Below are 50,426 nucleotides of genomic sequence, written 5' to 3' on the forward strand. Positions count from 1 at the left end.
AGGCGCCTGACCAGTGTTCAAAACTACTTGCCGCCACCGGTCAGTCCATTGCAGCCACCGGTCAACACAAACTGCAGCCACTGGTCAGTTCAAAGTTGCAGTTGACAATGGTCATAATGTTCCCTCAGCTTCTGCGGGCTCCGGATGGTGGCCTTAGCCTACGTCTCTCGCTATTCGAAGAACAGAGCGCGACGAGACTCACCAATAGTGCTCGCGAAGTGGGGTGCATGCCTCATTTGAGAAACGCTCGCGAAATCACGGGCCGCTACGGGCGCGGCGGTGACGATGAGGGATGGACCTGTCGATGGCAACGCGTAGGGAAATCACGAAGAAGTACGCAAGCGATTATGCGAAGTCCTCGAAGAGCGCCAAGGGGTTGATTCTGGACGAGCTCGTCGCCGTCACCGGGTGGTCCAGGGCCAACGCCCGTCGGGCCCTGTCCACCGCCCGCAAGCGGAACCCTCAGCGGACGACCCCTATCGTATGAGCAAGTTATCGCTGATTTTGGTCCAACCATCTTCTTCAAGGTCATCGGTCGCGTGCTGCAACCGGCCTTCTATCAGGCGGGTCAACTTTTGGCGCTCACCGGAAAGGTCTCACTCCGGGAGAAGCTGAAAAGTTCGGCTGGTTCGGTGTCGAGCGCTTCGCAGACAGCCGTGAGGGTCGAGAAGCGGATAGCCCTGGCCTTGTTGGTTTTGAGGATGGACAGGTTCGCTATCGTGATCCCGGTCCGCCGGGCAAGCTCGGTCAAGGTCACGCCGCGGTCCCGCAGTACGTTATCGAGATGGCAGGCGATGCGGTGCTGTTCTTCTTTTCGCTCAGACAATTCCGACAACTTCCTCCCTCAGATTCGCGCCGTCGCGGAACGCGACCCGGAAGGCAGCAGCCAGTATTCCGATGATCAGGAGCGTTACCGGCCAGTCGGGAAAAGGCGGCCGACCGTAGACGAGATCATTGATCGGCAACGTGCTGACCGAGTCCAGCCATGGCTTGCAAATGCTCCAGGCAAGCAATCCCACGCCGAAGTGAACCAGGGCTCCAAGCACCGCGGTCACACTCAGCAGCGTCAGCGAGCTGCGGACCGAGGGGGCGAACGAATCGCCGCTAGCGATCCCCGCCAGGAGGCGGGCCATCGCGAAGGTCAGGACTGCGAGGATGACTGCCTGTACGACAGGCGGCGCCGCTTCCAACAGCACGATGTGCAGAGGCGTATTTGCAACGACAGGCGCAGACGTAAAGAGACCCTCGATGGGATACCCGAACACGCCCTGGACGAAGTTGCCGATCGGTGAGTTCTGACCGAAGTATTGGTTGGAAAGCATTGGCCAGGGCGGTAAAACTGATCCCGCGATCATGGCACCGCCCAGGGCGGTGACTCCGGTAATCGCGGCTGTAGTAGCTCCGCGGCGCTTCCAGACTGCCTTGTCCATGATGCTCCTTTATTGATTACCGATGTTATTGATAGACGATATGTTGGTGAACAGGGTCACACAAGAGGTCGGTTCAATTCGTTATCTCGACTGAGAACGCGACGCGGTGCATGCCAATCTCGTCGGGACGAGTGGGCTCTGACTCGATCGCTTCGGGGTGAATGTACTCGAAGAGCTCAAGGCGACCGTGACCGTCTGGCGTTTGGAGCATCGCTATTTTGGCGTGGTTGCCGTCAAGGCCGACGGCAGTCTCGGTCCACTCGCCACTGACCGTGTCACGGCCGACGACCGTCAGACCGAGGTCTGTGAAAAAGGAGATCGTTTGCTTCGAGGTCGCCAACGGCGATGCCGACGCTCTCAAATTTGATGGCCATGCGTTGCACGTTACCGAGCCGGCCGTATAGCTCCAGTAGCGGCAGGGGACCCGATTGAACAAGCCCCGGGCAATCAGAGGATCTTTTGACCTGTCTCAGTAGCCGGTCCTTCACCGGCGCAAGCGCCACCCAAAATTTCCAGATCACGATTGTCATTTTCCGAACTCGACTGCACGAAATGTCCAAAGTCGCCTGCACGGCAATTGCTTGTCCGCAAGGGGAACCCTCTACGGGACAATTCCTCACTGATTGTGCTCTGTTAGGTTTGGTCGACCGTGGAAGGCAGCTAACTTCTCGGGCTCGTGGTTCTTCCGTGGCGGGGACGGAGGGCGATGATGAGTGTCCCAATGCTCGCGAGGGCTGGAACTGTCAGGAAGACCTGAGCTCCTCCTCCTGTGCTGATTACACCGGCGATGCCAATCCACCACAGCAAGGCAGTCGTAAATGCCCACAGGATGACAAACGAATGATGGGCGCCGGATAGGGCCACGTTCCTGTGTCTGCGCCGTCGTTGCACCGCGGGGATAAGCGAGGGGTGCCTGCGTCGACGTCCGACCATGATGGTTCCGATGGTTGCCATGACTGGAATGGTCAGGAATATGAGTCCGCCGCCTCCGGTGGTTATGACGCCGACGATGCCGATCCACCAGAGCAGGGCCGTTGTGAACGCAGAGAAGAGAGCAAGGAGTGCCCGCCGGTCAGGTCCCGCCTTGGTGGCTGTGTGTTGGTGCGTCACTTCATTGGTCCTCCGGCCTGCTGGGCTGGCTGGTTGGCGGGCGGTACGGCGCCAACAATGTTGTAGTCGATGGCGGTGTGGCCCATAAGATTATTGGTGCCAAGTCCGAAGGCTGCATAAGTCATCACGGTGCGTTCCCCGATGACCAGGCCAGTGTCCGGGTCAATGATGATTTCATCGCGTTGTCCGGCGCGGAGCGGCTCCGATCGACCGATAGCGATCCCTGGCTTCCCGTCAAAGTTGGTCTGTTCACTCGCGTTCACGCCCGGGATTAACGCCAGTGCCTTGTAGAGGCCCGCGCGTAGGTCGGCGGGAATCAAGCCTGTCCGCAGCAGGTCCGTGATGCGCACGAAGTTGTCCTCGTCCCGGGAGGCTGACCCTCCCCGATATTGGGCGTTGAAGTGGTCGATCAGGGCCTTGCCGTCGCGGGGCAGGTCCCGTATTTCCTGCTCATCGATCAGGGTCCACGGCATCCCGTAGAACTTGCCATCTGGCGCGTGGATGGTGTCCTTCTGACCGGGTCTCGGGGCGGCGGCTCCCCAGTCGCGGTCCAGAACCCAGTCCCTTGACGGGTCTCCGGGAACGTAGACGTCGATGGTCTGGGCGTTCATGGCGAACACCGCATTTCCTGCGCCGTCGCTTCGGCCCATGAGCCAGTTGGCGTGGGTGTGAATCCGCAAGTACTCGCCTGGGCCCGGGGTTGGGTCGGAGAAGGTCATCGTCTGTTCAGCTGCAGACCGCAGGAGGCTGGCCGCGTGGGCGCTCTGGATCGACAAATTAGTCTGCCCCAGGACGATCACGCCCAGACTGGCTGCAGCCATCGTGAGCACCACGCGGCGCGTGCGGTGTGGTTTGCGAAGAGGATCATGATCGATGTACGCCAGCTCGGCCGAAGGCTCCGCCGAGCTCCCAGTCGGCCGTCTCCGGGGGAACTCTTGCGCCGGCATCCCCACGAGCTGCCGGCGAAGCGCATCGCTTCTATCGGGCTGAAATTGGTGTGTCTTCATTGTGGCCTCCGTCCATGCGTTGCCTGACGGTCAATCGCATACGTGCTGGAAACTTCGTCATATAGGTTTCCGAGCCGTGTTTTGGCCCGGTTTAGTCTGGATTTCACGGTGCCTTCGGGGATGCCGAGTGCTTTCGCGGCTTCTCGGATGCTCATTTCTTCAACCACACAAAGGGTCAGCACGTTGCGGTCCGCTTGGCGCAGCCGTGCAAAGGCCTGGTCTAACGTCGCGGCCTCAAACTCCTGCTGGTCCTCGTCGGCGAACGCCTCGGCAATATCGGGGCTATTGGCCGGGGGCGGGAGCCGGTCCAGAAAGTTCCTGTACCGCCGGCGTTGGCGCAGATCGTTCCGGATGGTGTTGTTCGCGGTGACCAGCAGCCAGGCAACAATGGAGCCGTTGACCATGCGCACGTATTCACGACGACGCCACGCCTCATAAAACACCATCGCCGTGATGTCCTCGGCTGCATGAGCGGAGCCGACGATCCTCAGGGAGTGATGCAGAACCCTGTCCCGGTGACGGTCAAACAGTGCGCCAAAGGCATCACCGTCCCCATTAACGACGAGCCTCCAAAGAACCTCGTCCGTCCCTTCCAAATCTCCGCCCATACCCCATAGTGTCCGCACACAGGGGAAGGTTCCATGTTTTGCGCGACAACTTTTGGCCCGACAAACAAAATGGCGGCTTTCCACCGTTCAGAAGAGGAACGGTCTACGGGACGGCCTTTCGAGGAGAGCTAGGGTGCGCTAATCAACATTGCTCATCACGTTTCTAGATTCTCTTGCTGGAAACGCGGCGATGCATGAATGCACATCATTCGCAGCCGCCCCTCGCCCGTCGCGCGAAACTGATGCGCCGTTTCGGCTTCGACGACCAGAATGTCGCCGACCGATGCGGGGGTTTCTCTGCCGTCGGCAGTGACGATGGCTTCACCCTCGAGGACGACCCAGGTCTCGCTGTATGGGTGACGGTGCAGATCGGGGCCCTGGCCCTGTTCATTGTCCACAAGGAAAAACGAGATGCCTGAACCGTAGTCCTCGCCTTCGAACTTGATCGTGCGGCCGGCCCCGATCACGAGGTTGGATCCTTTCACTTTATTTAGCATGGGGCTAGCCCTTTGTCTCGGAACGGTAGGCGGAGATGAAGGCCTCGACTCCGAGGTCTATGAGCTGCGTTAGCTCGTCTGCGTCGAATCCGCTAGCCGGGCCGCAGAACATGACCCGGTTGCTCGGGATCCAGAGGAGCATTCCCGTGAGGTGCTGCGCGGCAACCGACGGCTGTGAAATTGACAGCAGCTCGCGCTCGGCCACGAGCCGGAGACAGTTCGTCACTGATTTGAGCACCCTCTCGAAGCCTCGTTGCCAATACAAACGTCCCAGATCCGGGAAGCGGGTTGCCTCGGCGAGGACTAGGCGTCGGATCTCCTGCACTCGCGGGTTCATGATAGAACGGGTGAATTGCTCGGCGAGGAGCTTGATCGCAGTTTCGGCATCCGGGGCAGAACGCATTGCGTCGGTGAGTTCGTCGAATGGATTGTGGATGCGGTCGCTCACGTCAGTGATGAGCGCGGTGAAGAGCCCCTCTTTGTCAGCGAAGTACTTGTAGATCGTCTGTTTGGACACCGATGAGGCCGCAGCGATTTGGTCGGTGCTCGTGCCGACATAGCCGTTGGCGACGAACAGTGTCAGGGCCGCATCGAGGATCTGCTGCCGTTTTTCCTCGCCGCGCCGGGACGCATGGCCTTCTTCATAGTTGGGTTGCATCGCGAACCTCCTTGGTACTAGACAGTACCGTACCGATCGAATACAGTGCCGTCTAGTACCAGTCGCGTAGACCGGGCGCCCATAGTCGACCACAACATCGGAGCTAGAACAATGTCATTTCAGGCATACCTCAACACGATCGAAGACAAAACTGGCCTCACGCCACGGGAACTCCTCGCGCTGGCACATGACCGCGAACTGGACAAAGAACCAATCAAAGCCGGGGCCATCGTCGACTGGCTCAAAGAAGAATACGGACTCGGGCGCGGACACGCGATGGCCATCGTTCACATCGTCAAGAACGGACCCACCATCAGCGAAAAACACGTTGGTTCGGGGGGAACTCACCGAGACGAGTCCACCGAACTGTGGCTGGATGGCCAGACCAACCGGCCCGCGTAAGCGTTCGTCCGCACCTGACGTGCCCGCAGGCCGAACCCTCAGCGGGTTCATTTCGAATCTGACCGCGCGGGGCCAGTGGTGGGCGCCGACGTGAGTCTGGACTTCTATCTGATAAACAGGTCACAGCCACACAGGATCGCTAGGAAGACACATGATGTTTGAACTGACCACGCCCTTCCCTAATGCCTTGATGTACCTCGTACTAGAGGATGATCCCGAAGTTCCGGATATCGATGGCATAGCAAACCTCTGGCGGACAAAAAGCATGGTCGCTCAAGCCGTACTTCACGACGCGGAAGGGCAGGTGCATTTCACAGTGAGCGACGGTCCACCTACGAATCCCATGACCCTCTTGTTTCAGGATGTCCTGCATTCAAGTCGACAAAAGCTAGAAGTTTGGAACGTCTACATCGAATCCTTGGCAACTTTTCAGCTGGGAGCCCAGGATTTTTCGGTGCGAGTCTGGGGAGACGATCCAAGAGAATCCTCAGCAGTTCATATCCAATTTCTAAGTGGGAACCCTGCGCTGGTGAGCTGAATAGGACTCGACGCATCAGACGGCCAACCAGAGGCATCAGAGGGCCCCTGCAGCAACGTCCCGTAAGCCGGTCCTTCACCGGCGCAAGCGACATCCAAAATTTCCGGATCACGATTGTCATTTTCCGAAGACGAGTGCACGAAATGTCCGAAGTCCTCTGCACAAGTCTCGGTGGCGCCGTGCGATACGGCGTCCGAGGAGGATCGGTAGGGAAATTCACGCTAAGCCGTCAGGCGGGGTCGCCTGCGCGTTTGATGGCACGGTAGACGGTTGAGCGCGCCACCGCGAAGAGTTCGGCGAGCTCTACCGTCGTGTGTGTCCCTGCTCGGTGAACGGAGACCAGGTGTGCTTCCTGTTTTTTGGAAAGCTTGGGCTGTTTCCCTCGTAGGCGGCCCTTTGCCTTGGCGACCGCCATACCTTCCCGGGTCCGTGCGCGGATCAGGTCGGCTTCGAATTCGGCGACCATGGCCAGGACGTTAAAGAGGAGCCGGCCTACGGGATCGGTGGGGTCGTGGACGGAGCCGCCGATGCTGAGCTTGACTTCGCGGCGGGTGAGTTCGTCAACGATGTCCTTTGCATCGCGCAGCGACCGGGCAAGACGGTCGAGTTTGGTCACGACCAGGGTGTCCCCGGCCCGGCAGGCGGCCAGCGCTTCTCTGAGTCCGGGCCGCGCCCGGTTGGTGCCGGTGAGGCCCTGGTCTGTGAACGTCTTCCCCGGGGTCACCCCAAGAGCAACCAGGGCGTTTTTCTGGGCGGTGAGGTCTTGGTCGTTCGTGGATACGCGGGCGTATCCGATGAGGAGTTCGGTCATGGTGTTGAATGTACCGTTTAGCCCCCCGTCACCGGGCATTTTTGCGGGCGGGGCATACGGGAATCGGCCGGCCGCGGAAACGCGGCGATCGTGTTCCGGAAATTTTGGGTGGCGCTTGCACCGCTGAACGACCGGCTTGCGGGACGGCCGAACGCTGAGGCCGACGCCACTTATGCTTTTGTGTCTTCAGGCTCTTCTGGGTCAAGGGGAAGCCCAGCTGAGATACGTCGCTTGTCCTCCCTCGCCGATTTGCGGACCTGCCTCAACCGGAGCGTTCCCTTTACGACGAAGATGCCTGCTACCAGTAGTAATCCCGCCTCGATGGCGGCGGGCCAATAGCTGTTGGGATCACCAAATTTGGGCTGGAACACGACGGCCACGATGATAACTATGAGCATGATGAGATTAGCGATTGCATATGGTCCGAACATCGAATACACAGCTTGCCAAGTCGTCTTGCTGGTCCGGTTATTCATGCGAGCGGTCCTCCTAATCCTCCGGGCCCGTTTCGGTCGGGACAGTAAACATACTCGCCAGGTTGTTGCACTCGTTCCCCAGATTACCTTTGGTAAAGTCTTTGATGCCGCTGCCAAGACCTGCGGGCACCGCCAAGGAATTGATCCCTGCGTTGAGCATTATGCGTCTGGCCCTGTCCAACTTCGCGTATCTGTAGGCGCTGTTGACCGCTTGTCTCCGCAAGGCTCCGCCTCAATAATGTGGCATGCTGTAGCCGACCACGTCCCGTAGAGGTTCCTTTACCGGGCACTTCCAGCGTGGCTCTTCAACTGCGGAGTTGATGGCGCCCAGGGCAGCTTCAACGGGTTCTTTCTTGCTTCTCATGGGCGAATATCACAGCTATCGTCAGGGGTGAGCCGGAGCCTGGTTCAGAACCATCTGCAACGCCCCGGTCGGGTAGAGCGGGCGGTCGATATTGCTGATGCGCTTCCAGCCAACAGGGCTGCCCTCATCGAGAACGTGTAGCTCGGCATCGATCGGGATGACGTCTAGTTCTTTGGATGTCACGGCGAAGACATGCACAATTTCGTGGCCGGCGAGCCCTTCGTATTCGAAGATGTTCTCCAGGACACCGAGCAGCTGCACCGTTTCCAAAGCCACCCCGAGCTCCTCTTCAAACTCCCGCTGCAGGGCTACCTCGGCAGTCTCCCCGAACTCGATGCCACCTCCGATTGCCCTGTAGAACGCCTCGCCTTTCACCGAATCTGTTGCACCCAACACAAGAACATATCCATCGCGGACAGGCAGCCCGACGGCAAGATTTCTGATCAATTGCATGGATTCGATCATAGGTTCGCTTCGTGTCCGGTCAGGGATCCTCGAACGGGTCACTCCAGTGGTCCCTTTACGCCCTGAGCGCCCGGCTCTGCCGTGCGGTCAAGGAACCGACCAGCCCGCTGGAAGTCCCGGACAACGTACATCGCCCCAATCACCATGACAAGCACGCCAGCCGCCATGAACCATGAGATGAACCCGGCTCCTCGTATGACTTGGGGAATGAATACAAGCGGGAACACGGACATCCAGATGAGCTGTGTGGCGAGATTCTTTCGCAGTTGCACGGCGGCGGCCTGCGAGACGACAAGATGCTCCGGGTCAACGGGTGTCTTCCCGAGAATCTGGCGCCGGATGTCCTTGCGCTCTTCGTCCTCCAGCGAGAGCAGCACGTCGATCCTGCCCAGCTCCGCTGCAGGCGCGACCTTCTTCGCGTTGTAAATGGGTCCACCGATGGCGGCACCCAGCACTGCAAGGAAGAATCCGAACAGCAAAAAGGACGGCCAGTCAGCCGGGCCGCCTCCGAAGGCCAGCATCCCGCCGACGGTCCCCGCCGTGACAAGGATGATCAGCCCGGCCGGTAAATAGAGCGTGTAATAGGTCTTCAGGGCACCGCCGAGGCCCAGGTCTGAAATGCCTTGCGCTCGTCTTGTGGCGGTGGTCCAACGGTCGTCGGACTTGGGTATGAGATCGTCGATTCCGCTCATCGTCCGCTTCCCCCTGAGCACGAGTAGTGGTGCAAGGGCCCGGCTGTCCTCCGCCAATGCCACTGAACCTGATGCTCAAATCCTGAACTATCTACACCCAGAAGCCAACAGCACGCTACTTGATGAAAAACATAGGGGCACCCTGTTCAGCACCAGGCAGCGATTGCGGGCTTGAACGGGTCCAGCCGGGGCGAGGACCCCTCGGGCGTCTTCCACGCCGGCGGGACAGGGTCCGAAAAGGCCTGAGTTTTCCGCCCGGTCAGGGTTATCAAAGGGGCGAGGTTGGGACTAGCGGTCCCAAGAGTTGGCAGGGCGATCTAACTGCTCGGTGACTTGCAGGTGAACAATACCCGGTTCCCGAAGGTCATCGACCCAGATGCCAATCTTTGCTGAGCCAGCCGGAACCTCATATTGCGAAAGCCTCTCGCCATATACCGTCTCCAACGTCAATTGACCCGCAGAGCACCGGATTACTTGTGGAGCGAGCGGGATGAGTTCCTGAGTGGGCGCCTGTCCAGCGACATGAATTGTGGTGTCGCCGTCCATGTCGTTCGTCCCACCGATGATGAGAGCGTCCTCACTCGCCCATACGAGACCTTCTGCAGTGACATCCGGAAGCGTTGCTTTCTCAGATCCCAACACGAGAAAGATCGCGTTAGGCAACGGTGCTTGGACGGTAGCGTTCATCATATTCTCCTCTTTTGTTAGCCACATCATTACACCGAGGGCTATCACTAGGAGAACGGGAACGGCGTCCCGCTTATGGGTCCCGAATTGGGTCAGCCCGGAGAAGCTGAATCATTGTGGCGTAGAACTCAGCAGAGGGTCCGGGAACAGGATTGAACCGATTCCCACGTTGACACGAGGACAACGTCTCGCTGACAGTGGTCCATGGACACATCGGGGCGCGATAGAAGGATCCGGATTGGTGCGGGCCTGGTCATGGCCGGACTCGCCGTCCTATCGGTGATTATCGTCCTAGTTGCTGGACCGGATCCAAGAACTGACATACTTCCAACCATCATCGCCGTGGTACAGGCGCTCCTCAGTATCGGGCTAGGAACCTTCCTTGCCGTCGGCAGGTTTGGGACCGGGGAGCTAGTACTTGTTCCGAGCAGATGGAGGAGAGCCTTCCTCCTCATGGTTGTTCTGTTCACCATTGGGGCGTTTGCCTGGTTGCTGCTCGCTGATCCTGATCAGGTGGATGCAATTGCGTTGGGGCCCAATCTGGTGGCCCTAGTGATCATGCTGCAGTTTGGCCCTGGCAGGCACCACTTCCGGAATGAGGAGCAATGGACCACTGGCTTATCCCAGCAGGATGCCGTGGATGTCTTGGCAAGGGCGTTTGACCAACCGGGCTTGGTCACGAAGGTTGCGCGGTCTGATGTCTGGGTGGAAATCGGCCGAGAGTGGCACGGGGACTGGCGCCATGGTGACGCTGCCAAGCATCTGAAGCAACAACCCCGCATTCATTTCGTTATCGATGCGACCGATAAAGGAACTCGTATTACCGCGTTCAGCAAGGAAATGCAGCTGGGGATGTACGACGTGTTGAAGCTTGCGGACGAAATGAGCGAATCCGGTGTCGCTCTGGCCAGGCAGGCGACATTCTCAAACTGAGGGTCTGGCACCAAGATTTGTTCCGTTCAAGGTTCCCCAAATGAAACCGTGGGAACTTACGGGTTGAGCGTATGCTCTGGTCAGGCTGGGATCTGAGGAAGGGGTCATTGAATGAAGCGACAGACGCGCCGTTGGATGGGTTTGTTCCTTTTGCCCGTGGCCCTGGGAAGCTGCGGGACGGCATCAGGCGAAACAAGCATCACCCCAGGAATGTCGGATCGTTGGCATGTATCGGTGCTCGGATCGAGAGACGGTGCCGCAATCGAGCACTGCTTCGAAGACCCGCTCATAGAACAGTCGATCGAATCGGCAGATTTGCCTTCCACGCACCTGAGTATCAAGCTGCTCGAGACAGCGACACAAGAAGACGCCGAACGGATTGCTGACTGCCTCAAGCCGAGCATCGGCAGTGGCGAAGTATCCATCACAAGTCCAAGAAGCTGATTCAAAACGGGGCACAATAAGTTCCTTTCGGCGCCCAAGACGACGGTGCCGCAGGGCGGATAAAACCACTACCCCGAGTGACGGCGCAACACACGATTGAGCGTGTCCCGTAGAGGGTTCCTCTAAGGAACGACATAACCACGACGTCTGCGTCAGTCACCGCTGCGCCGTTTGAGGCATTAGCCTCAGCCCTTTCAGCAGCCAGCCAAGATAATGTCAGCACTATGCGCGAGCCCTTGTTAGTCGTCTTCGCCGCCTTCTTCATTGTCGGAGGCATAGGAACCTTTCTATGGATACGGACTCTTGAGCGCAGGGCAAGCCGCCAGGGTTGGACGGATCCCCGCCGAACGTTCGGCAAACGTCGCCGGTTGCAGTTGGCTTTGTGCCTGGCGGCCGCCGCGGGCATTTATTTGCTTGCGATATACGGGCTCGGATTGCCTCCGGGCACCGCGAACACGAACGGATTTGGGCTGATCCTTCTTCTCTTCTCTGCGATTTGGTTTGTATTTCGCAGAGACATAGCGCGGTATCAATACCAAATCGCTATGACGATGTTGGGCCGTCGCCGACCCCAGCAGGATGAAGCGCAACGGCAAATAAAGGCCATGGAGTCCATCGGAACTGGTTTCAGCGTTTTGCTCTTCTCCACTGGGATTCTGTTGCTTACCTTGAACCTGGTGTTCTCGTAACTCAGGCCCCTCTAAGACTGTCCGCTTAGTGTTCCCCAAACGGGACCACGGAACCGGCCGACACAAGCTGTCTCCCATTCCTGTCCAACAGACGCAGAGGAGATTGGCAGACTTAATTCGGCGGCATGAAAGACGCCGAGAGCCCGGCCGTAACCAACGGTCCTCCCCGAACCCGCAGGAAATCAAGGTTTTCAGAACATAGAATGACGGAGTGTGCTGACGACTTCGGAAATTCCGTGCGGTCCACTGTTGAAGAAAATGGTCTGTGTACTCGACTTCGGACATCTGTGCACTCGTCTTCGGAAAATGACAACGATCGCCGCGTTTCCGGGGTCGGTCGATTCCCGTAAGACCCGCCCGCAAAAATGCCCGGTGAACGGGGGACAAACGGTACATTCAACACCATGCCCGGACTCCTCATCGGATACGCCCGCGTATCCACGAACGACCAAGACCTCACTGCCCAGAAGAATGCCCTGGTCGCTCTGGGAGTGACGCCGGCGAAGACGTTCACCGACCAAGGCCTGACCGGCGCCAACCGGGCACGGCCCGGGCTCAGGGAAGCGCTGGCCGCCTGCCGTGAGGGGGACACCCTGGTCCTGACCAAACTCGACCGCCTGGCCCCGTCGCTGCGCGATGCGAAAGACATTGTCGACGAACTCACCCGCAGCGAAGTCAAGCTGAGCATCGGCGGCTCCGTCCATGACCCCACCGATCCCATGGGCCGGATTCTCTTCAACGTCCTGGCCATGGTTGCAGAATTCGAAAGCCGAACTGATCCGGGCACGGACCCGGGAGGGCATGGCCGTCGCCAAGGCAAAGGGCCGCCTCCGGGGGAAACAGCCCAAACTCTCCAAAACACAGGAAGCCCACCTGGTCTCCGTTCACCGAGCAGGGACGCACACCACGGTGGAACTCGCCGAACTCTTCGCGGTAGCCCCCTCAACCGTCTACCGCGCCATCAAACGCGCAGGCGACGCCACCGCCTAGAACCGAGAGATTCCGCCATCCAAAGCCGGAATTCGCACCGGCGCCCCTAAACGTGAATTTCCGTACCGATCCTCCTCAGACCCCAAGTCTATGGATTGCACCGGGACGGTACAGAGTTCGCGGCAGAGGTGGCAGGCTCACTGCTGGACGACGGCGGCTCACAGGTTTTGCTGGTCTCAGTCCGGAGCACGGAACACCGCAAGAGTGCTGACGCCGACCTTCGCGAGGCCATGTCCCTGCTGACGGCCACGCTGGAATCCACCGCGGACGGCATCCTGGTGATCAGCACCGACGGCAGTGTTGCCGGCTTCAATGACCAGTTCCTGAAAATGTGGGGCATTCCGCCTGACCTCGTGGACGGCGATAGCGACGAGCCCGTCATGCGGCTGATCATCTCCCAGGTTACGAATCCGGTGGCGTTTATGGCCCGGCTCACTGAAGTTGCGGAGAACCCGGGGGCCGAAAGCCACGACGTGCTGGACTTCCGGGACGGCCGGACCTTGGAACGGTATTCGCGGCCCCAACGGGTGGGCGAGAGGATCGCAGGCCGGGTGTGGAGTTTCCGGGACGTCACCCCGCGCCGGCAGGCGCAGGAGCAGGCCGAGCAGGCCCTGACTGAGCTGGCGCCCCAGGCCGAACAGCTGAGAGCCCTTGCGTTCCAGGATCCGCTGACCGGGCTGGCCAACCGGGCAGTATTCAACCAGTCGCTCAATGCGGCGCTCACCGAACCACGCCTCAAGACCGTCGATGTCCTGCTCATTGACCTGGACGATTTCAAGGAAGTCAACGACATCCTGGGGCACCTGGCAGGCGATGACATGCTGGTGGAGGTGGCACGCCGGCTGCGCGGCTGCGTCCCCACAGCGGACGTGGTGGCCCGCCTCGGGGCGACGAGTTTGTGGTGCTGTTGACTGCCTGCCCGACACCGACACCATTGCGGCGTGCATTGTGCGCTGCCTGCATGTGCCCGTGACCATCAACGGGACGGTGCTGCGGCCGAGCCTCAGCCTGGGGCTCGCCTTTCGGTAAGGAGGCGATGGTCGCCTCAGAGTTGCTCCGTGAGGCAGACAGATGGAAGCGGGACTGCAGCTCGCCGTCACCCGCGGCGAGATCACCGTGGCCTTTCAGCCGATTGTCTCGCCGCGGATCGGGCTAACGGTCCAGTTCGAGGCGCTGGCACGGTGGGACCACGCCGGCGAGCGCATCCCGCCGTCGGTCTTTATCCCGATGGCGGAGCGCAGCGGCCTGATCAGCGAAATCGGCAACGAGGTGATGGGGCTCAGCCTGGTGCAGCTGGCGCCGTGGCTGCGCGAGGACCTGTCGCGGTCGCTTGCGGTCAACGTGTCCGGCATGCAGCTGCAGGAAGCGAATTTTGCCGACGGCGTCCTCCGCCGGGCAGCAGCCTGCGGTGTGGGCGCGTACCAGCTGGTCCTGGAAGTCACCGAAAGCGTGCTTTTCGACCCCGGCGGCGACCTGATCCAGCAGCTCAGCAGCCTGCGCGAGGCCGGCGTCCGGGTGGCTCTGGATGACTTCGGCACGGGCTATTCGTCGCTGGGCCGGCTGCAGGACCTGCCGGTGGACACAGTGAAAATCGACCGCACGTTTATGTCCATGGTGCGGACGGGACAGGAACGCCTGCCCATCCTCAGCTCCATGATCAACATGGCCCACAGCCTGGGCCTGACAGTCACCGCCGAAGGCGTCGAAACGGCCGTGCAGGCCGACTACCTCACCGCTCTGGATTGCGACTCGTTGCAGGGGTACCTGTTCTCGTTGCCCGAGTCCGGCCACCGGCTGGAGCTGGCCGGCCGGCAGGCGGAAGACGCCCTGGCAGCCTTGGCGGCCCGGCGCCCAACAACCGCCTGACCCGCGCCAACAACGGGCTGCGCGAGGACAATGAACCTATGGACGTTGTTGTCATCGAAACGCGGCCGCTCGGGGACCGTAGCTACCTGGTCCACGACGGCGAGGTGGCGCTGGTCATCGATCCGCAGCGGGACACGGACCGGGTGGAAGCCGCTGCGGCGGAAGCCGGAGTCCGCATCACCCACGTTGCCGAAACGCACCTGCACAACGACTACCTCACCGGCGGGCTCATCCTCGCCCGCGCGCACGGTGCCACGTATCTCGTCAGCGCAAACGACGACGTCGAATTTGAGCGCACACCAATAGCCGACGGCGGCACGGTCCAGGTGGGCCGGCTCACCATGATGGCCGTGGCCACGCCCGGCCACACCCACCACCACCTCAGCTATGTGGTCAGCGACGGCGGGGAGCAGGCCGTATTCTCGGGCGGCAGCCTGCTGTACGGGTCGGTGGGCCGGACTGATCTGGTCAGCGGCGAGGACACCGAACGGCTCACCCGCGCCCAGTACTCCTCCGTCCGCCGCCTGGCCGCCCAGGCCAAGCCGGATGCTGCCCTCTACCCCACGCACGGATTCGGCTCGTTCTGTTCATCCGGGCCGGCGTCCGGCGCCCGCTCGTCCACCATTGCCGCCCAGCAGGAAACCAACCACGCCTTCACGGATCCGGATGAGGACCACTTTGTGCGGGAGCTCATCAACAACCTGACCGCCTACCCGTCCTACTACGCGCACATGGCCCCGGTGAACCGGCAGGGTCCAGGCCCGGCGGACCTCGCCGTGCCGGAGTCCGTGGATCCGGAGGAACTCAGCCGCCGGCTCGCGGACGGCGAATGGGTGGTGGACCTGCGCCACCGGGTCGCCTTCGCCAGCAGCCACCTGCAGGGCTCGGTGAGTTTCGAGTACGGCCGCGGCTCCAGTTTCACCGCCTACCTGGGCTGGGTCCTGCCCTGGAACCAAAAACTGACGTTGGTGGGAACAGTGGAGGACGTCGCAAAGGCCATCCGTGACCTCTCCCGCATCGGCATCGACTCCCCCGACGCCGCCCTCGGAACGGACCCGTCGGCACTCGCGCCGGGCACCGCCGTCGTGGATTATCCGAGTGTGGGCTGGGACGAAATGCTGCACGGGCGAAGCGCCGGGGACGTAGTGCTCGATGTCCGCCGGACGGATGAGTACGACGCCGGCCACCTCGCCGGCGCGGTGAACATCCCGCTGCATGAGCTGCTGGCGCGGATGGCCGAGATTCCGGCGGGGACGGTGTGGGTACACTGCGCCACCGGATACCGCTCCGGGGTGGCGGCAAGCCTGCTGCAGCGCGCGGGCCGGCAGGTAGTTCATGTGGACGCGAAGTACGGTCCTTCTTGAGTTGTGAGGGATATCATAAGGATGCGTCTCCGCCCAGGTCTCGGGCGGGCCCCGGTCTCGATTTTTTGTGGGTGACGGGCGCACGTATGGGGAGGGCTCTTCGTGTCTCAGTCAGGTCTCCTGAAGCAACGTCCCGCCACCGGTAGGAGCACGGCCACACTGGGTTGGCTGATAGTGCTTTCTGCCGTGGTGGTGGGCATGCTCGGGCTGTTTTTTGCTGCCAACAGCGGCACCCCGGCGGCCATGGTGGCCGGCGACTTCTCCATCCTTGTGGCTGCCCTGCTGGCCGGTTTTAGCTGCGGCCGGGCGGCGCTGCGCGGCGGCGTGAACGCCCGGGCCTGGACCCTGATGTCGGTGGCTGCCTATGTCTGGGCCGCCGGCCAGGCCGTCTGGACGTACTTCGGCCTCGCCAATAGCCAGGTGTACCCGTTCCCGTCCCTGGCAGATGCGGGGTTCGTGGGCTATTCGGTGCCGGCCGCCGTCGCGCTTTTCAGCTTTAAGCGGCCCGGCGGCACCACCCGTGTAGGGATGCTCCGGTCAGCGCTGGACGCGGCGGTCATCGCGGGCTCGGTCCTGGCGGTCAGCTGGTACGTGGCGCTGGGCCCGGCATTCAGCGCCGAGGGCGACCTCCTGACCCGGCTCACCACCATGGCCTACCCGGTGGTGGACGTGATCATCACGTCCCTGGTGCTTGTCCTGGGGATGCGCCGGCAGCCCGGCGAACGGCTGCCGTGGCTATGCTTCGGCGGCGGCCTGCTGGTCCTCACTGTCACGGACAGCATCTATGTGAGGTTGACGTCCGACGGCGTTACGGGAGTCACCGGTTCACCGCTCGCCTTGGGCTGGATTATCGCCTTCCTCCTGATTGCTCTGGCACCGCTGCTCCCCTATGCGGAAAACCCGCGGCCGGACCGCAGGGCGTTTGCGCTGGCCCTGGAGCTGCTCCCCTACGCACCCATCCTGGTGGCTTTGGTGGTGATCGCGGCCCCGCATGTGAACGAGATGAGTGCATTCCTCTTGGTGGTGGCAAGAGTCACCGTGGCGCTCATCCTGGTCCGCCAGGTGCTGATCATCATCGAAAACATCACGCTGACCACCGGGCTGGAACAGGAAGTGGCGGCCCGGACGGCTGAGCTGGAAGGCCTGGGCGCGATCGTGAACTCCTCCCCGGACGCCATCCTGAGCACCACGCCGGAAGGCATCATCACCAGCTGGAACCCCGGAGCGCAGCATCAGTACGGCTACACGGCCGAGGAAGCGATCGGCCGTGACGCGCGGTTCCTGCTGCCGGCGGGCGGTACGGCCGGTGCCGCCAAGGTGTTCGAGCAGATCCGCGCCAGCGGCAAAGCGATGAGCTTCGAGATGGAGCACCTGACGAAGGACGGCGCCGTCATTCCCGTGTCGATGACCGTCTCCCCCATCAGGGACGATACCGGCCGGCTCAGCGGGTTGGGCACCATCGCCAGGGACATCACGCTGCGCCGCGCCGCCGAACAGGAACTACAGGCGGCGCGTGAAGCTGCGCTGGAATCCAGCCGTCTCAAGTCTGAGTTCCTGGCCACCATGAGCCATGAAATCCGCACGCCCATGAACGGCGTCGTAGGGCTGACCGCCCTGCTGCTCGAGACGCCCCTGGACGAGACGCAGAAGCAGTACGCCCAGGGCGTCAAGGGCGCCGGCGAGGCGCTGCTTTCCCTCATCAACGACATCCTGGACTTCTCCAAGCTGGAAGCCGGCAAAGTTGACCTCGATATCCGCGCCTTCGATCCCCGGGTCCTCGTGGAGGAAGTGGCGGGCCTGCTGACCGAGCCCGCGCAGGCCAAGAACCTGGAGCTGATCGCATACTGCGACCCGGACGTTCCGGCCAGGCTGCACGGTGATTCCGGCCGGATCCGCCAGATCCTGCTGAACCTCGCCTCCAACGCCGTGAAGTTCACGGCCGCCGGGGAGGTGTCCATCCGCGTGAAGACGGAGACGCCGGACGCGAAACCCGGGGCCACCGCCATGGTCTGTTTCGAGATCCGCGATACCGGCATCGGCATCGACCCCTCCCACCACGCGCGGCTGTTCGAATCCTTCTCCCAGGCGGACGCTTCCACCACCCGGCGCTACGGCGGCACCGGGCTGGGCCTGGCCATTTGCAGCCGGCTCACCGACGCCATGGACGGCGAAATCGGCCTGGAAAGCGCTCCGGGCGAGGGCAGCATGTTCTGGTTCCGCATCCCCGTGCCCGTGGCCCCGCCGTCCACGGATCCCGTGCCGGCCGCCGATTTCCTCACCGGGCTGCGCGTCCTGGTGGTGGACGACAACGCCACCAACCGCCTGGTGCTGGAATCCCAGTTGCGCGGCTGGAAGCTGCAGCCGGAGGCGGTGCCGGATGCCCGGGCTGCGTTGGCCCGGGCCCACGAAGCCGCCGCGGCCGGGGCACCTTTCCACCTGGCCGTACTGGACCTCTGCATGCCTGATACCGATGGCCTGGAGCTGGCCCGCGAACTCAAGGCCGACGCCGCGCTGGCGGACATGGAGCTGATCATGCTCACGTCCACCATGCAGGTCAACGCGGCCGAGATCGCCGGCGCCGGAGTCCGCGAATGGCTTATGAAACCGGTCCGCAGCTCCGAGTTCTACAACCGCCTGGTCCGGCTGATGTCCACGAGTGAACACCACGCCCCGGCGCTCTCCGCGTCCGGCCGGCCTTCCGACGCTGACTCGTCGGCGCCGTCGTCCGGGCCGTCCGCCGATTCGCTCACCGAGTCCTCCCTTCGGGGGCGGTCACGTGGCCGCATCCTGGTGGTGGAGGACAACGAGGTGAACCAGCTGGTTGCCCGCGCCACGGTGACCAAGTTCGGCTACGCGGTGGACGTGGTTGCCGATGGCGCCGAGGCCGTGGCCGCCACTGCCGACACCCGGTACGCCGCCGTCCTGATGGACTGCCATATGCCGGTGATGGACGGGTTCGAGGCCACGCGCGTGATCCGGCGGCGCGACGGCGGGGCCAGCCACCTTCCCATCATCGCCATGACCGCCGGCGCCCTGGACGGGGACCGGGAACGCTGCCTCGCCGCCGGCATGGACGATTATCTCTCCAAGCCGGTGGACGCCGCCGAGCTTGAAGCCGCCCTGGCCCGCTGGGTCCCCGAGCGGGCAGCGGAGCTTTCTGCGCCGCAGGAGCTGGAGGCTCCTCAGCTGGACAACATTCCCCAGCACCACGTTCCCGGGCTGCTGGCCGTCACCGGTGGAGGTACTCCGGCGCTGGACGCGGACCGGCTCGCCATGCTGCGCGGCCTCGGCCCGGAGGATGGCCTGGGCTTGCTGCCCGCAACGACGGCGGCGTTCCGGAAGGACGTTCCCGCTCGGCTCGCGGCCCTGCATGCAGCCGTGACCAACGGCGGCGGCCCGGCTTTGGCGCAGGCGGCCCATGCCCTGAAGGGCGCGGCGGCCAACATCGGAGCCACCGCCGTCGCAAGCCTGTGCGGCGAGCTGGAGGACATGGGCCGCAGCGGAACGCACGACGGCGGCCCGCAGCTGGTCAGCCGGCTGGAAGTTGAGCTTATGCGCGTGGACTTTGAACTCAACCTGGCGCTGGAGGTGGCACAGTGAAAGTCCTGGTGGCAGATGACGATCCGGGCTCACTCCTGGTGGCCCGCGCCGCCGTCGAACGCTCCGGGCATGACTGCCTGACGGCGGCGGACGGTGACGAGGCATGGGCCCTGTACCTGGAACACCAGCCCAATGTGGTGGTCACGGACTGGATGATGCCGGGGATGGACGGGCTGGCGCTGTGCCGGGCCATCCGGGCGCGCGAAGCCGACCTGTACACGTACATCGTGATGCTGACGTCGCAGGGGTCCCGGGACGACGTGCTCGCCGGGCTTGAGGCCGGCGCGGACGACTACGTCACCAAGCCGCTGGACCCGTTTGTCCTGCATGCGCGGCTCCTTGTGGCGCTGCGGGTGACCACGCTGCACGCGGACCTGGCGCATTACCGGAAGGTGCTCTCGCAGCAGGCGCGGACCGATCCGCTCACCGGCCTGCACAACCGGCTCAAGCTCTCCGAGGACCTCGAGCAGCTGCATGCGCGCAGCCAGCGGTACACGGAGGGATACTGCGTGGCCATGTGCGATGTGGACAACTTCAAGAGCTACAACGACATCTACGGGCATCAGGCGGGCGATCTCGCGCTGCGGGCCGTGGCGGGGGCGCTGGTGAGCGCAGCGCGGAAGAGCGACGGCGTGTACCGGTACGGGGGCGAGGAGTTCCTGCTGGTCCTGCCGAACCAGTCGCAGCTGGGCGCCAAGGCCTTTATGGAACGGGCGCTGGATACCGTGCGCGATCTGGAGATCTTCCACTCTGGGGATCCGCTGGGGCAGCTGACGCTGAGCGCCGGGATTTCCGCGTTCACCGCCGAGCACAGGGTTGACGCCGACACCCTCCTGGGCGAGGCCGACGCCGCGCTCTACGCGGCCAAGGCCGCCGGCCGGAACCGGGTGGAGCTGGCGCTGCAGTAGCGGCTACGCGGCTTTTTTGCGCTGCTTCGTCTGCGCCGGCTGGTTCTTGGCAAGCTGTTGCTGCTTGGCAGGCTGCTGCTGCTGCTTGGCAGACTGCTGTTGCACCGGATGGTGGTTGACCGGATGCTGCTGGGTTACCGGGCGGTGCTGTGCTGGCTGTTTCGGGGCGGACTGTTTGGGGGCCTCAGGCTCAGCAGGCTGTTCCTGTGCATCGGCCTGCGTTGCGGGCTCCTGAACCTGGCCGTCCGCCAGTGCTTCGTCCTGCACCACTTCGTCGTGCAACACTTCGTCCTGTGCGGCTTCATACTCGGCGGTCCCGTCCTGCACCATCTCAACCAAGGCGTACATGCGGTTGCGGCGCCAGCGGCGGACCAGGTCCACACCGGCCAGGATGCCTGCCAGCGGCGTCAGGACGGCCGCAGCATAGACGAACAGCATCCACGTCAGGGTGGCCATGGGCGGCTGGTTGTTGTTCAGCAGCGAGAGTCCGCCGAACATGGCGATGATCCAGAACATCAACACTGCCGTCAGCACCGCGGCCGCGGGGAAGTACTGGTTGCGTACGATCTTCTTCAGGGTTTCCATACATTTTCCTCCTGCCTGGCCGGGGTGCGGTGAGAGGCCGCATGAACACCAGTATGCGGCTGCCGGTCCGTGGATTTGCGCAACACGCAGGCAGTGGTGACGAACGTAACTGCGGACAGGTTGTCGACGCGATTTCCGTGGCCAGAATCGGCACCGCAAATGCGTAACTTATGCGCACCGAAGAAGGCTCCAAGCCCGGAATTCCGCGGGCTGCGGGTGGCGCAAGGCCCAAAACTTACGCATTTGCGTCGGGCTGAATTCCTGCAGGTCAGGGCTCTGTGGTCTTCCCCATCGGCGGCCCGCGGAATACGGTGGATCAGTCCGGTGCAGCCACCGGCCCGCGTCCGCCCAGGCATCAATTTGGAGGTCCTCATGCGCAAAGTCACGTCCGGCCTGTTCCACTCCGTTGACGGCGTGGTCTCAGACCCGTTCCTCTGGCAGTTCGACAGCTTCGACGACGACCTCGGCAAGGGCCTGACCGGCATGATGGAGCGCGTGGACACCGTGGTGCTGGGCCGGGTGAGCTACCAGGAGTGGGCGGGCTACTGGCCCACAGCATCCGTGGACGAGGATTTTGCCGGCTTCATCAACCCGGTGGAGAAGTTTGTGGCCTCCCGGACGCTGGCGGAGCCGCTGGAGTGGCAAAACTCCCACCTGATCGAGGTGCCCCTGGAGGAATTCGTGGCTGGCCTCAAAGCGCGCGACGGCGGCGAGATCGCCGTGTGCGGCAGCATTTCCGTAGTGCGCCAACTGCTGTTCGCCGGGCTGCTCGATGAGCTGACCCTGATGACCCACCCGGTGGTGGCCGGTAGCGGCCGGCGCCTCTTCGAAGCCGGCGACCCCACCACCCGGCTCAGCCTGAGGGACCAGTACCGGACCACGAAAGGCAACGTCGTCAGCACCTACCGGCTGCTGGGCGAATAGCGGGCAAACGAGGCGGTCACCAAGGCGCCGGGCTGAGGGCACTGGCTGCTGGTATGTCGGGACGCAATTGAGTGGGCTGACCGGCGGCAGGTGGTTTCTGGCTGCCCGCCTGCCCAGAGTGGAGCACTTCGCGCACCATCTGGGTCAGGGTCAGCGCCTGTCCACCCGACCAGGCCAGGCCGAAGCTGATCGGGCCGGACTCGGTGCGCGCCTTCGTGATGATCGATTCGATGCGTTGCTGTTCTGCGGGGTACAGCGGAAGCCCTCGGTCTGTGCGGTGAGCGTCGGCGGCCGCCAGCACGCGGATGGCCTGTTCGACGCGGTGCTGCTCGATGTAGACGCCGGCAATTGACTCGAGGAAAGCCACGACGTGGCCCTGTGCGCCGAGCTCGAGTGCCGCGCCGAGTGCCTCGTACAGCAGCTGTTCAGCGGTGTCGTAGTCGCCGGCTTGCTCTGTGCTGTCGGCCAGGTTAACCAAGGTATTCCCGAGGAGCGATCGATCGCCGAGCGGTCGCGCACGTTCGACGCATTCGCGGCACAGGTCAAGGGCTCGGGCGTGGTCGCCGGCGTAGAACGCCAACAGACTCAGAATAATCAAAGCGGCGACGCGGGTGCGCGGGCTGGCATCCGGCAGCGACAATGCTTCTGCAGCGAGTCGCTGTGCGGTTATTGTGTCGTCTCGCTCGGCCGCCTGCGTCGCTAGGCACATCGTGGCCCAGGCGACACCTTGGTCGTTGCCGACGCTCTGGAATGTCTGAAGCGCCCGGTGATGTAAGTCGGACGCCTCGTCGTTCCGGCCCAGTATCCAGCAGAGGGTGGCTGTTCCGCTCAGCGCGGGTGCTTGGAGCGCTGGTGGAGCATCCGACGTGCCAGCGACCAACTGCAGGGCGATCTCGCACTGCTCGGCTACATCCCCGGTGAGCTCCCAGTAATGCCATAGGTGCCCGACCAGCCGCAGAGCCAGGTCAGTCGAGCCGTCCGGTCCGGTGGCCCAGAGCAGGGCACCGCGCAAATCCGGTGCATCAGCATTCAGCAGCCGGAAGGCGTCCACTTGATTACGCCCCCACAACTCGGGGCTGACGGTCTCGGCGAGGGTGAGGTAGTACTCGGCATGCCGGCGCCGCACCGTCGCCGCCTCGCCACGCGACCCGAGGCGGTCGCGAGCGTACTCCCGGATCGCCTGCAGCATCGACACCCGCTGTGCTCCTGCCGGGTCGGTATAGCGACGCAGCAGGCTATGGCGTGCGAGTCCCGTCAGCAAGTCGTCTGCTTCAGCCCCTGTCGTGGGAGTCGATCCGCAGATGCTGCTGACCGCCGCCACGGTCGGATCAGCAGCGAACACGCTAAGCTGATCAAAAAGCTGCCGCTCGGCGTCACCGAGCACCTGGTAACTCCACGCGATCGTAGCTGTGAGGGTTCGTTGGCGGTCGGGAAGATCGCGGAAGGCTGCCGGCAGCGCGGCAAGACTGACCTCCAGGTCGTCCAGGAGTTCACTCTCGCTGCGATGCCGCAATTGGGCTGCGGCCAATTCGATGGCGAGCGGAAGACCGTCCAGGCGATGACAAAGACGGGTCACCGCTGCGGCGTTATCGCTGTCGACGGTGAAATGTGGACGGACCACCCGTCCACGGGTCAAGAGGAGTTTCACGGCTGGCACCTCCTGCAGCACGTGCGGCGGGAGGGGCGGATCGAGCGGAGGCAAGGCAAGCGGCGCAAGCTCGTATTCGTATTCGGCGCGGAGTCCAAGTCGTCGTCGGCTGGTGGCAATGATCCGGAGGTCGGGGGCGGCGGTGAGCAGGTCCAGCACAACCGGCCACGCCTCCTCCAGGTGTTCGAAGTTGTCCAGGACCAACAACAGCCGACGCGCGCGTAGGAAGCGGACCGCGACCTTCAGCGGGTCTTCTCCGGCACGGTCCTCCAAGCCGAGCGCAGCCGCTATTGCGGCCGGCACTTGCTGCACCTGGGTGAGCGGGGCCAGATTGACCCAGCCCACGCCGTCGGCCATCCGCTCACCGAGCTGGGCGGCGGCCGCCAACGCAAGGCGGGTCTTGCCGGTCCCGCCCGGTCCCGTGACGGTGACCAGCCTGCAGCCCTCCGAGCGGTAGAGGGAACAGACCTCCCCCAGCTCAGCGTCCCGGCCAATCAGTGGCGTGAGTTCGGCCGGAAGATTGTCCAGCCGCTGCCTGAACCGGCGGTGCCCGTCAGCGGCGGGGGCCGCAAGCGACGCATCCTGTTGTAGCACCGACCGTTCCAACTGTCGCAGGCGTGAACCGGGGTCGATACCTAGCTCCTCAATGAAGACGCGGCGCGCGTCACGGCAGGCCGCCAGCGCATCTGCCTGCCGATCGGAACGGTACAAGGCCAGTACGAGCGCCGCCTGCAGCCGCTCCCGATACGGCTGCCGGGCCACCAACGACTGCAACTCGCCCACCAGCGCACCGTGCCGACCCAGCGAGAGCTCAACCTCAATCAGGTTCTGGTAGACGTCCAGCCGGGTTTCCTCCAGCTCGTCCAACTCCGGCCGGAACAGCTCGATGTCCGCCAAGTCAGGAAATGCGTGGCCCCTGAAGAGCTCCATGGCCTGGCGAAGGCAATCCGCGCCTCCCGCCAGATCCCCAGCCTGCACCGCCCGCTCACCGGCCGCGACCTGCTCACGGAACCGCAAGAGATCAAGCTCCTCCTCGGTAACAATCAGCACATAGCCGTCCGGCCGGCTGGCCAGCCGCTGGGAAGCCACACCCTTTGAACGATCAGGGTCCAGCATGCGTCGCAGATTCGCGACGTACACCTGCAACTGCGGGCCCGGGTGGGCGGGCGGGCGACCGTCCCAGACGGCTTCAGCCAGGAAATCAGTGGTCACCACCGAGTTTGCCCGCAGGGCCAAGCACGCCAGAACAATCCGCAGCTTCCCGCTGCCCACGGTGACCGGCGCCCCGTCGGCAATGACCTCCAGCGGCCCCAGGACCCTGATCCACAGTGCGCCCATCGCCAAGCACCCCTCACCGACCGGCCGCAGACACGAACCTGACCGGCCCGGTACCGCGAAACTCATCGACCAGCGACCCCAGAGCGCCCGCCCTGACACACGATGGGCACCGAAGAGCCGCATCAACCCCCATCATGCTCCTGCGGCAGGTGGAGGGTCCAGTGCTTTCGCATGGAATGCCGCCGAGGCGATTAAGGACCGGTTAAGCCCCTCGCGCCACGCTTGATTCACCCATCCGAAATACATTCGAAAGGAAATGCCATGAAAACCAGCAGCATCACCCGAAGCCTGGCCTTGTCCGCCCTTGCAGCAGGTGCCTTGGGTGTACCGGCGCAGCCAGCTCTTGCCGCCGCTACTCCCGGGCCGATCGTCGCCTCGTTCCCCGCGCCCTGTCCGGACTTCGAGGTCCAGTTTTCCGGTACCGGAAAGGTAGGATTCATCCCACTGCCGGGTGACCGGCTCACCCTCATCTGGCCCAAATTGGGCGTCACTATCACGGGTCCCACGGGGAAGTCGGTGAGTTATATCGCCACCGGGGTGAACCACATTCAGAACCTGCCCGATGGTAGTCAGTACGTCACCGCGACGGGAACCAACGTCATCACGGTTCCTGAGGCTAACGGACATCTTGCAGGAGTGTTCTACACGACTGGCACCGTCAGCTGGACTCTCAACCCCGACGGGTCGGAACAAGGTGATATGTTTTCCGGCAACGGCAGGGTGACCGACGTCTGCCAGTTGGTGGCGCCGTAACCGCGAACGAAGGCCTCGTCCGGATCCGTCCGGACGCGGCCCCTTCGGTTTCCTACGCCCCGTTGCGTTCAATTGCCTGACCGATGATCCGGGCGCCCTCCGGGAAGGCGCCCGGATTCGGCCCGGAGTAGTTAAGCCTGATGTACGCACCGGCGGGTTCGGCGGGGAACCATGCCCGGCCTGCGGCGATAATGACCCCGTCGCTCTCGCAGTCCCGCGTCAGCCGGTCCAGATCTGTCCCATCCGGCAGGCGTGCCCAAAGGTTCAGGCCACCCTTGGGCACGTGCTCGATGTGTGCCTGCGGAGCGTGCTCTCGCATGCTGGTGACCAGGAGATCGCGGCGCGACTGGAGCTGATGGCGGAGGCTGCGCAGGTGCGTCTGCCACCCAGGCTGCGTCACGACGTCGAGCGCTGCCGCCTGCAACAGTCCGCTGACGTACATCGACTCAGCCGCCCGGTCCGCCAGGATGCGCTCACGTGCCGGCCCGCGTGCGATGGCGGCGGCGATGCGGATGGCCGGCGACACGCTCTTGGTCAGGGAACGCAGATAGACCACGTGGCCGGAATCGTCGCGGGAGGCAACGGGCACGGGACTGGTGGTGATGCCGAAGTCGTGCGCCCAGTCGTCCTCCACAAGGAATGCGCCCTTCGCCCGGACCACTTCCAGGACCTCGTCGCCGCGCCCTGCGGCCCACTGCGCTCCGGTGGGGTTTGCGTAGTTGGGCTGGGCGTAGAAGAGCCGCGCGCCGGTTTCGTCAAAGGCGCGGGCCAGTTCCGCGGGGTCCGGCCCCTCAGGCCCGCTGGGCACCGGGACAACGCGTACACCGGCCTGGGCGGCCGCCAGGATGGCGCCCCAGTAGGTGGGCGATTCCATCAGCAGCGGCTGCCCGCGGCCCGCGAGCGCGCTGAAGATGGAACTGAGCCCGCTTTGGCTTCCGGGAAGTACGACGACGTCGCTTGGGTTCGGCGGAGTGGTCCCGGCCGGCGTCGAGGCACCAAGTTCGTGGGCGAACCACGACTGCAGTTCCGGCATGCCCGCCGCGGGCGGACGGGACAGGGCTGCGTCGCCGCGGGCGGCGCGGGTGAGGGCGGACCGCACCAGCCGTTCGGGCAGAAGTTCCCTGTCCGGATAGCCGGAGTGGAAGGAGATGGCATCGTTGGCCACGTCGCGCATGGTGGTTGAGGCCGGCGGCAGCGGTGCCAGCCGCGACCGAAGTGCCGCCGTCTGCCAGCCGTAGTCCGACGGGCGCGCAGTCCGGACGGCCCGCACGAACGTACCGACGCCGGGGCGGCTCTCGATGAGGCCCTGCGCCGTTAGGGTCTGCAGCGCCTTCTGGACGGTGACCGGACTTGCCTGGTATTCGGCCACCAGCGACCGAGTGGACGGCAGCTTGGATCCCGGCGCGGCCTTGGCGATCCATTCCCGCAGGTGCGCCACAATCCGTGAACTGCTATCGTTATTCATGAGAGACAATAGTAGCGCTACTACGCTAATTCGGCCAGTGGTATCGTCCCGTCAACCCACCGGACTCTGGTGGGGCCTCCTCGGAGTAGCGGCCTTCTCCTTCACGGTTCCGTTCACCAAGGTGGCCGTCGCAGGCTTGTCCCCGCTGTTCATCGGGTCCGGCCGCGCAGTGGTAGCCGCCATCCTCGCCGCCTTCGCCCTCGCACTCACCCGGCAGCAACTCCCCCGCGGCACGCAGTGGGCGCGCCTCGCGGTGGTGGCTGCCGGCGTCGTCGTCGGGTTTCCCCTGCTCACCTCCTTTGCGCTCACCACCACGCCGGCCAGCCATGGCGCCGTGGTAATCGCCCTGTTACCCGCCGCGACGGCCACCGTGGCTGTCCTCCGCGGACATGAGCATCCCCCGCTGGCATTCTGGCTCATCACCGGCGTGGGCGGGCTGGCCGCAATAGCCTTCGGCTCCCTGCAGTCCGGCGGGTTCGGGCAGCTGCACTGGGCCGACCTGCTGCTCCTCGGCGCAGTGGTTGCAGCGGCCATCGGCTACGCGGAAGGTGGCCTGCTGGCCCGCGAGCTCGGCGCCTGGCAGACCGTGTCCTGGGCGCTGGTGCTGGCGTCGCCGCTGATGGTGTTCCTGGTGGCGGTGTCCGTGGCGCAGCAGCCGCTGTCGGGCACGCCGGTTCAGTGGATGGCGTTTGCGTACCTCGGCGTGGTCAGCATGTTCCTGGGCTTCTTCGCCTGGTACCGCGGCCTGGCCATCGGCCCCATGGCCCAGGTCAGCCAGATCCAACTCGTTCAACCCGTGCTGAGCATCTGCTGGGCGGGCCTGCTGCTCGGCGAGTCGCTGACGTGGAGCACCATAGTGGGCGGCCTGGCCGTCATCCTCTGCGCTGGCGCCGCGGTCCGGGTCCGGCTCAGGCCGGCGCCCCCTCCGCCCGCGGCCCTCCAATCAGACTCCCTCCACGCCACAAAATCACTCCAGCCTGCAAAGGATTAGCAGCCATGTACACCCCAGCCCATTTCGAAGCCGGCCCCGACGCCGTCCATGACCTCCTCACCAAGCCGGGCGCAGCGAACCTGGTCACCATGACATCAGGAGGCCTGCTCGCCACACTGCTGCCGTTCGTCTACGACCCCTCGCTTGGCGACCACGGCGCGGTGCACACGCACGTCGCCAGGAACAATGCCCAATGGTCCGAACCGGCGATCGGCGAATCCCTCATGATCATCGGGGGCGCGGACGCCTACATATCGCCGTCCTGGTACGCGTCGAAGGCCGAGCACGGACGCGTGGTGCCCACGTGGAACTACTCCACGGCGCACGTGTACGGCACGTTGGTCATCCATGACGACCCCGCCTGGATCGCCGGCCAGGTCAGTCGGCTGACCACCATCAACGAGGCGGACTTTGAGCACCCGTGGAGCGTGGACGACGCGCCGGAACGCTACATCTCCGGCCAGCTGCGCGCCATTGTGGGCATCGAACTGGTCATCACCAGGATCGAGGCGAAGACCAAGCTGAGCCAGAACCGGTCCACGGCGGATGTCGACGGCGTGGTTGCAGGGCTCAGCGCTCACGGGCACGTGGACAGTGCCGCCGACGTCGAAAGGGGCCGGCCGGGTCGCGCCTAACGGGTGCTTCGGCTCAGCGTGCGACGAGCGCCTCGCTGGCCTCCCACAAACCCTGCGTCAGCCCGGCGTCGTACGCCTGGGCATTGGCCTTGGCCAGGGCGCGCTTCGCGTAGTAGGCGCCGGAGATCCAGTCGGTGCCGGCGGTGCCGTTGATGAGCCAGAGGAGGGTGTCGGCACCCTGGTCCGGGGTCAGCATAAAGCGGTTGAGCAGTGTCTTGTAGGCGTGCCGCATGGGGCTGGTGGACTCCGCCGCGAAGTTGGTGCGGACCACGCCCGGGTGGAACGCCGCCGTCGTGATGCCCTGCTCGCCGAAGCGGCGGTGCAGCTCGGACGTGAAGAGGATGTTGGCGAGTTTGGCCGTACCGTAGGCGCGGTTGGTGGAGTAGCTGTGATCCGATTTGAGGTCGAAGAGGTCCATTTTGCCGAAGCCGTTGGCCGCGCTGGCGGTGTTGATGACCTTGGCGTTGCTGGCGGTAAGGACGTCCATCAGCTCGGTGGTGAGCAGGAACGGCGCCAGGTGGTTGATCTGGAAGGTGGACTCGTTGCCGTCGACGGTGAGCTGGCGCTTGCCCATAATGCCGCCGGCGTTGTTGGCCAGGACGTCGATGCGCGGGTAGTCGGACTTCAGCTGCGCGGCGAGCGTGCGGACCTGCTCCAGGTCGGCGAAGTCGCTGACAAAATAGTCGGCGTTGAGCTCCTTCGCGATGGCCTGCGTCTTCTCCTCGGAACGGCCGACGACGACCACCCGGTCGCCTGCCTGCGTCAGCGTCCGCGCGGCTGCCGCGCCGATGCCGTCGCTGGCGCCGGTGATCACGATGGTGCGTTGGGTCAAGGGGTGTCCTTTGGTTGGGTGGAACCTGGGAGGTGAGTGCGGACTCCTGCCAGCCTACCGGTACGGCAATTCTGTCCCCCGGCGCCCGAGCGGGCATAAGCTGCACAGGGAATCACACCGCAACCTTGGGAGAAAGCGACATGGAGATGGCCAAAGCGTCCGACGAAGCCAAGGAGCGCTTCCGCTCAGTAGTGCCGCACAACCCCGGGGTGGTGGTCAAGCCGATGTTCGGCAACCTCGGCGCCTTCGTCAACGGCAACATGTTCGCCGGACTCTTCGGCTCCACCATCGGCGTGAAGCTCTCCGACGCCGACCGGCAGGTGCTCGAAAGCACCGAGCGGACCGTCCCGTTCGGCCCGGCGGAGCGTCCCATGGGCGGCTACACCGGACTGCCGGAGGTATGGAACACCGAAGGAGACGGTGACGGCGGAGGCGACGACGCGCGTGCAAGCGCCTGGGTGGAGAAGGCCTTCGAGCACGTCGCGGGGCTCCCGCCGAAAGCGCCCAAGGCAGCCAAGCCCCGCAAGTAACGGCGCACCAGGAGTACGACGACGGCGGGGCGGCCAGAATTTCCCTGGACGCCCCGCCGTCGTACTTCAGTCAGCCGTGGCTGGAGATGAAGCGCTACCCCGCCACGCCGGCGAGCAGGAAGAGGACCGCGGCGATGGCGAAGCCCATGACACCGATCAGGGTTTCCATGACGGTCCAGGTCCGCAGGGTGGTCTTGACGTCCATGCCGAAGAAGCGGCCCACCAGCCAGAAGCCGGAGTCGTTGACGTGGGAAACCACCACGGAGCCTGCTGCCACGGCGATAACCAGAGCGGCGACCTGCATGCCGGTCAGGCCGGCGGTGGCCACGGCCGGAGCGATGAGGCCGGCGGTGGTGGTCAGCGCAACGGTGGCGGAACCCTGGGCGATGCGCAGGATGGCGGCGATCAGGAAGCCGGCCAGGATCAGCGGGATGCCCAGGTTACCCAGGACGTCGGCGAGTGCCGCGCCGATGCCGGAGGCGCGGAGGACGCCGCCGAACATGCCGCCGGCGCCGGTGATCAGGATGACCGAGCAGACCGGGCCCAGCGAGGATTCGAGCAGCTTCTCTATGGCGCCAGCGTCCTTGCCGCGGCGGGCGCCCAGGACAAAAACGGCCACCAGCACGGCGATCAGCAGGGCCACCGGGGTTTCACCGATGGTGCGCAGGACCTGGAACCACTGCTCGCCCTTGACCGAGTCGGAGAGCGCTCCGGAGGAGGCCAGGGTGTTCAGGCCGGTGTTGATGAAGATCAGGACGAGCGGCAGGAGCAGCAGGCCGATGATGGTGCGGAAGCGCGGCGGGTGGGACTCGGCCTCGGCACTGGCGTGGCCCAGGATTTCCGGCACCGGAAGGACCAGCTTCTTGCCGGTCCACAGGCCGAACAGGTAGGCGGTGACGTACCAGGTGGGGACGGCGGTGATGAGGCCGGCGATCAGGACCAGCCCGATGTTGGCATCAAAGAAGGCAGCAGCCGAGACCGGGCCCGGGTGCGGCGGCAGGAAGATATGCATCACGGAGAACGCTCCGGCGGCGGGGAGGCCGTAGCGCAGCACTCCCCCGCCCAGGCGGTGGGCCACGGCGAAGACGACCGGCAGCATAACCACCAGGCCGGCGTCGAAGAAAATGGGGAAGCCGAAGATCAGGGAGGCCAGGCCCAGGGCGAACGGGGCACGCTTTTCGCCGAAGACGCCGATCAGGTAGTCGGCCAGCACCTTGGCGCCGCCGCTTGTCTCAACAATGCGGCCGAGCATGGCGCCCAGGCCGACGAGGAGCGCCACTGTGCCCAGGGTTGTGCCGAACCCGTTTATCAGCACAGGAACCACCTGGTTGGCGGGGATTCCGGTGGCGAATGCGGTTGCGAGGCTGATCACGATCAGGGCGACGAGTGCGTGCATCCGCAGCTTGATGATCAGGAACAGCAACGCGACGATCGATGCCGCGGCGATGAGCAGCAGGGGGCCTGCGCCCAGCGTCTGGGTCCATCCTTCGATGACCATGGTTCTCCTTTGAAACAGAAAATGAAATGTGGGGGGAAAAGTGGCCCGGCTCAGCAGGCGGGATCAGCCGGCGCTGGGCTCCAAGTTGGCGCTCGGCGCCAGACCCGCGGGAAGCGCGAGGCCAGCCAGCACGGCGGCGACGATCTGCTCCGGGGAGTTGGAGATGTCCAGGCGGAGGCTGCCGGCGGCAAGTTCGTTGCCGGTCAGCGGTTCCAGGGTGGCCAGCTGGCTGGGCAGGAGCGTGGGCGGCATAAAGTGGCCTTCGCGGCCCTGCATACGCTGGCCGATCAGGTCGGCCCCGCCGTCGAGATGGATGAACAGGACCCGGCCCGGTGCGTCGAAGAGCAGCTGGCGGTAGCTCAGCTTGAGCGCGGAGCAGGTAAGCACGGTACTCTTCCCGGCTGCGGCATGGGCGCTCATCCAGTCCTGGATTTCCTGCAGCCAGGGCCAGCGGTCCTCGTCCTGCAGGGGAATTCCCTGGGTCATCTTGTCGATGTTGGACCGGGGGTGGAACTCGTCCGCTTCGGCACAGGCCCAGCCAAGCTGCCGGGAAAGCGCTGCCGCAATGGTGGACTTGCCGGAACCGGCAACGCCCATCACCACCAGGTGCGTGGCTGGATACTGCATGTTTTACCTCCGAAGAAGACGCCGTTGGCTAACTGAAGAAAGCTATTAGCGCATCTCACAGGGAACCGCGCCGGGAGATAAGGTATCACCATTTCCGGCCACAGATACTATCTTTTGGTGTCACAAGTCATACCTTTGGGACTTTGTCGGTACGATTGGAGGGCGCACAGGCGCAGAAGAAAGCAGGACAGATGTCGACGGCGACACTACCGGACGCGGATGACGCGCACGACGGCGGGGCCTCCCCCGCCATGCATGAACGCGTTCTCGAGGCGGTTGGCGTTGCCATCGCGGCAGGGAGCCTTCCTCCGGGCAGCCGGCTGACCCTGGAGGGCCTGCAGCAGGAGTACGGCATTTCCCGCACCGTTGCGCGCGACACCATGAAGGTCCTGGAATCCATGAACCTGGTGTATTCGCGCCGACGGGTGGGCATCGTGGTCCAGGAGCGCAGGCTGTGGAATGTCTTCGATCCCAAGCTGGTGCGCTGGCGCCTGGGCTCTGTCCGCCGCGATATTCAGTACAGCAGCCTCACGGAGCTGCGCATCGCCGTCGAGCCCATTGCAGCTGCCGGTGCTGCCCGCCGGGCGAGCGCCGCGGAGCGGGCCAGGCTGGTTTTCCTGGCTGCCGAGCTGCGGCGGCTGGGCGAAGCCGGCGAACTCGAGGCGTTCCTGGCGGTAGACATCGAGTTCCACTGCCTGCTGCTTCGAAGCTGCGGCAATGAGATGTTCACGGCGTTGGAAGGCATGGTGGCTGAGGTGCTCACCAGCCGGACCAAGCAGGGACTGATGCCTTTCAAGCCGCGGAACGAGGCGTTACAGGCCCACGAGGATGTTGCGGCGGCAGTGGCCCATGGTGACGCCGTGGGGGCCGAGACCGCCGTCCACCACATCCTGAACGAGGTCCGGAACGCGATGGGCCTGCACTGACTCTTCCCGGGCACCGCGTTAGTGAGTAGCCTGAAAACAGGGGCTCATGCAAAGGGCCCAATAGTGCCGTAGAAGTATCTGTGAGGTGGAAGATGGCCATCACCGGACATTCACGAATAGGGACCGCCGCAGCCGATGCTCCCGCGGTAGTACCCCGGCGCAAAGGCGCCATGGTGGTCAGGTGGATCACCTCCACTGACCACAAGATCATCGGGTACATGTACCTGATCGCGTCGTTTGTGTTCTTCATGATGGCTGGAGTGATGGCCCTGCTGATCCGGGCCGAGCTCTTCGAACCTGGCATGCAGATTCTGCAGACCAAGGAGCAGTACAACCAGCTGTTCACGATGCACGGCACCATGATGCTGCTGATGTTCGCCACCCCGCTGTTCGCCGGCTTCGGCAATGTCATCATGCCGCTGCAGATCGGCGCCCCCGACGTCGCGTTCCCGCGGCTGAACGCTCTGGCCTTCTGGTTCTTCCTCTTCGGCTCCACCATCGCCGTCTCGGGCTTCATCACCCCGCAGGGCGCTGCGGCGTTCGGCTGGTTCGCCTACGCGCCATTGAACAACACCACATTCACCCCCGGTGTGGGCGGTGACCTGTGGGTCTTCGGCCTGGCGCTGTCCGGCTTCGGCACCATCCTGGGTGCGGTCAACTTCATCACCACCATCATCTGCATGCGCGCCCCGGGCCTGACCATGTGGCGGATGCCCATCTTCACCTGGAACACGCTGGTCACGGCCATCATGGTGATCATGGCCTTCCCGCCGCTCGCGGCCGCCCTGTTTGCCTTGGGGGCCGACCGCAAGTTCGGTGCCCACATCTATGATCCGGAGAACGGCGGCGCGATTCTGTGGCAGCACCTGTTCTGGTTCTTCGGCCACCCCGAGGTGTACATCATTGCGCTGCCGTTCTTCGGCATTGTGTCCGAGATCTTCCCGGTCTTCAGCCGCAAACCGATCTTCGGCTATAAGGGCCTTGTCTACGCCACCATCTCCATCGCAGCCCTTTCCATGACCGTGTGGGCCCACCACATGTACGTGACCGGTTCGGTGCTGCTGCCGTTCTTCTCCTTTATGACCATGCTGATCGCAGTCCCTACCGGGGTGAAGTTCTTCAACTGGATCGGCACCATGTGGCGGGGGTCCCTGACGTTTGAGACTCCGATGCTGTGGAGCCTCGGGTTCCTCATCACGTTCCTCTTCGGCGGCCTGACCGGCATCATCCTGGCTTCGCCGCCGCTGGACTTCCACGTGTCTGATTCCTACTTTGTGGTGGCGCACTTCCACTACGTGGTGTTCGGCACGGTGGTGTTCGCGATGTTCGCAGGCTTCTACTTCTGGTGGCCAAAATTCACCGGCAAGATGCTCAACGAGCGCCTCGGAAAGATCCACTTCTGGATGCTGTTCCTGGGATTCCACGGAACGTTCCTGATCCAGCACTGGCTTGGGGTCATGGGCATGCCCCGCCGATACGCCGACTACCTCGTGGAGGACAACTTCGCGTGGATGAACCAGTTCTCCACCGTCGGCTCCTACCTTCTGGGCGCCTCAATGCTCCCGTTCTTCTGGAACGTCTACATCACGTCGCGCAACTCCGAACACGTTGAGGTGGATGACCCGTGGGGCTTCGGCGCCTCGCTCGAATGGGCCACGTCCTGCCCGCCGCCGCGGCATAACTTCACATCCCTGCCCCGGATCCGTTCAGAGCGTCCCGCCCTGGACCTCCACCACCCGGAGCTCAGCATCCGCGCGCACGAAACCACACACAGCCCTGCCGCGGCCGCCCTGGGTGCTGCCGATATCGGCGAAAAGGACGTACGCAATCCAAACCCGGACCAGTGACCGGGCCGGGGAGCCTGCCAACCCTGGTGGTTGAGCCCGGGCCCACGCCCGCCGGGTGCCCTAGCCGAGCTTGCGAGGCAAGGGGGCGGGTGGGGAGCGAAACCTAAACCGACTGGCCCGCAGCCCGGACGGCCAGGAGAAACTTCACGCCGCCGTCGGTCAGCAGGGCCCGGCCGCGGTGGTCCACTTTGGGCGCCATCAGGTGCAGGCATTTGAGGTTTCGCCGCACCACCTGGTTGATGTCGCTGACCCATTCGTCAGGGATGGGATGGCCGGACCGGGTGACAAACCCGGCGGCCAGCATGGCACCACGGATTGCCTCCATTCTGCTGCCCGACGCCGGCGCGATGCCGCCGAGGTGCCAGTCCGTGTGGATGCGCGTGACCAGCCGGACGGCGTCGTGCTCCTGACGGCCAACGGCGTCCACGAGGTAGTCCCACAGCTCCGCGGGCCGTTCCAGGCAGCGTTTTCCACGCGGTGTGAGCACCAGCCTGCCCTTGAGCTTCCGCAGCAGCTTCCAGTCGATGAGGTGCAGCCGGAGTTCGAGGACCGGCCGCGCGTGCGTCTCGCGGTTTCCCTTGCCCATGACGGGATCGCTCCAGCCGAGCTCGTCCATGGCTCGCTTGACCATGGCGGGCTTCAGGTAGCCGTCCTTGGTGAGTTCCAGGCCGTCCGGTGCGGCGTTTTCCAACAGCCAGCGGACCGGCAGCAACACGGCGTCGCGCTCCTCGTCGCTGAGGGGCTGCGGCCACCACTGGAGGCTGAGCAGCCGGAGTTTGCCGTTCGCGGCCTGGCGGTCGAATGTTGCCGGTGCGAAGTGGCTGCCATACTCGCCCGTCACGCCGGAGATCCAGTACTTCGCGTCCGAGTGTTCCGGATGCTCCGGGTCAGCGACGATCTGGAGCAGTCGCTGGTAGCCGCGCGGCCCGCCGGAGTCCTCCACGGGTCCGCGGTTGGCACCATCCACGCACAGAAGTTTCCCGGCCGGAAGGTCCGCAGCACCAAGCACCTCCACATGGTGCGTCCAGCTGTCGCCAAAGTCGTACTCGTATTCCAGTGCGGTCCCCGGCTTTTGAGCATCCAGCAGTTCGGAAAGTACGACGCCGGACGCCGGCTCTGCGTCCAGATCTTCCGTGAGGTCGTGGGGGCCCACAATCTCCCGCGGCCTTCCGGCGCGGTCCACGCAGCGGATGGCATAGAGGTGGCTGTTGTCCCAGCCGAAGGCTGCCTGGACAGCGACGTGGAACTCGGGAACCGTCAGCGTAACCGGAACGTGCAGCCTTCGCCAGATCAGCGGTTCGGTGTCCGTGATGCTGATCCGGAGGTGGAAGGCGGGAACGGTTCCGGAAAGATGCATGGGTGCCATTTTGCCAGAGGGCTGCCCGGGATCCGTCATGGTGCGGGCTCTACGGACTCAACGGACTCAACGGCATAGGGTTTGGTGGCCGACCGCAGCAGCGGATGACGCAACCGCACCTGGTACGGACAGTTCCGGAACGTGGCGCGGGGGTCCAACTGGACAAGCAGGAGTGGTTCGTCGCTGGCAGAGTCCAGCCGGACCACCATGCCGTCACGCCGCCCGTCCACGTACAGCGGGGTAGCCGGCTCCACAGCGGTTTCCTTAAGGCGTTCCCGATATTCCTGCCCTGCTGCCAGGAAGAGGATTCCATGGGCCATCCCAATGACCCTCAGCGGGACCACGGCCTCAGGCGGTGGGGGTCTTGGAGTGGGCCGGGATTGCTGGTGGTATTCTTGCGCAGCCGACGCCCTGGCTGCCTTCGCGTGCCGGTCGCATTCCGTGCACCGGGTCCTCCCACCCACGGCGGCCAACAGGGTCACGAGCAGCCTTCTGGGGGCGTGGTCCCAGGTATCGGCAACCACCTGGCACCACGCCGTGTGATAGTCCGTCCCGTATTTCATCACATAGACCTGGTCATTGCCCAACAAGGGCACCCCCTCCCGGCGGCCGGCGGGCTCCACCGGATTGAGCTCGCCGAGGACTCTGGGCTCTGCCTGGGCGGGGCGGCTGACATTGAGGTACTTGCGGATCAGCGGACTCAGTTGGCGCTTTGGTATTGGCACGGAAGTGCGGGGCCTCTCTGTGCGGCGGGAGCGATGCGATCAGCCCTGCTTACCCCCTGACTATCGTGCGGGCTTTTCTCGCAGGTCGCCAGTCGGGTCAACTCGTCGGGGTGTGATCAACCGCGCTTTGAAGCACATCCGGGTTAACAGAAGCAGGGCCGGTCATTAGACCGGCCCTGCTTCGAAAATGAAACCCTAAGGCCCCAGAATCTCTAAAGAATTAAAGTGCCTGGATGTTGACGGCCTGGGGACCCTTGGGGCCCTGCTCGGTTTCGAAGGAAACCTTCTGGTTCTCTTCGAGTGAGCGGAAGCCGGAAGAGGCGATCGCGGAGTAGTGAGCGAAAACGTCCTGTGAGGAGTCATCGGGGGAAATGAAGCCGAAGCCCTTTTCAGCGTTAAACCATTTGACGGTACCAGTAGCCATTATTTTTTGTCCTTCGTGAAGGTGGAGGAAAAGTCCCGACCTTCGGGTCCTCCGGTGTGGGGTGTTCAAAACCGCTACTTCAGAAAGACGCGGACTTTCGACCGCGCGTACTGCCTGAATTACCAACTGCATAAACACAACAACAAAATCAACTGTACAGGAGATTTTCAGAACCATTTACCACCGACCACCAAGACTGGTGGTTGAGCCTTTCGAAACCCACGGTGGTTGAGCCTGTCGAAACCCACGGTGGTTGAGCCTGTCGAAACCCCGCAGCGGTTGCTACGATTGCTACGGAGGCAACCATGACAACCATTCCACACCGGGAATTGCGCAACCAGAGCAGCAAAATCCTGGAGCGCGTTAAGAACGGCGAAACCATCGACGTCACGAACAACGGCGAAGTAGCCGCAACGCTGATCCCGCCCTCAGCGTCACCCTTTGAGCGGCTGCTGCTGGCCGGCCAGGTGCGCCCAGCGGCCAAGGGCCCCATCGATTTCCTGGCGCTGCCGCGCGTCACGTCCGAAGCGAGCACAGCCCACATCCTGGCTGATGTCCGCGGTGACCGTTGATCATCTACCTGGACACGTCGGCTGTCCTGAAGCTGGTGGTCGAAGAGCCGGAATCATCCGCAGCCGCCCAATACCTCTCAACGGCTGCGGCCCAGGGCCACCAGTTGGTGGCTTCGATGCTCCTTTATACGGAACTGCATTGCGGGGCCCATCGCCGCGGATTTCCCGGCGAGCCCGTCAACACGGTCCTGGGAGCCATCAACCTGGTCGATCTTGCCCGTTCGGACCTGATGTACGCGGCAGCCCTGCCCGGCAGGCTCCGAAGCGCCCAAGCCATTCATCTGGCCGCAGCCATCCGGCTACAGTCCGACGTCATGGTGGCGTACGACGCCGAGCTACTGGCCGCCGCCATTGAGGCAGGCCTGAACGTCCTCTCCCCCGGTGGTTGAGCCCGCCGACCCCCACATCAATCATTACTGACAAGCTCGATCACCGGACTTCTCGATCTCGATTACTGACAGGCTCGATCACCGGCCTGGTCGTTGAGCCCGCCGGCGCCCAAGGAAATTGTCGTGGGCCCCGTGTAGTTTTGGAACAACCGCACCCCAGCCTGAGGACGCCATGGATTTCTACGCCATTAACGCACTGCGTGAGAACCACGCGGGCTGGTCCCTGCTCCGGGCTCAGAACGCCCCGCTGGCGGTGTCCTTCTTCATGAAGGCCTTTACCGGCCCCAACGAGCGGGACATCGGCCGGCAGGAACTGATCGACCACCTCGATGATGTCCTGTTCGGCCTCCGCGAAGTCTTCGGTCCCGACAAGTTTCCCCGGCCGGCCGGGGAGTACCTGGACGAGTGGGCCGCCCCGGAACGGGCCTGGCTGCGGAAGTATTACGTTCCCGGCCAGGACGAGCCGCGCTACGATCTCACCGCCGCCGCCGAGGACGTGGTCCGCTGGGTGGAGAGCCTGAGCGGGCGGGACTTCGTGGCCACCCAATCCAGGCTGACGAGCATTTTCGCTGTCCTGAAGGCCCTGGTCCAGCAGTCGGAAACCGACCCGGAGGTAAGGCTGGCGGAGCTCCAGCGCCAGCGGGACGGGATCGACGCCGAGATGCAGCGGATCAGGGACGGCAACATCCGCGTGATGACCGCACCGGAAGCCCTGGACCACTTCCAGCAGCTGACCACCTTAGCCAAGGACCTGCTCTCCGACTTCCGTGAGGTGGAGCAGAATTTCCGGAAGCTGGACCGGCAGGTCCGTGAGCAGATCGCCACGTGGGACGGCACCCAGGGCGAGCTGCTGGCCTCCATCTTCGCCAACCAGCAGGACATCAGCGGCTCCCTCCAGGGCCGCACGTTCCAGGGCTTCTGGGACTACCTGATGTCCCCGCAGCTCCGAACGGAACTGCGGGATCTGCTGCACCGGGCAACGCAGATCGATGCCCTGGCCAAACTGGACAATCTGCACGCCGTGGCCAACCTGCACCAGGACTGGCTGCCCGCCGTCGAGCAGACGCAGGCGACGGTCCGCCAGCTCTCGCAGCAGATGCGCCGGCTCCTGGACGACAAGGTGTTCCTGGAGAACAAACGCATCATGCAGCTCGTCAGGAGCATCGAATCCGGCGCGCTGGGCACGCGGGAGGTGCCGCCGTCGGGCGTTTTTATGGAGATCGCCGCCCAATCAGTCGACGTCGCGCTCCCCTTCGAACGGCCGCTCTATGAGCCGAGCCGGCGGATCATGGTGGACGACGTTGTTGTGGCGGCAAACGATACTGAGGTGGACGCCGGCGCCCTCTTCAGCCAGTTCCACGTGGACACGGAACGGCTGAAGTCCAACATTGACGACGTCCTTGCCGGCGACGGGCAGGCCACACTCGGCGAAGTAGCGGCCGCCCATCCGCTCTCGCAGGGACTGGCCGAGATCGTGGCCTACTACCAGCTCGCCACCGAATCGGACTGGGCCTCCATCAACCCGGACGAGTCACAGCAGTTGTCCTGGCAGCTCCCGGACGGCAGCATCCGGGAAGCCACCGTCGAACAGATCATCTTCGTGAGGCCCGCATGACCACCACAGACGCACCCGAAACACACACGCCCGAGGAACTTCCCGGCGTCGTCACCAAGCTCTTCAAGGGCGTGGTGTACGCCGAGTCCGACGAGAAGATCTGGCAGTCGCTGCTGGGCCTGTCCTCCCATGTCCGCGACTACGTGGCCGTCCTGGGCCTTGACCTGATCCTGGACGAGTCCGAAGGCTACGCGTTCCTGAAATCGCGCGAGGATCCGGACGGCACGCTGCCGCGCCTCATCCCCCGCCGCCCGCTCACCTTCAACGTGAGCCTCCTCCTGGCACTTCTCCGCGGCCGGATGCTCGAATTCGACACCAACAGCAGCGAACTGCGCCTGATCATGACCGAGCAGGACATCGCGGACATGGTGGCCGTCTTCCTGCCCGAATCCAGCAACGAGGCGCGGATCCTGGACCAGCTCGGCACCAACATCAAGAAAGTGGTGGAGCTGGGCTTCCTGCGGAAACTGCGCGGCCAGGTGGGGACTTTCGAGGTAGCCCGGATCCTGAAGGCCTACGTGGATGCCCAGTGGCTGGAGGAATTCGAGGCGCGGTTGGCCGATTACCGCGCCTCGCTCACCGGAACCACCGCCACCGGCAGTAAGGAAGAGGACCGCGCATGACCACCGAGACGGCGGCTGACCAGCAGGACATGCTGTTCAGCCTGGATGAAAAAGCGGACGACGCCGGCACTCCCCCGGGCTTCCGGCTGCACCGTTTGGAGCTGCTCAACTGGGGCACCTTCCATCAGGAGGTGCGGACCTTCCGGTTGGACGGCTCGAACAGCCTGTTAACAGGCGACATCGGCTCCGGGAAGTCCACTGTGGTGGATGCCATCACCACCCTGTTGCTGCCGGCCAACAGGATCGAGTACAACAAGGCCGCGGGCGCGCAGAAAAAGGAACGCACGCTGATGTCATATGTGCGGGGCTTCCACAAGAGCACCCGGAGTGCCGGCGGCGAGTACTCCAAGCCCGTGGCCCTGCGCGGCACCGGCAAGCTCACCGTGGTTCTTGGCGTGTTCCACAACGCCGTCCTGGGCAAATCAATCACACTGGGCATCACCCTCTGGGCCACCCAGGAAGCCGGCCAGCCCAACCGCTTCTACTCGCTGATGGAGGGCGAGCAATCCATCGCGGGAGACTTCGCCAACTTCGGCCAGGACCCCGCGAAGCTGAAGAAGCAGCTCCGGGCCGCCGGGGCGTCCATCCATGAAACCTTCGAGCCGTACGCTGCGGCGTTCAAGCGGCAGTTCGGCATCAGCGGCAACCAGGCCATGGAGCTGTTCCACCGCACGGTGTCCATGAAGCAGGTGGAGAACATCACCAACTTCGTGCGCACCAACATGCTTGAGGAAGACGACGTCGAGGCCCGGATCGGTAACCTCATCCACCACTTCGACGATCTGAAGAAGGCCCACGACGCCGTCCTCCGTGCCAAGGACCAGATCGGGCTGCTCACACCCATCACCGTGGGCGCGGCCCAGCACGGCGCCCTGAGCCGGGACGATGAGTTCGCCCGCCAACAGCGGGACCAGCTGCACCCGTGGTTCACGGACCGGAAGCTTCAGCTGAGCATCGAGCATCAGGCGGAACTGCAGAACACCGGATTACGGCTGCAGGAGGACAGCGGCAAGCTGGCCACTGAAATCACCCAGCTCCGCCTGGACCTCGCCGCCGTCAAGGAGGACATCCGCAGCAACGGCGGCGGCAGGCTGGCCGCCATCGAGGCCGAGGCCGCGCGGCTGGGCGAGGAGTCACGGGCGCAGCGTGTGCGCTTCGAAAAGTACGCAGACGCCGCGGCAGACCTCGGTCTTCAAGCGCCGGCGGACCGCGTCCAGTTCGACGTCAACCGGGGCCGGCTCGCCGACGTCGAAAAGGAACTCGGCGCCAGCGCCGACGAAGTGCAGGACAGCCGCACCGAACTGACCATGACGCGCACGGTGCTCACCGGCCGCGCGGCGGACATCGCCGCGGAGCTGACCAGCCTGCAGGCCCGCCCCAACCTGCTGCCGCGCCCCCAGGTGGAGCTCCGCCGTCGGCTCTGCGACGGGACGGGCATCGCGGAGTCCGAGTTGCCTTATGCCGGCGAACTGCTGCGCGTCCGCGACGGCGAGGCGGCCTGGGAAGGCGCCGCCGAACGCACCCTGCGCGGCTTTGCGCTGTCGCTTCTGGTGCCGTCGGAGCACTACGCGGCGGTGAGCGGCTGGGTGGACGGCAATAACCTGCGCGGCCGGCTGGTGTACCTGAAGATCGGCGAAACGTACGCGCCGAAGCCGGCCGAGACGGGAACACTGGCGGCGAAGATCGCCATCAAGCAGGGAACGCCGTTCCGCAATTTCCTGCTGGATGAACTCAGCAGCCGCTTCGACTATTTCTGCTGTGACACCCTGGAGGATTTCCGCCGCCGTTCCAAGGCCCTCACCGCCAACGGCCAGCTCAAGGGAGGCCGGGGCCGGCACGAAAAGGATGACCGGCAGGACCTCTCGGACCGCCGTAACTACGTCCTGGGCTGGGACAACCTGGACAAGATCAGCCGCTTCCGGGCCGAACAGGACGAGGTCCAGGGCCAGCTTGCTGTTGTTGCGGGCCAGCTGTCCCGGGTCAACGATTCCCTGGGCGCCATCGGCCGGCAGAACCAGCAACTGGGCATTGTCGGGGCCGTGTCCGACTTCGCCGAGCTCAGCTGGCAGCTCACCGCACGCCGCATCGAAGAGCTCAAGGCAGAGAAGGCCCAGCTGGAGTCCACCAGCGATGTGCTGCGGCAGCTGACAGCCAAGGAAGCCGAGCTCTCCGGAAAGCTGGAACGGCTGCAGGTGCGGGCCGACGACGTCCAGCGCCGGATCGGCTCCAACGACGGCGCCGCCAAGGACATCGTGGAGGCGATCGAAGACTGCCGCGACGTCCTGCGGGAGACGCCGTTGACTGACGACGGCGGCGTGCTGGCCGCCGTCGCCGGGCTCGCCGCCGCGGAACTCGCCGGCAAACCGCTCACCTACAAGAACACCGGCACCGTGGAAAGCTCCGTCCGGTCCGGACTGACCGACACCATCGACGCACTGTCCAAGCAGATCGCCCGGGCCGCCGAGAAGACTGTCCGGCTGATGGCCGAGTTCCGGAACAAGTACCCCAACGAGACCACGGAGATCGACGCCGCACTGGAGTCTGCCGGCGAGTTCGGCAAACTGCTCGAGCAGCTGGTCAGCAACGATCTCCCCCGCTTCGAGGCACATTTCAAGGAATCCCTGAACCAGAACACCATCCACGAGGTGGTGGCATTCAACGCGTTCCTGGACAGCCGCCGGCAGGACATCGTGAACCGGATCGGCGAAATCAACGTCTCCCTGGGCGGGATTGAGTACAACACCGGCCGGCACATCCAGCTGGAGCACCAGAACAGCACCGACCTGGACGTGCGGCAGTTCGGGATGGACCTGCGCGCCTGTTCGGAGGGGACCATCGGCGACGATGACCAGTATTCCGAGCAGAAGTACCTGCAGGTGGCGCGCCTGATTGAGCGGTTCCGGGGACGCGACGGCTACACCACGCTGGACGAGCGCTGGACCGCCAAAGTCACGGACGTCCGGAACTGGTTCACGTTTTCGGCCTCGGAGAAGTGGACCGAAACGGGCGAGGAGTTTGAACATTTCACGGACTCGGGGGGCAAATCCGGCGGCCAGAAGGAGAAGCTCGCCTACACCATCCTCGCCGCCGCCCTGGCGTTCCAGTTCGGGCTGGCGTCCGGCAAGGGTGCCGGTAAAAACGCCGGCAGCGGGCGCAGCTTCCGGTTTGTGGTGATCGATGAGGCGTTCGGGCGCGGGTCCGACGAGTCCGCGCGGTACGGCCTCGAGCTGTTCCAGCGGATGAAGCTGCAGCTGCTGATCGTCACTCCGCTGCAGAAGATCCACGTCATCGAACCGTTTGTGTCCCACGTGGGCTTCGTGGCCAACACCAACGGCGACGATTCGCAGCTGCGGAACATGACCATCCAGGAGTACCGGGACGAGCGGGCGCGGCGTGCCTAAGCGGCGTCCCGAGGGCCCCGAAGCGAGCTTGCGCGGTTTGGGAAGGGACCTCCGCGCTGATCGGCGTTCAGGCGGCGAGCAGGCGGGGCGGGCACAGGGCTGGACCACGCTGGCCGACCTGCGGGCGCAGTCGCTGAAGGCCTGGGGCAGCGGTGCGTTGCTGCGCGAGGTGCTGGAACCGGGCGGCCTGTACCCCCGCCGTCGTCCGTTGAAACGCCCGACGGCGGCGACGCTCCGGAGTGACTACGCTGCGGCGAGTGCGTGGGCAGCTGAGTTGTTCGCCGCCGTCGGCCCGTTCAGTCTGGAAACTGCCGAGGTGGGGCGCACCACTGTGGGGGCGAACCGGCTGCCCGCGGCGGCGGTCTTCACGTCCGCCGAGGCCGAGATTGGATTTGTGGGCAAGACTCGGGAGGCGGCCCGGTTCGTGGAGCTCGCAGGCGGACTGGCCGCGCTGCATTCCTCGTTCCGCCGGTGGGCGCTGAAACGGCCGCTCCAGCTGCTGGAACTCGGGGCCGATGCGCTGAACGCCGCCCGGGTGGCCCTATGGCTGGAGGACAATCCCGAGCCCGGCATCTATGTGCGGCAGCTGAGCCTAACCGGCGTGCACACCAAGTTCATCGAGAACCACAGGGCGGTGATCAGCGAGCTGGCGGTGGGGCTGCGAGGGGATTCTGAGCGCACCGAGATTGAGTCAGTGGATGAATCTCTTCCCGGCTCTCCCGCTGAGCCCGGCGCGCTGCTGGGGCTAACGCCGGCCCGGACGCCGGCGGCACGCTTCGCCGCAGGGCACGGCTTCCTGCATCCGCCGGAGCTGGTCAGGTTCCGCATGCTGGATCCTGGAGTGCCGCTGCTTGGCCAGGCCCGCGATCTGACCCTGACCGCAGAGGCCTTCAGCACCCTGCGCCTGCCCGTCACCAGAGTCCTGATCACAGAGAACCTGGTTAATTTCCTGGCCCTCCCCGGGCGCCCGGGCACGCTGGCGATTTACGGTGGCGGTTACGGGTTCACGTCGCTGCGGGACGCCGGCTGGCTGCGCGACTGTGAGGTCCTGTACTGGGGCGATCTGGACACCCACGGATTCCGGATCCTGGACCAGCTCCGCGCGGTGCACCCGCATGTGGTGGGCGTGCTGATGGACGAGTCCACGCTGCTGGCCCACCGCGATGCCTGGGGCAGCGAGCCGACGCCGTCGAAGGCTGTGTTGAGCCGGCTGACCGCTGACGAGTCCGCGGTCTACAACGGGCTCCGCAATGATGCCTTCGGGACCGCGGTCAGGCTGGAGCAGGAACTGATCCGCTGGGACTGGGCGCTGCGCCGACTAGGTGGTTGAGCCCGCCGAAGCCCGGTGGTTAAGCCCGTCGAAACCGCAAGTGGTCTATGAGTGCGGTCTATAGTGGGAATCGAAGACCCCGGAACGATCACTGGTTCGCCACATCGCCGGGGTTACGCCTTTAACATCCAGGCGGAGGAGGCTCGGTGGTTGAGCCCGGCGATAATTGGGCCACAATTAGCGGCTACAAAATCTTAGAATGAGCACGTGGTGCCGAAGTGGAGCAATGACACTCGGTCCAAAATTCAAGCGATTGCGGGAGGAGTACCAGCCATGACTGATCAGAGGAAAACGGACTACGATGCACTGGCCGATCGATTGACCGGCGACTCGCCCCTGGAGGCGGCTGCTGTACAACTTGGCAGCGACGCTGCTGCATCTGGGCGCAAGTTCCTGTTGCGAGAATACGGCGGTGACGCTGCCATCAGGCACCCCTACGCCGTGGCCGGCCCAGCAAACCCATGTTAATGAGCTCTGAGCGTGTGGGAGCCAGTTGAGTGGATTCGCGCCCCATAACTGCGGCCACATCCGCGGCTTTCTGGGCACGATCTTACAAGACTTGTCTAACTTTATTGATTTCTAATAAAGCTTCGATAGATTAATAAAGCTTGACAGCGGACAGGCTCGCGCTGGAAGAGCCTGTCGAAACCACCGCCGGGCTTCTGGATCTCGATAGGCTCGATCACCGGCGCTCGGTGGCGCCGGAGGTGACTGCCGCGGGTGCCGGGGCGATGTGAAGACGTGTGGAGAACGCGGCGATGAGGGCGAAGAGGAAGGCTGCTGCCGAGATGGCCAGCGCCATGGCGGCGACGGTTCCGTAGCCGCTGACCCGGGGGTCCAGGAACGGGTAGGGGTACCAGTCGACGATGGGACCTCGGATCAGGCTGTAGACCAGGTAGAGCAGGGGGAACACGAGCCAGATCAGCGAGGTGCGGACGGGGACCCTGGTTCTGGGCAGGTCAACTAGCCAGTCGATCACCATGATGGTCGGGATGGTGTAGTGCAGGACGACGTTGATCCAGGGGATGGGCGTGTTGACGTCGATGTTGCTCAGCAGGAGGTTGTAAACGATCCCGGTGATGGTCATGTAGATGGTGGCAGCTCCGCGCAGGAGTTCAAGCCAGCGGGGGCTCTCGCCTTTCCACGCGTACCGGCCGGCGATGGCCAGGGTGATGACGGCGATGACGTTTGATTCGATGGTGAAGTAGCTGAGGAAGTTCCACGCAGAGGCGCCGGGAACGTTCTGGAGCAGGTGTGTCAGCTGGAAGAATATGGCCAGGAATCCGAGCAGGGCAAACCAGAACCTGAAAAGTGCGAGACCTCGATTGGGTGTCATATGGAGATCCTATGGGGCAGGAAACGCCGGGTCCCCAGCCTGATGATGCTTGAGCGTGTCGAAACCTGGTAGCTGCGCTTGTCGAAACTCTGGCCACCCCCGTACAAATGCCGTACATTGAGTGACGGAGGCAAATACGATGACAAGCACAAAAACACGGCGCTTGGAGCTACGCACGGACGCGATCACGGATGAGTTGATCACGGAAGCTGCCGAACTTCTGCACGTTTCCAAGTCGGCGTTCGTAACCGATGCTGCCCGACAGGCCGCACAAAAAATCATCTCGCGTTCGGACGTCACTCTGATGGCACCTGAGGTCTTCGACGCCATGATGGCATCACTCAACGTTCCGGACGAATCCGCTGAACTCGCCAGGCTCGCCCAGCTTCCGCGGCTCATCGGTCCATGAACGGTCCGACCTTCCGCACCGTGAAACTGGCCCCCGGGTATGACCTGGGGGCTTTTGACTGTGGTGAACCCGCCTACAACGAGTGGCTGACAGACCACGCGGGACAAGCCGTCGAGGCTGGCTCAAGCATGGTCTACCTTCTTCTGGAGAACGGGCTCGAATCGGACGATCGCGTCGTCGGATACTTCGCGATCTGCCCCACTCTCGTAGTCCGCGACGGCATGCCGAAGCCGCTCCAGCGAAAAGTACTGCGCGATGCCCCCGGTTGGCTCTTGGCCAAGCTGGCACTCGACAGTTCCCTGCGCGGCGACAAGGCCAACCAGTGGGGCTGGCAGCTCTTGCGGGTAGCGCTGGAGACTATCCTCGCTGCTGCGGAGCTCGGTGGTGGCCAGATCATCGTGGTCGACGCCGACAATCCCGGTTTGGTTGACTGGTACGCCCGTCACGGATTTGTCCCAACCGGAGGCGACAACCTAAGGCTCTACATGAAGGTTGCCACTGCCAGGAAATATTTCTCTCCCGGTGGTTGAGCCCGTCGAAACCGAGCCTGTCGAAACCGGAATTCAGGAAGCGCCGTGTAACTCCGAGGACGCCCATGCATAAAACCCCCACCGCGCCGCGTGCCTTTAGCCTGCAGCGTGAATGGTCCGGGGCATTCACGCTGATGCTGCTGGCCCTGTTCATCGGCGCTGCAGTCACCGTCGTCGGAGTCCGGTTCGTGGTGAACGAGATGGAAGCTGCGAACGGGCGGCTCCAGGCCGAGTACGGCAGTGTCTCTGAGCTGGCCGCCGCCCTCGATACGCATGAGCAGCTGGGGCACCAGTTGCTCGCCGCGGCGCCCGTGAACCGGGAGGCGTTTGTCCTGGAACAGCAGGACATTGAGGCACTCTTCGGTGCGGCCGCTGCGGTCCGGGCCGCGGACGAAGGCCGGCCCGGGGCCCTGTCCGCGGCACAGCAGGACTGGCAGACAGGCCTGGAGAACGCCGGCCTCTGGGGTGACCAGGTGCTGGGCCTCGCGGGGAGCAATGTAGCTGACGCCACTGCCTTCGCGGCTGCAAGCTCCACCGTGCGGGCGCAACTGGCCGCCGTCCAGCAGTCCTCCCTCCGGGCGCTGAACAGGGGGCTCGTGGACACGCACGAACTCGAAGGCCTTCTGGTGATTGGCCGGTTCGGGCTGTTCGTTGCGGCCATCGGCGCCACCCTGTACTTCCGACGCCGTACGGTCAAGGACCTGATGCGGCCCGTCAACAGCCTCCGCCGCGGCGTCCTGAAGCTGCAGTCCGGCGACTACAGCCACCGCCTGGACGTGGCCCGGCGCGACGAACTGGGCGAGGTTGCCGTGGCGTTCAACGGGATGGCCGCCGCGCTCCAGGACAGCCACAAAGCCCTGACGTACCGGGCAACACACGATGACCTCACCGGTCTCGCCAACCGTGCGGCCCTCGCGGAGCGGCTGCTGGCATCCTTCGAGCCGGACAGCGACCGCCGGACCCGGCACGAGGGCCTGCTGTTCATCGACATCGACGATTTCAAGGACGTCAACGATTCCCTGGGCCATGAAGGCGGCGACGCGCTGCTGGCCCAGCTGGCCGGGCGGCTGCGGTCCAGCGTCCGCAGCCACGACCTGGTGGCCCGGCTGGGCGGCGACGAGTTCGCCGTCGTCGTTTTGGATAACGACGACGGCACTCCCGCCACGGGGCCCGTCGCCGAGCGGATCTACGAGGCTCTCAGCGAGCCGTTCGTGATTGGTGACCGGTCGCTGCGCGTGTCCCTGAGCATGGGCGTCGCCCAGCGCACGGCGGACACGGCGGACGCGACGGAACTGCTGCGGCAGGCCGATTCGGCCATGTACCGGGCCAAGCACGGCGGCAAGGCCCGGTACGAAATCCACGGCGGGGCAACCGCAGTGGTTGAGCCGGCCGAAACCGTCGGCGGCTGAGCCCGGAACCCGATCTCGACAGGCTCGATCACCGGGGAACAGGTTCGTTCTCAGGTGCCGGAACCCCAGATACTCCCCCCGGGCCGTGGAAAAGTCCACGACGCCGGGGTTGAGGCTACGGAGCCGTCAGCGGCCCAGACCGAGAAAGACTGCCAGCGACTGCTCAACCGCAAGCATTGTCTTGGAATCAATACGACCTATCCGTTGCCCCAGATTGATACGACGCACCGTTGTGAGCTTGTCGATCATGATCTGGCTAACTCGCTCCAGTCCGGTCAACTGCCCGGGTTCCACCGTCAGCCGCAGCAACGGAGCATCAGTCAGGTGGGACGTCAGTGGTAGAAGGGTGATCGCCTCCGATGCCGCAAACAGGTCATCCTGGATGATGAGTGCCGCCCTTGGCTTTTGCGCATATGTTCCGCCTGACACCGTCCACAGCTCACCACGATTCACTCCGGCCAGTCTTCCGAAATCTGCTCGATGAACTCTTGGTCGTCGCCTGCCCTGTCAGAAGCGGCAACTGCGAGCGCCTGGCGCTGCGCCTCACGCCTAAACTCTTCGGTGCGCGTGTCCGGCACCCACATCTGAACCTGCCGGAAACCTCGTTCACGCATGGCAAGTCGGTGCCGCAGCGCGCAGGATCGACTTGGGTCAGGACGCTTACCGGCGCATTCTTTGGGGAAGGTTCCGACTGGCGCGCGCGGCAGAAATCGGTCTCATAGGGGTCAAAGCGACGTTGAGCTGATCGCTGAGCGCGAGGCTCGCCGTCGACCAAGTGGTGGCGGCGGGATCCGGGCACTACGGCTTCCCCCTTGGTGCAACCCCCTGCTGCACACCCTTCCACCGGCACATTGTGTCCGATCCGAGCAACGCGGAGTGGGCAAACCGTGACAGGTTTGTGCTGTCCGCGGGACACGGTTCGCCGATGCTCTATAGCTTGTCGGAACCGAGCTTGCCAAAGACACCCGGGCATCAGGAGCGGGACTTCCTGAAACGGCTGGTGTGACTCTCCCTCCATGACTTCGAATACCGAGCCACGAATGCTGTCCGCCACGGCCTCGGAATTTTTCAAGCTGAACGGTACCAACGGGAGTTAGGCGGCTGACTGTTCGGGGATTTCCTTGGGTTGGTTGATCCACGCCGGTCCTGGGAGGGCGAGTATTTTTGG

Annotated in this window: 51 protein-coding genes and 3 pseudogenes; 29 read left to right on the top strand and 25 right to left on the bottom strand. The window is 64.1% G+C overall.

Going from position 1 to position 50,426, the window contains the following annotated elements; translation table 11 throughout:
* Positions 1 to 304 precede the first annotated feature (304 nt).
* Complete coding sequence (locus AC50YA_RS20260; RefSeq protein WP_494983994.1) at positions 305 to 487, top strand: hypothetical protein; 183 nt, start codon at positions 305 to 307, stop codon at positions 485 to 487.
* Between the two features lie 81 nt (positions 488 to 568).
* Here the strand turns inward: AC50YA_RS20260 and AC50YA_RS20265 are convergent, their stop codons facing one another.
* From AC50YA_RS20265 to AC50YA_RS20295, 7 genes and pseudogenes are all read right to left on the bottom strand, one after another.
* The gene (locus tag AC50YA_RS20265; protein WP_494983995.1) at positions 569 to 826 is read right to left on the bottom strand and encodes a helix-turn-helix domain-containing protein; all 258 of its coding nucleotides are present in this window, start codon (positions 824 to 826) and stop codon (positions 569 to 571) included.
* Positions 819 to 1,430: a hypothetical protein gene (locus tag AC50YA_RS20270; protein WP_494983996.1), complete on the bottom strand. Its 612-nt coding sequence runs from the start codon at positions 1,428 to 1,430 to the stop codon at positions 819 to 821. The genes AC50YA_RS20265 and AC50YA_RS20270 overlap by 8 nt, the downstream gene beginning before the upstream one ends.
* An 85-nt stretch (positions 1,431 to 1,515) precedes the next feature.
* A pseudogene (locus tag AC50YA_RS20275) lies at positions 1,516 to 1,804 on the bottom strand (VOC family protein); the annotation flags it as partial.
* Positions 1,805 to 2,536: 732 nt separating this feature from the next.
* Positions 2,537 to 3,547 (bottom strand): CU044_5270 family protein, encoded by a 1,011-nt coding sequence (locus AC50YA_RS20280; protein ID WP_494983997.1) that lies wholly within the window; start codon positions 3,545 to 3,547, stop codon positions 2,537 to 2,539.
* Positions 3,544 to 4,155: an RNA polymerase sigma factor gene (locus tag AC50YA_RS20285; RefSeq protein ID WP_494983998.1), complete on the bottom strand. Its 612-nt coding sequence runs from the start codon at positions 4,153 to 4,155 to the stop codon at positions 3,544 to 3,546. Before AC50YA_RS20285 ends, AC50YA_RS20280 begins: the two co-directional genes overlap by 4 nt.
* Positions 4,156 to 4,310: 155 nt before the next feature.
* Positions 4,311 to 4,640 (bottom strand): cupin domain-containing protein, encoded by a 330-nt coding sequence (locus AC50YA_RS20290; RefSeq protein ID WP_459301892.1) that lies wholly within the window; start codon positions 4,638 to 4,640, stop codon positions 4,311 to 4,313.
* 16 nt (positions 4,641 to 4,656) lie between these two features.
* The gene (locus AC50YA_RS20295) at positions 4,657 to 5,310 is read right to left on the bottom strand and encodes a TetR/AcrR family transcriptional regulator (protein WP_494983999.1); all 654 of its coding nucleotides are present in this window, start codon (positions 5,308 to 5,310) and stop codon (positions 4,657 to 4,659) included.
* Between the two features lie 111 nt (positions 5,311 to 5,421).
* On the opposite strand from AC50YA_RS20295, the gene AC50YA_RS20300 reads away from it, so the two are divergent.
* Together AC50YA_RS20300 and AC50YA_RS20305 are read left to right on the top strand one after the other, a co-directional pair.
* Complete coding sequence (locus tag AC50YA_RS20300; RefSeq protein WP_494984000.1) at positions 5,422 to 5,712, top strand: DUF4287 domain-containing protein; 291 nt, start codon at positions 5,422 to 5,424, stop codon at positions 5,710 to 5,712.
* A gap of 151 nt (positions 5,713 to 5,863) precedes the next feature.
* Complete coding sequence (locus tag AC50YA_RS20305) at positions 5,864 to 6,250, top strand: hypothetical protein (protein WP_494984001.1); 387 nt, start codon at positions 5,864 to 5,866, stop codon at positions 6,248 to 6,250.
* A 229-nt stretch (positions 6,251 to 6,479) separates the two neighbouring features.
* On the opposite strand, the gene AC50YA_RS20310 is transcribed toward AC50YA_RS20305, so the two are convergent.
* The 5 genes from AC50YA_RS20310 to AC50YA_RS20330 form a co-directional block, all read right to left on the bottom strand.
* Positions 6,480 to 7,061, bottom strand: coding sequence for a recombinase family protein (locus AC50YA_RS20310; RefSeq protein WP_494984002.1), 582 nt, complete (start codon positions 7,059 to 7,061; stop codon positions 6,480 to 6,482).
* 170 nt (positions 7,062 to 7,231) lie between these two features.
* Positions 7,232 to 7,537, bottom strand: coding sequence for a hypothetical protein (locus AC50YA_RS20315; protein ID WP_494984003.1), 306 nt, complete (start codon positions 7,535 to 7,537; stop codon positions 7,232 to 7,234).
* Positions 7,538 to 7,922: 385 nt separating this feature from the next.
* Complete coding sequence (locus AC50YA_RS20320; RefSeq protein ID WP_494984004.1) at positions 7,923 to 8,366, bottom strand: NUDIX domain-containing protein; 444 nt, start codon at positions 8,364 to 8,366, stop codon at positions 7,923 to 7,925.
* Between the two features lie 38 nt (positions 8,367 to 8,404).
* Positions 8,405 to 9,058 (bottom strand): hypothetical protein, encoded by a 654-nt coding sequence (locus AC50YA_RS20325; protein WP_494984005.1) that lies wholly within the window; start codon positions 9,056 to 9,058, stop codon positions 8,405 to 8,407.
* 288 nt (positions 9,059 to 9,346) lie between these two features.
* On the bottom strand, positions 9,347 to 9,745 hold the full coding sequence (locus AC50YA_RS20330) for a hypothetical protein (protein WP_494984006.1): 399 nt from the start codon (positions 9,743 to 9,745) through the stop codon (positions 9,347 to 9,349).
* 453 nt (positions 9,746 to 10,198) lie between these two features.
* Here AC50YA_RS20330 and AC50YA_RS20335 point away from each other — a divergent pair, with 453 nt between their 5' ends.
* The 9 genes and pseudogenes from AC50YA_RS20335 to AC50YA_RS20375 all read left to right on the top strand — a co-directional run bounded on the left by AC50YA_RS20335 (position 10,199) and on the right by AC50YA_RS20375 (position 20,539).
* Entirely contained in the window at positions 10,199 to 10,678 is a 480-nt protein-coding gene (locus tag AC50YA_RS20335) for a hypothetical protein (protein WP_494984007.1), read from the top strand.
* A gap of 111 nt (positions 10,679 to 10,789) precedes the next feature.
* Positions 10,790 to 11,122, top strand: a complete 333-nt coding sequence (locus AC50YA_RS20340) for a hypothetical protein (RefSeq protein ID WP_494984008.1) — start codon at positions 10,790 to 10,792, stop codon at positions 11,120 to 11,122.
* 224 nt (positions 11,123 to 11,346) lie between these two features.
* Positions 11,347 to 11,811 carry a hypothetical protein gene (locus AC50YA_RS20345; RefSeq protein WP_494984009.1) on the top strand — a complete coding sequence of 155 codons (465 nt, stop codon included), beginning with the start codon at positions 11,347 to 11,349 and terminating at the stop codon, positions 11,809 to 11,811.
* Between the two features lie 404 nt (positions 11,812 to 12,215).
* Positions 12,216 to 12,801 (top strand): annotated as a pseudogene (locus tag AC50YA_RS20350) (recombinase family protein).
* Positions 12,802 to 12,929: 128 nt separating this feature from the next.
* The gene (locus tag AC50YA_RS20355; RefSeq protein ID WP_494984010.1) at positions 12,930 to 13,712 is read left to right on the top strand and encodes a diguanylate cyclase domain-containing protein; all 783 of its coding nucleotides are present in this window, start codon (positions 12,930 to 12,932) and stop codon (positions 13,710 to 13,712) included.
* Between the two features lie 160 nt (positions 13,713 to 13,872).
* Entirely contained in the window at positions 13,873 to 14,667 is a 795-nt protein-coding gene (locus AC50YA_RS20360) for an EAL domain-containing protein (RefSeq protein ID WP_494984011.1), read from the top strand.
* Positions 14,668 to 14,705: 38 nt separating this feature from the next.
* A complete protein-coding gene (locus AC50YA_RS20365) occupies positions 14,706 to 16,031 on the top strand; it encodes an MBL fold metallo-hydrolase (RefSeq protein WP_494984012.1) in 1,326 nt (441 codons plus the stop codon).
* Positions 16,032 to 16,133: 102 nt separating this feature from the next.
* The gene (locus tag AC50YA_RS20370) at positions 16,134 to 19,631 is read left to right on the top strand and encodes a PAS domain-containing hybrid sensor histidine kinase/response regulator (protein WP_494984013.1); all 3,498 of its coding nucleotides are present in this window, start codon (positions 16,134 to 16,136) and stop codon (positions 19,629 to 19,631) included.
* A complete protein-coding gene (locus tag AC50YA_RS20375) occupies positions 19,628 to 20,539 on the top strand; it encodes a GGDEF domain-containing protein (RefSeq protein ID WP_494984014.1) in 912 nt (303 codons plus the stop codon). Before AC50YA_RS20370 ends, AC50YA_RS20375 begins: the two co-directional genes overlap by 4 nt.
* Before the next feature lie 3 nt (positions 20,540 to 20,542).
* Here the strand turns inward: AC50YA_RS20375 and AC50YA_RS20380 are convergent, their stop codons facing one another.
* Complete coding sequence (locus AC50YA_RS20380) at positions 20,543 to 21,124, bottom strand: hypothetical protein (protein ID WP_494984015.1); 582 nt, start codon at positions 21,122 to 21,124, stop codon at positions 20,543 to 20,545.
* Between the two features lie 372 nt (positions 21,125 to 21,496).
* Here AC50YA_RS20380 and AC50YA_RS20385 point away from each other — a divergent pair, with 372 nt between their 5' ends.
* Positions 21,497 to 22,048, top strand: a complete 552-nt coding sequence (locus AC50YA_RS20385) for a dihydrofolate reductase family protein (RefSeq protein WP_494984016.1) — start codon at positions 21,497 to 21,499, stop codon at positions 22,046 to 22,048.
* Positions 22,049 to 22,064: 16 nt separating this feature from the next.
* Here AC50YA_RS20385 and AC50YA_RS20390 read toward each other — a convergent pair whose 3' ends face one another.
* The gene (locus tag AC50YA_RS20390) at positions 22,065 to 25,034 is read right to left on the bottom strand and encodes an AfsR/SARP family transcriptional regulator (protein ID WP_494984017.1); all 2,970 of its coding nucleotides are present in this window, start codon (positions 25,032 to 25,034) and stop codon (positions 22,065 to 22,067) included.
* Positions 25,035 to 25,295: 261 nt separating this feature from the next.
* On the opposite strand from AC50YA_RS20390, the gene AC50YA_RS20395 reads away from it, so the two are divergent.
* Positions 25,296 to 25,787 carry a hypothetical protein gene (locus AC50YA_RS20395; RefSeq protein WP_494984018.1) on the top strand — a complete coding sequence of 164 codons (492 nt, stop codon included), beginning with the start codon at positions 25,296 to 25,298 and terminating at the stop codon, positions 25,785 to 25,787.
* A 52-nt stretch (positions 25,788 to 25,839) separates the two neighbouring features.
* On the opposite strand, the gene AC50YA_RS20400 is transcribed toward AC50YA_RS20395, so the two are convergent.
* A complete protein-coding gene (locus AC50YA_RS20400; protein WP_494984019.1) occupies positions 25,840 to 27,252 on the bottom strand; it encodes an aminotransferase-like domain-containing protein in 1,413 nt (470 codons plus the stop codon).
* Here AC50YA_RS20400 and AC50YA_RS20405 point away from each other — a divergent pair.
* Positions 27,251 to 28,243, top strand: coding sequence for a DMT family transporter (locus AC50YA_RS20405; RefSeq protein ID WP_494984020.1), 993 nt, complete (start codon positions 27,251 to 27,253; stop codon positions 28,241 to 28,243). The genes AC50YA_RS20400 and AC50YA_RS20405 overlap by 2 nt on opposite strands.
* Before the next feature lie 5 nt (positions 28,244 to 28,248).
* Positions 28,249 to 28,878, top strand: a complete 630-nt coding sequence (locus AC50YA_RS20410; RefSeq protein WP_494984021.1) for an FMN-binding negative transcriptional regulator — start codon at positions 28,249 to 28,251, stop codon at positions 28,876 to 28,878.
* Between the two features lie 13 nt (positions 28,879 to 28,891).
* Here the strand turns inward: AC50YA_RS20410 and AC50YA_RS20415 are convergent, their stop codons facing one another.
* On the bottom strand, positions 28,892 to 29,710 hold the full coding sequence (locus tag AC50YA_RS20415; RefSeq protein WP_494984022.1) for an SDR family NAD(P)-dependent oxidoreductase: 819 nt from the start codon (positions 29,708 to 29,710) through the stop codon (positions 28,892 to 28,894).
* 140 nt (positions 29,711 to 29,850) lie between these two features.
* Between AC50YA_RS20415 and AC50YA_RS20420 the strand changes: the two genes are divergently transcribed.
* A complete protein-coding gene (locus tag AC50YA_RS20420) occupies positions 29,851 to 30,240 on the top strand; it encodes a TfoX/Sxy family protein (RefSeq protein WP_494984023.1) in 390 nt (129 codons plus the stop codon).
* Positions 30,241 to 30,334: 94 nt separating this feature from the next.
* Here the strand turns inward: AC50YA_RS20420 and AC50YA_RS20425 are convergent, their stop codons facing one another.
* Together AC50YA_RS20425 and AC50YA_RS20430 are read right to left on the bottom strand one after the other, a co-directional pair.
* The gene (locus tag AC50YA_RS20425) at positions 30,335 to 31,738 is read right to left on the bottom strand and encodes a GntP family permease (protein WP_494984024.1); all 1,404 of its coding nucleotides are present in this window, start codon (positions 31,736 to 31,738) and stop codon (positions 30,335 to 30,337) included.
* 63 nt (positions 31,739 to 31,801) lie between these two features.
* On the bottom strand, positions 31,802 to 32,365 hold the full coding sequence (locus AC50YA_RS20430) for a gluconokinase (protein WP_494984025.1): 564 nt from the start codon (positions 32,363 to 32,365) through the stop codon (positions 31,802 to 31,804).
* A 191-nt stretch (positions 32,366 to 32,556) separates the two neighbouring features.
* Here AC50YA_RS20430 and AC50YA_RS20435 point away from each other — a divergent pair, with 191 nt between their 5' ends.
* Positions 32,557 to 33,291, top strand: a complete 735-nt coding sequence (locus AC50YA_RS20435; protein ID WP_494984026.1) for a FadR/GntR family transcriptional regulator — start codon at positions 32,557 to 32,559, stop codon at positions 33,289 to 33,291.
* Positions 33,292 to 33,383: 92 nt separating this feature from the next.
* Positions 33,384 to 35,138 carry an aa3-type cytochrome oxidase subunit I gene (ctaD, locus tag AC50YA_RS20440; RefSeq protein WP_494984040.1) on the top strand — a complete coding sequence of 585 codons (1,755 nt, stop codon included), beginning with the start codon at positions 33,384 to 33,386 and terminating at the stop codon, positions 35,136 to 35,138.
* 103 nt (positions 35,139 to 35,241) lie between these two features.
* Here the strand turns inward: ctaD and AC50YA_RS20445 are convergent, their stop codons facing one another.
* From AC50YA_RS20445 to AC50YA_RS20455, 3 genes are all read right to left on the bottom strand, one after another.
* Positions 35,242 to 36,495, bottom strand: coding sequence for a plasmid pRiA4b ORF-3 family protein (locus AC50YA_RS20445; protein WP_494984027.1), 1,254 nt, complete (start codon positions 36,493 to 36,495; stop codon positions 35,242 to 35,244).
* A gap of 35 nt (positions 36,496 to 36,530) precedes the next feature.
* Positions 36,531 to 37,220, bottom strand: a complete 690-nt coding sequence (locus tag AC50YA_RS20450; protein WP_494984028.1) for a hypothetical protein — start codon at positions 37,218 to 37,220, stop codon at positions 36,531 to 36,533.
* A gap of 220 nt (positions 37,221 to 37,440) precedes the next feature.
* Positions 37,441 to 37,644: a cold-shock protein gene (locus AC50YA_RS20455; protein ID WP_024365339.1), complete on the bottom strand. Its 204-nt coding sequence runs from the start codon at positions 37,642 to 37,644 to the stop codon at positions 37,441 to 37,443.
* Positions 37,645 to 37,949: 305 nt separating this feature from the next.
* On the opposite strand from AC50YA_RS20455, the gene AC50YA_RS20460 reads away from it, so the two are divergent.
* The 6 genes from AC50YA_RS20460 (at position 37,950) to AC50YA_RS20485 (ending at position 45,574) form a co-directional block, all read left to right on the top strand.
* Positions 37,950 to 38,216, top strand: coding sequence for a type II toxin-antitoxin system Phd/YefM family antitoxin (locus AC50YA_RS20460; RefSeq protein WP_494984029.1), 267 nt, complete (start codon positions 37,950 to 37,952; stop codon positions 38,214 to 38,216).
* On the top strand, positions 38,213 to 38,605 hold the full coding sequence (locus AC50YA_RS20465; protein ID WP_494984030.1) for a type II toxin-antitoxin system VapC family toxin: 393 nt from the start codon (positions 38,213 to 38,215) through the stop codon (positions 38,603 to 38,605). The genes AC50YA_RS20460 and AC50YA_RS20465 overlap by 4 nt, the downstream gene beginning before the upstream one ends.
* Positions 38,606 to 38,777: 172 nt before the next feature.
* The gene (locus AC50YA_RS20470) at positions 38,778 to 40,220 is read left to right on the top strand and encodes a DUF3375 domain-containing protein (RefSeq protein ID WP_494984031.1); all 1,443 of its coding nucleotides are present in this window, start codon (positions 38,778 to 38,780) and stop codon (positions 40,218 to 40,220) included.
* On the top strand, positions 40,217 to 40,843 hold the full coding sequence (locus tag AC50YA_RS20475; protein WP_494984032.1) for a DUF4194 domain-containing protein: 627 nt from the start codon (positions 40,217 to 40,219) through the stop codon (positions 40,841 to 40,843). The genes AC50YA_RS20470 and AC50YA_RS20475 overlap by 4 nt, the downstream gene beginning before the upstream one ends.
* Positions 40,840 to 44,244, top strand: coding sequence for an ATP-binding protein (locus AC50YA_RS20480; protein ID WP_494984033.1), 3,405 nt, complete (start codon positions 40,840 to 40,842; stop codon positions 44,242 to 44,244). The genes AC50YA_RS20475 and AC50YA_RS20480 overlap by 4 nt, the downstream gene beginning before the upstream one ends.
* 37 nt (positions 44,245 to 44,281) lie before the next feature.
* Positions 44,282 to 45,574 carry a Wadjet anti-phage system protein JetD domain-containing protein gene (locus tag AC50YA_RS20485; RefSeq protein ID WP_494984034.1) on the top strand — a complete coding sequence of 431 codons (1,293 nt, stop codon included), beginning with the start codon at positions 44,282 to 44,284 and terminating at the stop codon, positions 45,572 to 45,574.
* A gap of 424 nt (positions 45,575 to 45,998) precedes the next feature.
* On the opposite strand, the pseudogene AC50YA_RS20490 reads toward AC50YA_RS20485, so the two are convergent.
* Together AC50YA_RS20490 and AC50YA_RS20495 are read right to left on the bottom strand one after the other, a co-directional pair.
* Positions 45,999 to 46,109 (bottom strand): annotated as a pseudogene (locus AC50YA_RS20490) (DUF8462 domain-containing protein); the annotation flags it as partial.
* 147 nt (positions 46,110 to 46,256) lie between these two features.
* Entirely contained in the window at positions 46,257 to 46,910 is a 654-nt protein-coding gene (locus AC50YA_RS20495) for a Pr6Pr family membrane protein (RefSeq protein ID WP_494984035.1), read from the bottom strand.
* A gap of 139 nt (positions 46,911 to 47,049) precedes the next feature.
* On the opposite strand from AC50YA_RS20495, the gene AC50YA_RS20500 reads away from it, so the two are divergent.
* The 3 genes from AC50YA_RS20500 (at position 47,050) to AC50YA_RS20510 (ending at position 49,258) form a co-directional block, all read left to right on the top strand.
* Positions 47,050 to 47,319 carry a type II toxin-antitoxin system TacA family antitoxin gene (locus AC50YA_RS20500; RefSeq protein WP_494984036.1) on the top strand — a complete coding sequence of 90 codons (270 nt, stop codon included), beginning with the start codon at positions 47,050 to 47,052 and terminating at the stop codon, positions 47,317 to 47,319.
* Positions 47,316 to 47,849: a GNAT family N-acetyltransferase gene (locus AC50YA_RS20505; protein ID WP_494984037.1), complete on the top strand. Its 534-nt coding sequence runs from the start codon at positions 47,316 to 47,318 to the stop codon at positions 47,847 to 47,849. Before AC50YA_RS20500 ends, AC50YA_RS20505 begins: the two co-directional genes overlap by 4 nt.
* Before the next feature lie 65 nt (positions 47,850 to 47,914).
* A complete protein-coding gene (locus AC50YA_RS20510) occupies positions 47,915 to 49,258 on the top strand; it encodes a diguanylate cyclase domain-containing protein (protein WP_494984038.1) in 1,344 nt (447 codons plus the stop codon).
* A gap of 126 nt (positions 49,259 to 49,384) precedes the next feature.
* Here the strand turns inward: AC50YA_RS20510 and AC50YA_RS20515 are convergent, their stop codons facing one another.
* Both AC50YA_RS20515 and AC50YA_RS20520 read right to left on the bottom strand, forming a co-directional pair.
* Positions 49,385 to 49,711: a type II toxin-antitoxin system PemK/MazF family toxin gene (locus AC50YA_RS20515; protein WP_494984039.1), complete on the bottom strand. Its 327-nt coding sequence runs from the start codon at positions 49,709 to 49,711 to the stop codon at positions 49,385 to 49,387.
* Positions 49,708 to 49,965 carry an antitoxin MazE family protein gene (locus AC50YA_RS20520; protein WP_494984041.1) on the bottom strand — a complete coding sequence of 86 codons (258 nt, stop codon included), beginning with the start codon at positions 49,963 to 49,965 and terminating at the stop codon, positions 49,708 to 49,710. Before AC50YA_RS20520 ends, AC50YA_RS20515 begins: the two co-directional genes overlap by 4 nt.
* Positions 49,966 to 50,006: 41 nt before the next feature.
* Here AC50YA_RS20520 and AC50YA_RS20525 point away from each other — a divergent pair, with 41 nt between their 5' ends.
* On the top strand, positions 50,007 to 50,264 hold the full coding sequence (locus AC50YA_RS20525) for a thiamine pyrophosphate-binding protein (RefSeq protein WP_494984042.1): 258 nt from the start codon (positions 50,007 to 50,009) through the stop codon (positions 50,262 to 50,264).
* Positions 50,265 to 50,426 lie beyond the last annotated feature (162 nt).

The organism is Pseudarthrobacter sp. RHLT3-21 (genome assembly GCF_059383495.1).

Bases quoted from the DNA above. Each gene is read 5' to 3' on its own strand.
- AC50YA_RS20330 (WP_494984006.1), bottom strand. From the start codon at position 9,745: ATGAACGCTACCGTCCAAGCACCGTTGCCTAACGCGATCTTTCTCGTG.
- AC50YA_RS20425 (WP_494984024.1), bottom strand. From the start codon at position 31,738: ATGGTCATCGAAGGATGGACCCAGACGCTGGGCGCAGGCCCCCTGCTG.
- AC50YA_RS20455 (WP_024365339.1), bottom strand. From the start codon at position 37,644: ATGGCTACTGGTACCGTCAAATGGTTTAACGCTGAAAAGGGCTTCGGC.
- AC50YA_RS20320 (WP_494984004.1), bottom strand. From the start codon at position 8,366: ATGATCGAATCCATGCAATTGATCAGAAATCTTGCCGTCGGGCTGCCT.
- AC50YA_RS20305 (WP_494984001.1), top strand. From the start codon at position 5,864: ATGATGTTTGAACTGACCACGCCCTTCCCTAATGCCTTGATGTACCTC.
- AC50YA_RS20400 (WP_494984019.1), bottom strand. From the start codon at position 27,252: ATGAATAACGATAGCAGTTCACGGATTGTGGCGCACCTGCGGGAATGG.
- AC50YA_RS20475 (WP_494984032.1), top strand. From the start codon at position 40,217: ATGACCACCACAGACGCACCCGAAACACACACGCCCGAGGAACTTCCC.
- AC50YA_RS20510 (WP_494984038.1), top strand. From the start codon at position 47,915: ATGCATAAAACCCCCACCGCGCCGCGTGCCTTTAGCCTGCAGCGTGAA.
- AC50YA_RS20280 (WP_494983997.1), bottom strand. From the start codon at position 3,547: ATGAAGACACACCAATTTCAGCCCGATAGAAGCGATGCGCTTCGCCGG.
- AC50YA_RS20430 (WP_494984025.1), bottom strand. From the start codon at position 32,365: ATGCAGTATCCAGCCACGCACCTGGTGGTGATGGGCGTTGCCGGTTCC.
- AC50YA_RS20300 (WP_494984000.1), top strand. From the start codon at position 5,422: ATGTCATTTCAGGCATACCTCAACACGATCGAAGACAAAACTGGCCTC.
- AC50YA_RS20365 (WP_494984012.1), top strand. From the start codon at position 14,706: ATGGACGTTGTTGTCATCGAAACGCGGCCGCTCGGGGACCGTAGCTAC.
- AC50YA_RS20270 (WP_494983996.1), bottom strand. From the start codon at position 1,430: ATGGACAAGGCAGTCTGGAAGCGCCGCGGAGCTACTACAGCCGCGATT.
- AC50YA_RS20345 (WP_494984009.1), top strand. From the start codon at position 11,347: ATGCGCGAGCCCTTGTTAGTCGTCTTCGCCGCCTTCTTCATTGTCGGA.
- AC50YA_RS20325 (WP_494984005.1), bottom strand. From the start codon at position 9,058: ATGAGCGGAATCGACGATCTCATACCCAAGTCCGACGACCGTTGGACC.
- AC50YA_RS20480 (WP_494984033.1), top strand. From the start codon at position 40,840: ATGACCACCGAGACGGCGGCTGACCAGCAGGACATGCTGTTCAGCCTG.
- AC50YA_RS20420 (WP_494984023.1), top strand. From the start codon at position 29,851: ATGGAGATGGCCAAAGCGTCCGACGAAGCCAAGGAGCGCTTCCGCTCA.
- ctaD (WP_494984040.1), top strand. From the start codon at position 33,384: ATGGCCATCACCGGACATTCACGAATAGGGACCGCCGCAGCCGATGCT.
- AC50YA_RS20385 (WP_494984016.1), top strand. From the start codon at position 21,497: ATGCGCAAAGTCACGTCCGGCCTGTTCCACTCCGTTGACGGCGTGGTC.
- AC50YA_RS20340 (WP_494984008.1), top strand. From the start codon at position 10,790: ATGAAGCGACAGACGCGCCGTTGGATGGGTTTGTTCCTTTTGCCCGTG.
- AC50YA_RS20285 (WP_494983998.1), bottom strand. From the start codon at position 4,155: ATGGGCGGAGATTTGGAAGGGACGGACGAGGTTCTTTGGAGGCTCGTC.
- AC50YA_RS20310 (WP_494984002.1), bottom strand. From the start codon at position 7,061: ATGACCGAACTCCTCATCGGATACGCCCGCGTATCCACGAACGACCAA.
- AC50YA_RS20445 (WP_494984027.1), bottom strand. From the start codon at position 36,495: ATGCATCTTTCCGGAACCGTTCCCGCCTTCCACCTCCGGATCAGCATC.
- AC50YA_RS20380 (WP_494984015.1), bottom strand. From the start codon at position 21,124: ATGGAAACCCTGAAGAAGATCGTACGCAACCAGTACTTCCCCGCGGCC.
- AC50YA_RS20500 (WP_494984036.1), top strand. From the start codon at position 47,050: ATGACAAGCACAAAAACACGGCGCTTGGAGCTACGCACGGACGCGATC.
- AC50YA_RS20395 (WP_494984018.1), top strand. From the start codon at position 25,296: ATGAAAACCAGCAGCATCACCCGAAGCCTGGCCTTGTCCGCCCTTGCA.
- AC50YA_RS20470 (WP_494984031.1), top strand. From the start codon at position 38,778: ATGGATTTCTACGCCATTAACGCACTGCGTGAGAACCACGCGGGCTGG.
- AC50YA_RS20405 (WP_494984020.1), top strand. From the start codon at position 27,251: ATGAGAGACAATAGTAGCGCTACTACGCTAATTCGGCCAGTGGTATCG.
- AC50YA_RS20460 (WP_494984029.1), top strand. From the start codon at position 37,950: ATGACAACCATTCCACACCGGGAATTGCGCAACCAGAGCAGCAAAATC.
- AC50YA_RS20295 (WP_494983999.1), bottom strand. From the start codon at position 5,310: ATGCAACCCAACTATGAAGAAGGCCATGCGTCCCGGCGCGGCGAGGAA.
- AC50YA_RS20390 (WP_494984017.1), bottom strand. From the start codon at position 25,034: ATGGGCGCACTGTGGATCAGGGTCCTGGGGCCGCTGGAGGTCATTGCC.
- AC50YA_RS20435 (WP_494984026.1), top strand. From the start codon at position 32,557: ATGTCGACGGCGACACTACCGGACGCGGATGACGCGCACGACGGCGGG.
- AC50YA_RS20495 (WP_494984035.1), bottom strand. From the start codon at position 46,910: ATGACACCCAATCGAGGTCTCGCACTTTTCAGGTTCTGGTTTGCCCTG.
- AC50YA_RS20360 (WP_494984011.1), top strand. From the start codon at position 13,873: ATGGAAGCGGGACTGCAGCTCGCCGTCACCCGCGGCGAGATCACCGTG.
- AC50YA_RS20505 (WP_494984037.1), top strand. From the start codon at position 47,316: ATGAACGGTCCGACCTTCCGCACCGTGAAACTGGCCCCCGGGTATGAC.
- AC50YA_RS20260 (WP_494983994.1), top strand. From the start codon at position 305: ATGGCAACGCGTAGGGAAATCACGAAGAAGTACGCAAGCGATTATGCG.
- AC50YA_RS20410 (WP_494984021.1), top strand. From the start codon at position 28,249: ATGTACACCCCAGCCCATTTCGAAGCCGGCCCCGACGCCGTCCATGAC.
- AC50YA_RS20335 (WP_494984007.1), top strand. From the start codon at position 10,199: ATGGTTGTTCTGTTCACCATTGGGGCGTTTGCCTGGTTGCTGCTCGCT.
- AC50YA_RS20315 (WP_494984003.1), bottom strand. From the start codon at position 7,537: ATGAATAACCGGACCAGCAAGACGACTTGGCAAGCTGTGTATTCGATG.